We start from the raw sequence: 57671 nt of genomic DNA, 5'->3' as shown, positions 1-57671 counted from the left end.
ACAGTGACCGAAATCTTAGTTGGCGCCCATGCTCAACTAACACACTATACGATTCAAAGAGAAAGTAAATCTGCTTATCATTTGGGCCATTTAGCTGTAAAACAATTGGCGGGCAGTGAATTTGCCAATCATTCATTGAGTCTAGGTGGACAATGGGTGCGTTCTGATATCAGCTTGTATTTGTATGAGGAAAAGGCGTATGCTTTGATGAACGGCATTTATGCTCCTGCAGAAGGCCAACATGTGGATCATCACACTACGGTGCAGCATTTAGTACCTAATTGCAGAAGTGAACAAGATTATAAGGGTATTTTAACTGGACGTTCCCGTGCCGTATTTAATGGCAAAGTGTTTGTTGCCAAAGATGCACAACATACTGATGCCAAACAACAAAATAAGAACCTATTACTCTCAGCAAATGCAGAGGTGGATACCAAACCACAGTTGGAAATTTTTGCCGATGATGTATTGTGTTCTCATGGAGCTACGGTTGGACAACTCGATGAGGAAGCATTATTTTATTTGGCAACCCGTGGAATTGACCGACTTGAAGCATCACATTATTTAATCCATGCTTTTGCGAGTGACAATTTACGGCTCATTCCACATCGTAAGTTGGCGGATTACATGGGACATTTATTAACAACACAGTTGGGGTAAGGCTAATGGACGCTTTGGATATTCAGGCAATTCGTAGAGATTTCCCTATACTTAATCAGAAAGTGAATGATTTTGATTTAATTTATTTTGATAATGCTGCAACAACACAAAAGCCTAAAGCTGTCATTGAGGCTATTTCTCGTTATTATGAACATGATAACGCTAATGTACATCGTGGTGTTCATGCCTTAAGTGTCAGAGCTACTGAGCTCTATGAAGCCGTTCGTTCAAAAGTGAAACGGTTTATTAACGCTTATTCACCACGAGAATGTATTTTTGTACGTGGGGCAACTGAGGCAATTAATCTTGTTGCTCAAAGTTTGGTTGCACCACGTATTGTGTCTGATGAGGAAATATTAATTACCCATATGGAGCACCATTCGAATATTGTTCCTTGGCAGATGGTATGTAAAAAAACAGGTGCAAAATTGCAAGTAGCACCTATTTCGCTTGAAGGCGAAATTTTATTGGATGAGTTTGCGAAAAAACTAAATAAGAATACTCAGCTTGTGGCAATCAATTATGTTTCTAATGCATTAGGTACAATTAATCCAGTAAAAAAAATGATTGAGATGGCCCATGAGTATGGAGCGAAAGTTTTATTAGATGGTGCTCAGGCTACCGCTCATTTACCTGTTGATGTGCAGGATTTAGGTTGTGACTTTTACGTTTTTTCAGGCCATAAAATGTATGGTCCAACTGGTATTGGTATTTTGTGGGGTAGAGAAGAACTTCTGGATGCTATGTCTCCCTATCAAGGAGGGGGGGAGATGATTAATTATGTTACATTTGAGGCAACAGAATATGCGCCGCTACCGCAAAAATTTGAAGCAGGAACCCCTAATATCGCTGGAGTTGTAGGCTTAGGTGCCGCTATTGATTATTTAGGATCTTTGGATTTAGATGCCATTGCTGCTTATGAAGCCAAGTTACTGAATTATGCAACTGCTGCTGTTGCGTCCAGTGGTTTCAATATCATAGGCACAGCGACGCATAAGGTACCTATTATTTCTTTTGTGCATGGAACAATTCATGCCCATGATATTGGTACTATTTTAGATAGTGAAGGGATTGCTTTACGCAGCGGCCATCATTGTGCTATGCCATTAATGGACTTTTATAATGTTGCTGCTACTTCACGTATCTCTTTGTCATTTTATAATACAACAGATGAAATTGATTCGTGTGTACAAGCTTTGCATCGAGTTAAAGAGGTGTTTGCATGAGTGCTGAATTGCGCGAGTTATATCAGGAAATTATTATTGATCATAATCGCAACCCCCGTCATCACTATGCCATGACGGATGCAACACATCAAGCTAATGGTTTTAATCCTTTATGTGGTGATAAATTAACTGTTTATGCCAAAATTGAAAATCATTCAATTACTGAATTGAGTTTTCTAGGGTGTGGTTGTGCAATATCACAAGCTTCAGCTTCTTTAATGACTGACTCTTTAAAAGGAAAAACAGTAGAAGAAGCTCATGAACTATTTCATCGCTTCCACCATATGTTGACTCAAAATGAAGAAGGTCAATTATTATATATGGATAAATTGACTGTGCTTGCTGGAGTTAAAGCTTACCCTGCTCGAGTAAAGTGTGCTACTTTAGCCTGGCACACTTTGGAAGCTGCATTGAATAAAGAGAGTAATGTTGTAAAAACAGAATAATGAGCGGTAGTTGTACTGAGAGTTGAGTTCTGTAAGATCTAATGGCACTAAGTTAAGGCCTATTGCTGTAAGATCGGGTTACGAATTCGCCTTTACCCAGGCTACAAAAATAGGTACGTTTATGTTTGGTTTTAAGAAAAAACAGGATTCTGAATTATTGAAAGAAGCCATTATCAACGCTCTTCGAGGCGTTTATGATCCGGAAATTCCTGTTAATATTTATGATTTGGGTCTAATTTATAATATATCCATAGATGAGAATGCCCATGTCACAATTCAAATGACGTTAACCACACCAGGATGTCCTGTAGCTCAAACTTTTCCAGGAACAGTAGAACAGGCAGTCAATCAAGTTGAAGGGGTTCGTGATTGTACGGTTGAATTAGTTTGGGAGCCACCTTGGTCTCAAGATAGGATGACCGAGGCTGCGCGTCTTGAACTGGGAATTTTTTACTAATGTGGGAACCCTCTGCATCCATTGCATTATTACGTCAACGTGCTGATTTATTAGCAAAAATACGTTATTTCTTTACAGAGCGTGGTTATTGGGAGGTAGAAACTCCAATAATGGCACGTTATGGCACAACGGACGTTTATTTAAGTAATATTGAAGCGCTATTCCGAGGAGAAACCTATTACTTACAAACATCTCCTGAGTACCATATGAAACGTCTGCTTGCTGCCGGTAGTGGTTCTATTTTCCAAATTGCGCGCGTATTTCGTGATGACGAATTAGGTCGTTGGCATAATCCGGAATTTACTTTATTAGAATGGTATCAATTGGGGATTGATCATCATACATTGATGGAAGAGATGGATTTATTCCTACAAATGATCTTGCAGTCTAAGCCCATGATTAAGAAAACCTATCAACAGGCTTTTCTTGAAGCCTGCGCTATTGATCCGTTGAGTGTAACAGTAGAAGAGCTTAGGCAAGTATTAGTGCGTTTTAATTTGAATAATGTGTTACCTTGGGAAGAGGAAGATAAAGATCAGTATTTATTTTTACTCATGAGTCATGTGGTGGAGCCTTTTTTAAGTAGGGAAAGTGTTCCTGTGGCTGTATATAATTTTCCTATGTCACAAGCTGCCTTGGCTAAAATTAATAATGGACTAGCTGAGCGCTTTGAAGTGTATTATCAAGGAGTTGAATTGGCAAATGGATTTCATGAGTTAACTGATGCTGCTGCTCAGAAAAAACGTTTTGCTCAGGATCAACATCTTAGAAGTGAAAAAGGTCTTCGTAGTGCTGAAGCTGATCAATTCCTTTTAGACGCTTTAGAGTATGGGCTTCCTTCATGCAGTGGCGTGGCTTTAGGCGTGGACAGGCTATTGGCTTTAGCTCTAAAACAGTCTGAACTAGCCCAAGTTATTTCGTTCGATTTTTTAAGAGCTTAGTGCGATTGCTCTTATACTAGCGGACTTTGTTGCGGCTCGTTATGTAATTCTTTTTGAAATAAAATATAATCCCACTTTGCCGTTTTATCCATAGATTGAAACTCTTTAATTTTGGCGTTAATTCTCTGAGTAATAATTTGTTTGTATTCAGCATAATCTGCAGCTGATTTTACAAATTCTTGAGGGGTATCAAGACAATAACGTATATAATCAAGTTGTTCTTTGGTTGCCTGGGGTAGGACCGGTTTTGGGGGTGCTTTAAAAAAGCAATTTTTTATTGCTCCGAAGAAAGACCAGCTTATCATATTTTGTAATTCTTCTGTGATGAATTTAAACTCCGCGGGTTGTTCTACAGGAATGCGATCTAATTCGCCATTAATCATTTCAACGTAATCTGCAATTAGTTTTGTGGAAAAAGGCATCGTAATCAACTCGCTAGTTATATTAATTGCCCGAAGTATAAAATTTTTGATCATAAAATAGCAAGAGCTAGAGTATCTAATTTTCCTGTTTTATATCTGCCTTTACAGATGAGATAATTGTTCGTGACACACCCACTTGGCTTCGGCAATGATCGAGTAAACTTCATTGTCGCCAATGATGAGATGATCCAGCAGACGCGCATCAACCAATTCTAATGCTTCACGGATACGTTCTGTTACGGCTATATCTTGAGAACTGGGATCAGAAACCCCTGATGGGTGATTATGTGCAAGTATTAATGCTGCTGCATTCAATTGAAGGACGCGCTCTATAATTGGTCTTAGGTGAATGGTTGCCATATTAATTGTGCCACAAAAGAGCTCTTCGTAAGCAATGATGTGATGCTGATTATCAAGAAATAAAGCAACAAAAGTTTCATTTTTGTAATCACGTAAACGCTTTTTTAAGTAAGCATACGTTTGTTTGCTGCTAGTAATTTGGGTTTCTTTTTGTAGCTGAATAAAATCGCTACGACGACATATTTCTTTAACAGCCTGTAGCTGGACATAGCGAACCTCCCCTAATCCTCGTATCTGTTTGAAACTTTGTTTGTCTGCATTAAGAACAGCACGTAAATCACCTAAATGAACGAGTAGATCGAATGCTAATTGTATGCAGGATTTCTTGTTATTACCCGAACTAATAAAAATAGCGAGTAATTCTGTATCTGAAAGGCTTTGGGGGCCATAAGTGAGTAATTTTTCACGCAGTTGGAACTGCCGTGTTTGGACGCTTGCCATTTTCTATTCCTTTATTGCGAAGTTTATGCTTTGATCGAGGCTATTGTTATCAAAAAAGGTTCGTCATGCAAGATTTTATGGGTAGAAAAATTCTTCTAGGGGTTTGCGGCGGTGTTGCTGCGTACAAATCGGCCTATCTCATTAGAGAGTTAACTCGAGTAGGGGCCGATGTTAAAGTAGTAATGACCCGATCGGCTCAGGAATTTGTGAGTCCTTTGTTGATGCAAGCCTTGTCGGGTAATGAAGTACGCACTGATTTATTTGATACTCAAGCAGAACGGGCTATGGGACATATTGAATTGGCGCGTTGGGCTGATTATTTGGTTGTTGCTCCTGCTTCTGCCAATTGCCTTGCTAAAATGGCTCAAGGCATCGCTGATGATTTACTTTCTACTTTATATCTTGTTGCAGAAACTCCTATTCTTGTTTGCCCTGCTATGAATCGTAGCATGTGGGCTCATCCAGCAACTCAGGCAAACTGCCAAATCTTGCAAGATAGAGGCGTTGTTTTCGTGGGTCCGGAAGAGGGCTCCCAAGCTTGTGGTGAATACGGTTTAGGGCGGGCGAGCGAAGCAGAACAAATTATTAATGCCTTGCGTCTACACCAGGTGCATCGTTTACTACTTGGTAAAAAAGTAGTGATCACCGCTGGACCTACTCGTGAGCCTATTGATCCAGTACGCTATATAAGCAATTACAGTTCGGGTAAAATGGGCCATGCTTTGGCAGAGGCTGCAGCAATGGCTGGGGCGCAGGTTACTTTAATTAGTGGACCCAATACATTAAATGTTTCGGCAACCATTAAGCGGATTCAGGTTGAATCTGCTCAAGAAATGTTGAATGCCGTGATGCAAGAAATGCCCGAGGGAGGACTATTTATAGGAACAGCTGCTGTTGCAGATTATCGAATTGAGTCACCTGCTGCTGAAAAAATTAAGAAAAAAAATCAGGATGAGTTAATGCTTAAGCTGGTGAAAAATCCTGATATTCTAAGTCAAGTAGTTGATTCAGCAAAAGCTTCGTATGTTGTTGGATTTGCTGCTGAGACTACAGATGTTATAACTTATGCTACAGAAAAATTGCAGCAGAAAAAATTGGATATGATAGTCGCTAATTCAGTCGGAAAAGGAATTGGATTTAATAGTGAAGTTAACCAAGTTACTGTGATTACAAAAAGTAAACAGATCGCGTTACCGTTAACCCATAAAACACGATTAGCAGGTCAAATTATTGCAATCCTTGCCGCAACTCTGCAAAATGAGGCGCATTAAAATTAATAGGAAAAATCATGCCCCAGGCGATTCAATTAAAGATTCTTGATTCACGTATAGGTAACACTATTCCTTTACCTACTTATGCAACTCATGGCTCAGCAGGCCTGGATTTGCGTGTTTGTAGTAACGAACCTATCCAAATCGCTCCTCAAGAAACCGTATTATTGCCTACGGGTTTGTCGATTTATATAGCAGATCCCAAATTAGCCGCAGTTATTTTACCTCGTTCTGGCCTAGGTCATAAACATGGCATTGTTTTAGGTAATTTGGTAGGATTAATTGATTCAGACTATCAGGGTGAGCTTAAGATCTCGTGTTGGAATAGAGGTATCGAGCATTTTACAATAAATCCTGGGGAACGTATTGCCCAATTAGTTTTTATTCCTGTTGTACAGGCTGCTTTTGAAATCGTGGACTCTTTTTCTGAAAGTGACAGAGGAGAAGGTGGATTTGGAAGTTCAGGGAGGCATTAAAATGAAGTATCAGCAAAAGCAAATTTCTCGTTCTGTTTTTCGTGCTTATGACATTAGAGGCATTATCGGAGAAGAGTTGGATGAGCATTCTTTTTACAGTATTGGATTGGCAATAGCTTATCATTTACACGATCTAAAGAAACAACAAATTTTCCTGGCACGTGATGGTCGCTTAACAAGTTTTGCTATGGCATCGGCTTTAAAACAAGGTTTACTGGATAGCGGCATCGATGTATTTGACTTGGGCGAGGTTGCTACACCGGTGATGTATTTTGCTGTTTATACCCAAGGAATTGATTGTGGTTTAATGGTTACAGGAAGTCATAATCCAGCAAATTATAACGGCATTAAAATGGTTTTGTCCGGGAAAACCTTAATGCAGGAAGATATTGATATTTTGTATCGTTTGGTTGCTAAGGGCGAGCGAGTTTCTGGTCAAGGTAAAGATATAACTTTTGATATTCTACCTCAATACAAACAACGAATCGTGAGTGATATAAAAATTAAACGCCCATTAAAAGTGGTGGTTGATTGTGGGAACGGTGTAGCGGGTCCAGTAATTCCGGAAGTGCTTCGTGAATTAGGTTGTGATGTTATTGCTTTATATTGTGATGTGGATGGTCGTTTCCCAAATCATCATCCTGATCCTACTATTGAAGCAAATTTAGTGGATTTAAAAGCGGCAGTTGCAACGTACCAAGCGGATATAGGTTTAGCTTTTGATGGTGATGCCGATCGATTGGGTTTAGTGACCAATCAGGGAGAAATGATTTGGCCTGATCGTTTAATGATGTTTTATTCTCGCGAATTATTAAGTCGGCTTCCAGGAGCAACGATAGTTTTTGATGTGAAATGCTCGAGTAATTTAGAATCAGTAATCAAAGAAGCAGGCGGTGTTGCTAAAATGTGTCCTACGGGGCACTCTATAGTAAAGCATGTGATGAAAAAGGAAAAAGCTGCTCTAGCCGGTGAGATGAGTGGACATTTGTTCTTTAAAGATCGCTGGTATGGATTTGATGATGCGTTGTATAGCGCTTGTCGCTTGCTAGAAATTATTAGTGCATCGGATATGAGTGTAAGTAAGCAGTTTGCAACAATTCCCAATAGCATGAACACTCCTGAATTAAAAATTGCCATAGCAGATGAAGAGAAGTTTCAGTTTATGGAACGATTTAATGAAATGGCAAATTTTCCAACAGCACGCATTATTGCTATTGATGGTTTACGTGTTGAATTTGATAGGGGATGGGGATTGCTACGTGCTTCGAATACAACTCCTTGCCTTGTTGCCCGTTTTGAAGCAGATGATGCAGATAATTTGGAGCAAATTAAGCAGTTATTTAGAGTACAGATGAAGCAGTTGGATGCTAAGCTGGAGTTACCGTTTTAAAAAAATGTAGTTACAATAAACTTTGATTAAGCTGTGTCCATCGATGCTATACCAAATATCGATATCCCCACCCTCCGTTTTTGCGGAGGGAATAGGAATATGTTCTTCCTAAAATGATCTTCTCATCAATAAACGCTAATTTCTATTGCGTGATTATAGGATTCACCGGATGTGTCTTTAGTTATCAATAAATTTGTTATGAGGTATCAATATAATTAGTTGTTCTTAATTTGATCCATGTGATTTAATTTTATCATTAGGTTGATAAAAGTTAATGTCATTGGAGTATAGAGATGTCTAAAAGTAAATGGGAAAAATTTCAAGAAAATCACCAACAAAACGATAATGAAACGAAATATATAACCTATTTCAAAAACAATTTAATTCCCTTTTTGAGAGGCGACATTCCCGCTAATAATGAGGCAAATACACCTCAAGAGATAATAAAGAAAGCTCTCTTATACTCTGCTGAGTTAACACGGATTTTCGATGCATTTCCTTTTCCAGCGCCAACATACGAAGAGATGCTGCAAATAATGGAAACGCCCAATGGCCTTAGAGAACACATAAAAGCAAATTTAGATAAGATTTTACCTATTTTATTAAACAAAGAAGGTACTGCACTTAATCCATTAGTTGTTGATGCTATAAGACATAACCCATTAGTCATGGCTGAAGTAAAAGATGAAGATAATGCTTTTAATAATTTGTTTAGCCTTGAAGAAGAAGTTGCTAAGAATTTTATGAAGTCAATTATTGTAAGCTATGGACAAAGAGTATTAGATAATATTTCTGATTCTGATCAAAAAATTGAAGCATTTAATTCCGTTATGTCGTCAATAGAGTCTCTTGCAAAAGAGGTTACCTTAAAAGGAATACCAAAAGAGGCCAAAACGATATCAAGTGAAAAGTTAGGTAACGATTTAGCCGAATTGGCAGAATTACTTAATAAACTAGACGACGTAGAAAAGTCAACGCTAGATCGAGTTAGGAATATAGTGGGTGCAGCTCAAGATTGTCTTGCAATGTACAACGAAGAGCAGAATAACGCGTTATTAGATAAGGCAGATGAACGATACCAAGATGCAGTAAATAAACTTATAGAAGTGTTACCCGCTAGAAAACCTAAGGATGATTTAAAAGACGAGTTACCTGCTAGAAAAACTAAGGAGAATGATTTAAAAGTTGTTAATACATTAAGTAACATTCTTAATGAATTCAAGGTGTTGATTGATGAGCCAGAAGCAAAAAATTTGGGTTTAGCACAATTTACGCCAAAGATTGAGACTGCTCAAGCATTTCTTAATCTACATAAAAATACAAATCATCCCATGTTTTTAACGCATGCAATTGATAATTACCACGCTACAGTAAATCAAATTACTGAATTGACAACCCCTAAGAAACCAGAAGAGATCAATTGGTTTGTGAAATTTTTACGGTGGTGTACACGTAATAATGAATTATTACAAAATAAGGAAGAGAAACGTTACAATCAACAGACGAAGTTAAATTCTGAAATTAGTAGGGTTATAAAAAATGAACTTTTACAATTAAAAGAAGAACTCAAAGAAAATAATGGAGCAACCCAAGAAATTAAAGAAGAACAAGAATTATCCTCTAGTTTTCAACCTATTTATTAATTAATTAATCAATCAATTAAGGCTGTTTAAATAACTTTGTAAGATCTTGTAACAATATCTGGAGTTAGGTTCATTGTCATTGACTTAAGGAATTTTTTTCTCGGTCTATGTCGCGGGACGTAGGCAAGAGTGCTTTTCCTTGAGTCAATGGTAGTGGGGGCAGGTTCTGATCCTATATAATGATAATGAATGGTCAACACCCTAGTCAGTTTTTATTTCCTGTACTCCATACCGATCTAATTTTTTGCTATTTCACTAGCAAAATAGATCATAATAAGTAATAATCTTTCAGTTCATAGCACTGTTCTGTGCTACAATTGGTTTCGAATAATCGGTATCTCTAATGCAGCAGCAATTAATTCGACTCGATTATGACAATGGAGTTTATTTTTAGCAGCATTAAGATGATCTTCGACTGTTCTTGGGGATAAATTTAATTGTTGACCAATTTGTTTGATGGTCATACCTTTTACTAAATAATAGAGGCAATCTATTTGCTTTGCGGTGAGCTGATTGTTTACGTTTTGAATGGGCACTTGAGGTAATGGGACATGTTCATTAGGATTGGACGTAAGCAATGAAATGGTCTCTTGTAACGCAGTAAGCAATGAAGTATCACAATCAATTTGAAAAGAGATTCCCATGATACCGATGATCTTTCCATCTCGCATGCGTAGTGGTGCTTTCCGACTCAGGTAGCAGATGCGTGGACCGCCCTCGAGTTGAACCGGCTCAATGAATGTTTTAACTTTGTTTTGCTCGATAATCTGCGCATCATTTCTCATGAGTATGTGGGCTTGCTCTCTCCATATTAAGTCAGTGTCCATTTTTCCTTTTACATCATCTATTTGCAGTTTAATAACAGAGGACATGTTATGATTACAGTCCAAATAGAGTCCTTTTTTATCTTTTAAATAGACATTGGCTAACGTAGTATCCAAAATGTCATCTACATCAGTAGTTACAGGATTGTTTGTACACATAAAGCGAAGAAGATTGCGAGTTATCATACAACCTCGACAATAAAGAGTAGACTTTTATTATAAAGCAATGATTAAATTATGTACATAAATTTACTAAGGTTAGAGCCAACTTACGCGTGATTGCTCAAAATGATTAACGAGCATGGATAAAGCACTTCCTAAGCTCCACATACAGCTAAGGCAGATAAAGGAAAATACCATCTGGGTAAGTGAACTATTAGTGAAATAAAATATTTGAAAGAACACTGAAAAACAGGTTAAAACGGCGCCAAATAAAAAGAGATGCAAGAGTCCTAAACGCTCAATGGGTTTTCCGACAAAAAAAGCTAATAAAATAACGTATATTGGAATAGCCAATAAGATGGCATCCGATTTATGTGTGATAAAGGTCAAATGAGCTGTGGCGAAATCTAAGCAACGCCCCAAAAACAATAAGAAGATTCCCATAAAAACATACCACTTAATTTGATATTCATTCATTGGTCAGTTTTTAAATTTGTTACAGCATTTTTGTTATTTTGCAAATAATTTATAATTTTTGATACCGTATTTATCCCGGTGTACTCCTGTTTTTGCAACTAAGATCTATAAAGCAGGATACGTTTATAAAAAACTATCACCTTTGAAAAATACAGAAGAGGAGTCTGCAGAATGGTTCCGTTTAATTAGGTATTATTTTTTAAAACATACAAAATTACTTCCAGTGCTTGATTATTTTGTATTCGTGCTGGAATTTTTTCCTGTTTTATTAATTGGTAACCCTCTTGATCTGCTAACTGAGTGACATAATCTGGATGATGGCTGAAGCGAGCACTTGTTTCGAGATGCCAAGGAGCGGATGTGCTGATTTCAGTAGTGAAGATAAAATATCCCTGGGGTTTTAGATGTAAATGAATTGAATGAAATAAGGTATCAAGCTCACCAAAATAAGGTAAAACATCAGCAGCTACTATTAAATCATAAGCGCTTTTATTTTGCAGAAAAAATTGATTTATTTCTGATTCGAATAAATTATCGTAAATTCCTTTTTCTTTAGCCTGAGCCAACATTTTTGACGCAATATCGACACCTACTAAAAATTTGCTGACTTCACGAAGAACAATCCCAGTTAAGCCTGTTCCGCATCCAAGATCTAAAGTGTTGGTATTGGTTGATAACTCCAATTGGTGCACTATACGAGCGATATGTTGGGGGATGGAGTAGTGCAATGTGCTTTTCATATGTTGATCATAATAAAGCGCATAATTATTAAATAAGTTATGGGCATATTCAGGAGTTGTTTGTGCGTGTTCGTACCCTGTAAGCGCATGGAGCATATGACTGCTCACTGTATCTTTAGGATCAATCGCTAGAGCACGTTCTAAATACGCTTTTGCTTTTTCTTTCTGTTCCATCTTTATATAAATTGCTGCTAAATTGTTTAAAGTGGAAGTATGAGTGTTCTCTAGCTGAAGGATATGATCAAAAAGAAGAATTGCTTCATTCAAATGTCCTAAGGCCATTTGCGCTACACCTGAATTGTATAAATATTCAATATTATCAGGATCCTTTTGCAGCAAAACATCATAATGCATCAGGGCATTTTCAAAACGGTCGTGATGCATGAATGTTGCTGCTAAATTATTACGTGCTTCTGTATTATCATTATCTAGCGCTAATGCTCTACTGAAATAATCAACTGCCAATTGATTTTGTTCCCTTTTTAAGGCGATTACTCCTAAGTTGGAAAGTGCTTCTATTTGTTGATCATCCTGTTTTAAAACAGTCTGAAACGCGGTTTCTGCTTCAGAAAGAGCATTTTTTTCTAAATGCAGAACACCCAAATAGAATAAGGCCTCTGTGTTGTGTGGATTTAAAGAGACGACATTATTGAATTGAGTTTTTGCTGCGTCTAATTGGTTATTTTGCAGTAATAATAAGCCTAAATTAAAGTGCGCAGCACTAAAATCGGGTTCCGCATGTACTGCTTTGGTATAGTGTACTAGTGCTTTTGAATAATTGTTTTGCATTGCATAAACTGTTGCTAGATTATTATGAGCTTGTGCGTATTCTGGATTGATTTGTATCGCACGTTGATAATACTCCATTGCTTTATCCAATTGATGCGATTTTTTATATGCGTTAGCCAAATTATTGAGCAAACCGACATCATTAGAATTGATTGAAAGTGCTTGTAATAAGTAGAGAATAGCATTATCCATGTCACCTAATTGAGCGTAAACAAGTCCTAAAAAATGCAAACTATTTAGATGCTTAGGTTCTTGTGTCAATATTTGTTCATAAAGGCTAATAGCTTGGGGCAATTGACCTTCATATTGGAGTTTATATGCTTGTGCAAAAAGTGTTTCTATATTCATGTATGTTTAGGCCCCATTCACCATGTTTCATATAGATTTTGAATGGATTTATGCAATTGCTTTAAAGCTTGTGCACGATGGCTGATATTATTTTTAAGTTTAGCAGGTAATTCTGCCATCGTGCATTGATACTCAGGAAGATAAAATATGGGATCATAACCAAAACCACCTTCACCAGTGGGTACATCATGAATAAATCCTTTGCAAATCCCAGTTGCGATGATTGGTGTGGGATCTTTTTCATGTTGGACTAAAGCAATGGCACAATAAAACCATGCTTCGCGCTGTCCATGGGTTAGATGAACCATATTTTCTAATAAAAGATGAATATTTTCAGCATCAGTTGCAGAGTTACCGGCATAACGAGCAGAATAAATGCCAGGAGCCCCATTTAAGGCGGGTACGACTAAACCTGAATCATCAGCTAAGGCGGGTTCGTTTGCGTACAAACTGGCATGACGTGCTTTGATTAAGGCATTTTCTATAAAGCTTAAGCCGTTTTCTACCGCATCTAAAATTCCTAAATTGGCTTGAGGAATGCACTCAATAGGAGCTAATAAGGCATTTAACTCTTTGATTTTACCTGAGTTACTGGTAGCAAGAATAATTTTTTTCATTATTTTGGCCGTAAAAGTTAAAGATCGAGTTGGAAATGAAGAGAGGATTTGGAATACTCAAGTCTGACAGAATCACTTTGTCTCACTGCTCTATTTCTAAAAACATAATTTTAACGTGATGAAAAGAAAATAGGAATTAAATTTCTGCAAAGGATGAACAAGTTTTTATCCGATCTGAAGAAAGATGATTTTTTATTTGCTGAATTCGACTGCATCAAGAACACATCTTAAAAATGTGCTATATTTACTTTTTTAGAACAGATCATTGCTCAAAAATTACGCTATACTAATGGCTTTATTGCACTATTTAGACTAAAATACTGATTTTATTGAGGAGCATGATGATGCCTCTTACACATCTGTTATTAGCTCTCTTAGTTGTTTTCATTTGGGGTGTAAATTTTCTCTTTGTTGCCTTTGGACTGGAAGAAATTTCACCTTTGTTGCTTTGTGCCTTACGTTTTTTATTGTCTAGTGTTCCTGCTATATTTTTTGTCAAATTACCGAGTTCTTCTTTCAAAATTATTGCTTTATATGGGTTTATTATGTTTGCGTTACAATTTTCATTTCTATTTATCGGAATGAATGCAGGTATGCCAGCAGGAATGGCGTCTTTGCTCATGCAAACTCAGGTTTTTTTCAGTATGTTTTTTGCAATAATTTTTTTGGGGGAACAGCCGAATATTGCGCAGATTATAGGTGCATTGGTTGCTTTTACTGGCATTGGTTTAGTAGCCATGCATTTTGATAGTGATATCTCTGTAGTTGGGTTTCTGTGCATTCTTGCCGCGGCAGCAACTTGGGGGTTTGGTAATCTCATTACTAAAAAAATTAAAGGAAATAGCAATCATATGCTGGCTATTATTGCATGGGGTAGTTTTATTGCGTGTATCCCTATGTTCCTTCTTTCTTGGATATTTGAAGGGCCTTCTAGTTTTGCTTATACCTATGAAAATTTAAGTTGGCGTGGAACGGTTTCATTGTTTTATATTGTTTTTGCTTCAACTTGGATAGGTTATGGGGTATGGAATTGGTTAATTGCTCGTTATCCAGTAGGTATGGTTGCGCCATTTACTTTGTTGGTTCCCATTGTTGCGATTTTAAGTTCTGTTGTGGTACTAGGAGAGCCATTTCAACTTTGGAAGTTAGCTGCCGGATTATTCGTGATAGGTGGTTTGTGTATTAGTACGCTTGGATCTCGTTTTTTAGTCCCTAAAAGGCAATCTGAAATAGCATGATTTAAGAAAAGCCAATTTATTCGCTCTTTTTAAGCAAAAGTGATATATGATACGTTTTTATTGCAATAATGTTGGTTATTCATCGTGATTAAATCGAAAACCGTAGTGTTATGTGCGGATGATTTTGGTTTGAATTCTGGAGTTTCGGAAGGGATTTTAAAATTAGTGTGCAAAAAACGCTTATCAGCAGTAAGTTGCATGACTAATATGCCGGATTTTATTTCTTATGGTCAACAATTACTCTTCTTAAAGGACCAGATTAAAATTGGTTTGCATTTTAATCTAACCGAAGGCCATTTACTATTTTGTCCAGAAAGAAAATGCTTTAGCCTGAGTGAGTTATTGATTAAATCATATATGCACTCAGTGAAGTTATCTTTTATTGCTCAAGAGTTTTTGGCGCAGTTGCAGCAATTTACAAAAATCATGCACCAACTTCCTGATTTTATTGATGGTCATCAACACGTGCATCAATTGCCAGTGATACGGAAAGTCATGTTGGATCTTTATGAGCGAAGATTAAAAAATAATGGAACTTCTATTCGTTCCACATGGCCATCTATTAATTTGCCTCAGTATGGCTTAAAAGCAAAAGTGCTTCGTTTCACTGGTGGTAAAGCGTTAACTCAGCAATTAATCAAATTTAATATACCTCATAATCGTTATTTTTCAGGGATTTATGATTTCGCATCAGATGCTAATTATCGAGATTTATTTAGAAAATGGTTGCGTTTAGCTGAGGAAAATACTTTAATTATGTGCCATCCAGGAGAGAGCATAAATACCGCTGACTCCATAGCTCATGCCCGTTTAAACGAACTGAATTATTTTTTGAGCGATGCGTTTTTAACCGATTGCAATGAACATGGGGTTCAGCTTGCACATCAATATTAAGAAGGTTAGCTTCCATTTTTTTATGTATTATCATTTTAGCTTTAAGTGGGATTGGGATTAACGAAAGGAGAAGTCCTTGAATGATATTTTTTGGATCTCTTGCGGAGCGATTATTGGTGCTAATTTACGCTATTTAGTGAATCGTTTTTCTATTAAGTACTTGTCAGCTGATATTCCCTATGGAACGTTTCTCGTTAATCTTACAGGCAGTTTTATTTTAGGTTTTTTTCTTGTTTGGACTTTGGAGCGTGTAGAAGTTGATCCACGATGGAGATTATTTGTTGCGGTTGGCTTTTGTGGCGCTTATACCACATTTTCCAGTTTCAGCTATGAAACGTATCGACTTATAGAGCAAAGCGATTATGCACTTGCTGCACTAAATTTTATTTGCAATAATCTTTTTTCCTTACTCGCAGTAATTGCGGGCATAGTGCTTGCTCGGGCAATTTGATATGAACCATGTAAAAGTTTCTGTCTACATTAATGAAGGAGATAAATGGCAGCATCGTCCCTTATATCTTGAATTGTTAAATATGCTGGATGAAAATGGGATTGCAGGTGGAACGGTGTTGCGAGGGATTGCTGGGTTTACTTTTAAGGCCCCTATTGTATCTACATCCTTGGTCGATATTGGAAGTAAACTTCCTTTAGTAGTGTATTTTATTGATACAATCGAAAAAGTAGAGTCAGTGTTGCCTCAACTGAAGGAAATGGCTAGAGATCGACTTATTACTCGTGAACCTGTGGAAGTGATTAGTGGTTCACATTTTGGTATAGAGCTGTAGATGGAGCTAACGGCAAGCCCAGGATCGTGAAACTATAAAGTTATAAACAGAAACAAATCCTAATGTTACGATTAAAGCGAATAGATAATTGAGTCTGGTGTACTCTAAAAGTAAAAAGAAAAGCAGTTCATTGATGATGCCCGCAGAAGATGCGATGAGGAAGAAATGAGGCAAGCTTAATCTTTTTTCGTCATGTAGATGGGCAAAGGTCAAGTATTTATGTCCTAAAAAACTGACATTAAACGCTATTAAAAAAGCAAATACATTGGCAATCAGGGCTGGGACATACAAGAAATTAACCAGTATAAATACAGTAAAAAGATGAACTATTGCTGCTGTTCCACCAACGCCTAAAAAATAAATCAGTCTTTGTCCTAAACTAAGTGGGGTTGTCATCAAAACTTGATCCCTCATCAATAATATAATGAGGTCTGTGTTTGACCTCATCAAAAACACGTCCTATATATTCACCTACTACACCTAAAGCAAAGAGTTGCAAACCACCAAAAAAGCTAATGGTAGTAACAATAGTTGCCCATCCAGGCGTTTCTTTACCGAAAATCAAGGTGCTGAGTATAATCCAGATGCCGTAGAGTATCGCAAGTGTTGCAACGCTAATTCCACCTATAGCAATCATACGTAACGGGAATGCAGTAAATGATGTAATTCCAGTAATCGCTAAATCCAAAAGAGAATAGAAGTTCCATTGTGAATTACCTGTTTTGCGTGGTTGTACTTCAAAAGGAATAGCAATTTGTTTAAATCCAACCCAGCTGTACAAACCTTTCATAAATCGATTACGTTCCGGTAATTTTTGCAATGCTTTTACTATCTTCCGATCAAGAAGTCTAAAATCCCCTGCATTTGCAGGGATATTAATTCGATTGATTCGCGAAGTAAATTGATAAAATGCTTTGGCACAAGTCCTCTTTAACCAAGATTCGTCGGTGCGATTTTGACGAACAGCATATACCATTTCATAACCTTCTTCCCATTTAGCAACGAACTGACTTAAAAGTTCTAGAGGATGTTGGAAATCGGCATCAAGTAAAATAACAGCATCTCCTTGTGCATGGTCAAGGCCAGCGCTTATAGCATTTTCTTTACCAAAATTACGGCTAAAACGAATGCAGCGCAGAACAAAATGGGATCTTAACTGCTGAATAATTATCGGTGTGTTATCTTTGCTGCCATCATCCACAAGGAGTATTTCATAAGCATAACCTAATTTTTTTAGGGTATTAGTCAGGGCGATAATAAACTCAGCGATTCCTGTTTCTTCATTAAAAACAGGAACTACACAGGAAATACGCTTTGTATAATTTATTGATTTTGTTGACATGTTCGGTTAATGAACAGTTATTGTGAAAAAAAACTATATTAACCTGAATCAAGCGCTCTCGTAAGTGAATTTACGTTTTTTTTTCTCCCTAATGACGTTCTAAGGTGTTGCATGTACATTATCAGGGTTCACATTACTTTTAAATCGTAGCGACTCATATTAAAATTTGTTTCTTTTTTATAAAGTTAAAGGAATAGATGAGGGCGAGAAGAAGTACTTTATTAGCATTTTTAGGATTAATGGTCATTTCGAGTTGGTCAAAAAATGCGGCATGTGCTCTTGAGCGTGATTTTCAAACTTGGCTCAATATCACAACTATTGGTAAGTTTTATAGTGATGATAAAGTATTTAGTCACTTACGATATTGGTTGGAAGGACAACAACGTTTAGGTGCTGACTCAAGCCGTTATTCTCAGATTTTATTGCGACCAGGACTTGGTTATGCCTTAACGGAGAATACAAGCATATGGCTCGGATATGCCTGGATCTATACAGGTCCCCCGAATACTTCAAGTCCATTTGAGGAGAATCGAATTTGGCAACAACTCTTATGGGTTAAATCCTACCCATCTTTTAAGCTTACGAGCAGAACTCGTACAGAGCAACGTTTTCTGGAAAATAATCCTAAAACTGCTTATCGAATTCGAGAACTTGTCAAAATTTTTGCTCCTATGAAAAATAATGCTCGATTAGCGTTCGTCACTAGTGATGAGATTTTCTTTCATAAAAATAATTTTGTGGGTACAAATAGTCGAGGTTTTGATCAAAATCGATTTTTTATCGGCTTAGGATATGAAGTGAGTCCGATTGCAATCGCTGAAATAGGGTATATGAATCAATACATTCGACGTTTCGGGGTTCCAAATTTTCTTGCGGACATCCTTGCAGTAAATTTTTATCTAAGTTTATAAGCGGAATAAGAGTATTGAATCCATAACGATTCTGATCAGTGAGAAAAGATAATAATCCCCCAAATAATAACCGCATTAATGATTGAAATTAGAATAGCAGCTGAGCCCATGTCTTTTGCTCTTTTAGTAAGAGGATTCCAAGCAAGATCAATTCGGTTCAATGTTGTTTCTATGGCAGAATTCAAAAGTTCAGCAATTAAAACAATGAATAGTGTACCGATTAATAAAGCGCGTTCAACGGCGGTGTTTCCTAAAAGAAAAGCGCATGGCAAGGCAATAGCCATAGCTAATAATTCAAGACGAAAAGCAAATTCATTTTGGAAGGCGGCTTTTAATCCACATAAGGAGTAGCCAGTGGCTTCTTGTATTTTTAAAATTGCTTTAACTATGAATTTTATCATTTAAGTCTCGAATTCTTTAAGCTTTTTTGTTTTTCGAGATTACTATAATTCTGTGTTCTATTTCTACAAGATTTTACTTTATAAGATTCCCCTTATAAATTATTTATTGCTTTCCTAAAAATCTGCTCATAACGTCAATAATCCACAGGTTTAATGAGCAAAATTTTTCCTTGTTAATAATTTGATAAGGTTAATAATAGTATAATTTGCACATATTTAATACATGTGTAGACCAAATATGCCATTTGCTATTGATTTATTAAAGACACAACGTACTAAAAAATGGACCTTCAGAAAAACAGATGCGTCTACTGAATTGCAAGCATTGCTTGATAAAGGCGATCGAAAAGGATATGGCGAACTCTTGATTGAATTATCTAAGGAAAGTAATGGAGGTCATAAATTTACCCGTACTAAGGGTATCGTTTATGAATTGTTTGATGAAGGGGAGACGATTGATGTACCGGTTAAATTCAAAGTAAAAAATTCAGTGATTACTTGGGAATTTGTTGCTCCAATGGATAGAACTCATCAAGCATTCCGTGATTTGGTTTTTAATACGGCCGCTAAAGCACATGCGTGTGTCGATAATTCATGTGAAACTTACTACCGTGGTACGAACCACTATCATCTAAAAGTAATGCATACTTATGCGCAAGAGTCAGAGCATAATCATAACCATTACCGTACAAAAAATGATGGACCTATTACTCCTTTAGAAGTTTATCAGCATCTTTTTGCTTTTTATGCACAAAAAGAGGGAAAGCAATTTATTTCATCCCCTGAGGAACGAAACAACATTATTTTAACCTTTGCAATGTATTGGGCTGAATTTAATGCAGACATTAAATACATGCCATTTTTATTGTTGACCGGAAATACGAACGAAAACGCTATAAAATATCAATTAGAAAATATTGCCCGAATCGGGGCTTTAACTCCAAAGCAAGCAAGTGCCGAGTTAGACCAGTTTTTCGCATCAGAGCATGGCAAAAATATGTTTAAGCTTGTTCCAGGCATCAAGCCTCGTGATCTAGAAAATGCTAAGGATTATTTGAAAGCACTCTATGAGCAAGTTTATTTTAAAGTTGCTCCTAAGTCTGCATTGGAAATGGTATTAGATCCTACTTTAGAGCCCCAAAAAGTATCAACTCCTTCTTCTAAGTCAAGCTCTAAAAGATCGAGTCCAAGAGAGGAATATGATACTTCCCCTGATCAAGTTTTAGATGAAATTGACTTATTGGAATATGAGGCTTTTGCCAGCGATTTAACGAAGCATTGTCAAAGTATCAATAAGGAGTTATTGGAAGATTTAACCTTAGAAGATTTTAGGAAAGGATTAATGCTGTATCATGCGCTTCGCACCGTACAGCAAGAATTGCAAGTGGAAGTGTTATCAGGTCAAAGATTTCATCCTGATTTGACTACAGATTCATTCATTAAAGAAATGCTGCGAGAATTGCCTTCTATACAAGGAGATTCTACAGAAGATAGCTTAGGAAGTACTTTATTGAATCGATTGGTAACCTGGCTAAAAGACGCACCTCCGGAATTGGATGCGTGGGTAGAATGGGTAAAAGTCAATGGGTCGCGAGGTTTAGGATCTGAAATTGCATTAGTCAGACTTGATAATGGTGATGTTGATTTAAGACAAGCAATTCCTCAAGGCGATAGAAAGCCAGGGGACAACATCGCTGAAATTGACTTTGACAAGATTGACTTGCGAAAAATATTTCTTCCTGATTTGCGTTCTACCATGAAAGAAGAGGACATTGCATTAAAAATGCCTTCAAAGCATCAAATTGGACCTTTAATTCAACTATTCAGCGAAGAGTTGTCGCGATTAGTTTCTCAGCAGTTAACGGAACACCGACTTGAGAAAGAGGAATTTCAGGCTAAGACAAAAATTATTAACTTAGCTCTTGCAGTATTGCAAGGAAAAACGGATGTCTCGGTACTCCTAGAAGAAGTAAACCGCGATAAAAAATGGCTCAGTGTTTCATCTTTAGGATTTAAGAGCAAATTGGAAGGTATGGTGCAACAAGTTCTTGAGCTTTATGCTCCTTCAAAGACATTAGATTTAACATTTTAGTAAAAATGTTTCTTGATGAAATGGCTCTCTCAAAGAGTCATTTCATGCTATTTCCCAAAGACTAATATCAAAAATCTCGAATAAGTTGCGTACTAAATTACCTATTGGTGCACTTATTTATCCTATGTAAACTGTTCTATTACTTGTATTTCGGTGTGTTATATTGTATTTTTTATGTAAAATTAATCTAATTTAGAAGCACTTCAAGGTATTTATGATGGTAAAAACGAAGAGCAGCCAGATCAAAAGGTCTAAAAAGCATGCTAAAACTTGGGTTAATCCTGCTTCATCTTCGCCAAGTGATGTGAAACCAACAGATGCTCTTGAACTGATTTCTAAAGAAGAGGTGCAACAAAGCACTTCTGAGCTTACACCATACTTATGGACAAATGTTGGGAATGGAAGTTACAACAGAGTTTGGAAGTCTAATTTTGCATCTCCCACAAGTTTAGTTTCTGGAGAGCCTTATCAAGGACCCTGGGTATTAAAGTATCCTATTGAGTCGGATAACCCAGTATCAAATGCAATGAACCAGCCAAGCAGATCAGTTCGAGTTTGGAACGAGATCAATCATAAGTTACCCAAAGCAGGACTTCATAAAGCAGGTTGGGTTGCTCCTTTTATTTCCGATACACGACACGCTACTGATGAAGAAGTTGCTCATAAATTAATTGAGATTTATTGTGAGCAACGAAGAATTATTCTTGATGCTGCTACAGAAGGGAATTTTTTGACTCGCTCCGATACTGGAGAGGTTATCTTGGTTGATGTGGATTTAGCGCTTAAGCGGAGCAATTCATTTGCAAGTCTTGAATATGCAAAAAATTTAGAGAATCGGTTTGCTTCGTATTGGGTAAATGCTTCATTAAAAAAGACGATGCCTACCACGCTTGAGGTGACAAGAAATTTGCTCTTCCTTGAAGATTATTTACAAGATTCAATGGATGAATTATGCGGAAAAAATTTAATTACATTACAAAATGTGCTTTCATTAACCTGGCTTCGAAAAAATGAAAAAAAACTCTCTCTTGATTTATTTAAACAAATAGCGGTTTTAAATGAATCAGATCTATTCAATGAAGATCTTCTTCAAGCACTTGTCAGTGTCGAAGAGCAAAGTTTTAAAGCTAACCCTCCAGAATTAGTGAAAAACTCGGGTTCTTTTTTGTTTTTTGGGACGTCTTCAGAAGATAAAGAACGGGAATATCCTACAAGCAGCTTAGAGTATTATGCCAAATAGAGAATGTTCCTAATAATTTTTATCTTAATTGATAGAGAAAATACTTAACTTTTTGCGTTCCTTAACAAATAATAGATAAAGTTTATTAATAGGGAATGATAAATGCACTATCAAATGGAAAACCCTCATCTTCAATTAGCTACGATGTCACGATGGTATGTGGTATCCCGGGCATTACATGCAATTGCTCAGTTAGGAGTAGCGAACTATTTATTATCAGGTCCTAAATGCATTGATGAGCTCGCAAAAGCTACTGAAAGCAAGCCTGAATTATTGGATAGAGTATTAAAATTTCTCTGTGCTTACGGTGTGTTTCATTGTAATGATGACCTTTATTCCTTAACTGAATTATCCAAGGCACTTTGTGATGATGATCCGCATTCGATACGCGATGTAATATGTATGGTTGATGACAGTTGGTGGCAAGCTTTTTCTCAATTAGGTGAAAGTCTTAAAACTGGAAAGCCTGCGTTCGAAATTCAACATGGTGATAATTTTTTCCATTATCTGAGTAAAAATACGGAGAAACAACATAATTTTGATCGAGGAATGGCTAAACTTTCTACTTATGATGATGCAACAATTGCCGATGCATTTAACTTCTCTGTTTTTCCGACGCTAATTGATATGGGAGGAGGGCGAGGAGGATTAGTGAAAGCAATCAGTAACAAACATCCTAATATTAAGGTTATTGTGTTGGATACGCCGGCGGTTATTTCTCAACTTAATCCAGCTGATTTCTCGCCTAAGATCAGTCTCCAAGAGGGTGATTTTTTTGCGGCGATACCGTGTGCAGATGCTTATATTTTTAAAGGTGTTTTACATGATTTTAATGATAATATGATGCATCAAATATTAAAAAATTGTGCACAACAAATGCCAAAACACGCCACTTTATTTATTGCTGAACAAGTCATGCCTGATGACAATCAACCACATCCTAATAAAACAATGGATATTGTCATGATGGTATTGTTGGGGGGGCGACAGCGTACTTTAGGTGAATGGCAAAAATCAATTGAACCTGCAGGGTTTACTTTTAAAAACAGTTACGTAACAAACAGTTTGTTTACGTTAATGGAGTTTAAGCTTCAATAAGGAGTTTGATGTTTCCATGAACGTGTATGTTTCCACCTGTCAATATTAATAAACGTAATGTTCATAGGCTAACTTTTTCGTAACTCCCCTATATCAATCACGAGCGCAGCGAGGGATGACATGGGGGAGTTACGCTTTTTCAACGATGCAAAAAAGAACAAAAAATATTTTGTGGGTCATAACGTTTTTTTAAGCAAATCCAATCTTCATATCGTTCTTCAAAATGACTTTGCCAAAATTGTTTTTTTGGGGATTCCCCTAAATATCCGGAAAGATAACGTTTACCGCCGTTGGGTAAAAAGATAGCATCTAAGTGTTTAATGGTTTGCAAACAACTTGGAATGAATACTTCAGGTAATCCTGGATTTAAGATCATCAAAGCAAAGATATGTTCACTTTTAGGAAATTGTAAAAAACCTGTAGGAGAAACAGGAGCGACGGGGGTGATATGAACCACCGGGGCATAGTGTATGGGTAAAGTATCTAGTAGTTTCTCCAAGCTCTCTAATTGTGAACCCGGGATAAAGCATTCGTACCATGGGTGTTGTAATTCCCATTGACCAGTCATTTTCATCACATTAAAGCGCGAATCATGGCGATGTAAATACGAGTGAATTGATTCATCTTGGGTATGTACTAATCGCCAGGGATGTACTCCTAAATTACTAAAGTCGGGTGCAAAATCATTATATTCTATGGATACGTGAATAGCATACAGCCATTGAGCAAAGGGTAGACGACCTTTTTCTGATAATTTTGCGCCTTGTATTGCGGAGGTGCAAAAGGATTCTATAAAATCCGCGTTTGTTCTGCATAAAAGTAAATCATTAAGCCAGGCTTCTTTATCCAGATAAACTAAAAAAAAGGTTCTGACGAATTTGCTGCAAGGCCTTAATGCAATATTTGCTTGAGTTATAAGACCAAAACGTCCTTGTCCGCCTAAGCAGGCTTGCATTAGAGGTGATTGAGCATCAGTTTGAATCAACTCTCCGTTCGCTTGTACTATTTTCAATGAGTTGACATGAGCAGTGACACTTCCATATTTGAATGAAGAAGCGCCTATACCACCGGCAGAAATTACTCCGCCAACAGATAAATTGCAATTATGAGGCACTACATAAGGAATTAATGAGTGTGGTAACGTTTTTTCTAATACAGTACTCCAAGAAGTATTAGCTTCAACCCATATGGAGTAAGCTTCTACTTCTGATATGGAGTCAAAATGTTTCATATTAAGAATTAAACCTCCAGGTACAGCAAGAGATTGTCCGGATTGGCTCATTCCATTTCCACGTAAAGTTACTGGCAATCCATTTTCATGGGCATATTGTATTAATAATTGTGCGGACTCAGTCGTTTCTGGTTCAAAGATAGCTGCTGGATTAGAGTGAGTGAGTTTACCAAAATCGTTACAAAATAAAGCAAGCGTCTGCTCATCATGGAGCAGCGCTTGCCCTAACTTTTCATTACACAGCTTGATCTGGAATGAATTCCACTTGTTCTTTGTTTGCGGCATCTTGATAATTCCTTTGTTTGGCCAATTCGAGTCTTTGATTACAAGCAATGATTAATCCATCAAACATTGCGTTAAATGCATCATAGCAACGGTCAATCAATTTTAATGCTTCACGTCTTGTATGGATAGATACTTGTCTTGAAAACAAGGAGCGTTCCATTTCTTCCTCAAACAAGGCATGTGCCATTTCAACTTCCAGGTGTGACGTAGAGAAATATTTCAGGTTTTTATCATGTCCTGTTTTTTTCATCTGTTTGGATACTTTTTCAAAGAAAACATGGCCAGATGATTCAATGGTTAAAAGGAGAACAATATTCAAAATTTCATCATTTGCTTTATAAACTTCAGCTAAAATAGCATAAGCAGCATCACGAGTTAATTGACTTTCTTTACTATAAAGCCAACTGACATCATTAGTATCACATGATGGTTCTATGTTGACTGCTCCCATATATTTTTTGTCATGCAGAAACCATTTTTCGTGGCCAGCATCTTCAAGTCTGTGGTGACGAGCGACTTTTTTCAAATAAGGATCGCTTATCTTTTCCTCATTTATTCTTAAAATATCTTGGAAAGTCATTGCCCAGAAAGTAAGTTCAGGCACAAAATAGCTTAACTCTTCTAAACTTTTCAATTGTTCCAGTAGTGCAAAAAATGGATGATCCATGAATTCTTGTTGTTTGGAATCAATATAATCTTGTATGATTTTCATAATTACATCTCCATGCGAAATAAATTTGTTGGACATTGTTATTAATGCATCTTGCATACCAACTTTTTTGCTCTTTATTTCCAAAAATCACCCATAAAATGCCATTTATGGGTGATTTTTATGCAAAAATAAGAACTATCAAACTGAAAAAACGACAAAAAAAAGACTCCAGTGTCAAATTTTTGACAAGTAAACCCCCTTGAATTTTCTACTGATTTTGAAAAATCAATTCATTTTAGTCAATTTTTTGTCATATAATTTCAATTCTTTCTCTACTTTATTCCAGTCAATGTCTTCAATTCTCTCCACGTTTTCACATATTGAATTTAAAAATTGTGTTTGTAATTCCCCATAAGCTTGAGCTTTTGCATAGGGTGTATTGGTAAACATGACCAATACATGTTTTGAAACATAATGCTCTGGGTAACGATGCATCAGTTCCTGCTCCAATTGCTTTTTTAAGTTAAATCGCTTGTCTCTAATATCTATTTGAATTTCATGGAAATTGTCCATAGACATTTGCGCAACGGCATCAGTATTTACTTTTCTGGATTGATAAAATGCAGGCATTACTTGTTGCCAATCATCTTTATACTGATCCAAAAGTTCATTTAAAATACGGCAATCTTCGAATGCACTATTCATTCCTTGACCAAAAAAAGGAACAACACCATGTGCAGCATCTCCTATTAGCAAACATTGATCCTGGTAATACCAGGGAGCGCATTTAATAGTACTCATAGTTCCAGTCGGATGTTTTGTGAACTCTTCCAGCAAATTAGGCATTTCAGAGAATGCATCAGGAAACGATTTTTTAAAAAATGCATTAATTTTTAATTCACTATCTAATTCAGCGAAACTGTTTTTGCCTTCACAAGGCAAAAATAAAGAACCAGTGATGGATTGATTTAGATTTGGATTACCTAATAATAAAAAAGCATCTCTAGGCCATAAGTGCAAATGCTCATGAATTAAATGAGTTTGTTTGGGTTCCCCGATAGAGAGCTCTTTATAACCATAAGGTAAAAATGTACGTGATGCTTGAATAAGGCCTTTTGCTTTTAATAGTTCACGAACACATGATCCTGCTCCATCTGCTCCAATTAAGCAGGCATAACTTTGTTTTAAGATCGCATTATTTTTTAATTTAAAAATGGCAATTTTTCGTTCCACATCTATGTCAGTGAGCTTGGTATTAAAATGAAAGTGAACCGAAGGAAATTTCTCAGCTTCATTAAGTAACAACTTATTTAATTCATTTCTTTGAATTGCATTAATGTATTCATTAGGGTGTCTACCAAAGGACTGAAATTTAATGTGTCCATTAAGTTCATGTATTGCCCGTGCATGCATCGGAACCATGAGTTGTTCAACCTTGGGTTGAATGCCTACACCGGCAAGACCAGTAATGCCGCGGCATGAAAGAGCAAGGTTAATCGAGCGCCCATCATCCGTTTTCATGGAGCGAAGATCCGGTCTTGAATCAAATATTTGAAGTTTGTACCCTCTTTTAGCTAAATAAAGTGCCAGTAAAGCTCCAGCTAAACCTGAACCAATAATGGTGACCTCTCTCATGCCAATCTCCTTGGGCTAAACGTAGCCTGGGTATAGTGCAGCGAGACCCAAAATCATTTCCAGCACAGAATTACCGGGATTGCTGCATTGCTCCTAGGATATGGTTTATTACACTTATTTAAAATGACCTATTCTATGTTTCACTTCTTGGACTGCATAGTGAAACAAGTCATAATCAAATCACTATCGTTTACTTTTCAATAGAAAATACTCACAATAAAGTGCACCTTTATTTTTATAAGCAAAAATCATACCGATTTGAAAAAAATTAAGAAAAAAATAGGTGAAGATCAACTATGTTGAATGATGAAATTTTTTAATTCTTCTGCTTTTTGAGGGGTGGTGAAATAATATCCTTGTGCATAGTCACAACCATGTTTGGTGATGAATTCAAGTTGTAACTCTGTTTCTACTCCTTCTGCTAATACTTCCAAATTCAGACTATGGCCTAGATTGATAATTGCTCGAGTAATTGCAGCATCGTTTTCACGATTTACTAATTCACTAATGAAGGATCGATCTATTTTTAATCTATCAACAGGGAATTGCTTCAGGTAAGATAAACTGGAATATCCAGTTCCAAAGTCATCAATGACTAACTTAGCCCCCATATCTTTTAACTCATACATGGTTTCAACAGCATGTTTGACGTTGTCAACGAGCAAGCTTTCAGTAAGCTCCAATTCAAGAAATTTGGCAGATAGCCCCGTTTCGAGAAGAATTTTTTCAATGATTTCAGACAAATGAGCCTGACGAAATTGTCGACCAGAAATATTTACTGCCATGGTTAAATTGGAATATCCTTGATTGTGCCAACTGACTAATTGTTTGCACGCTTCTTTTAAGACCCACAATCCTATGTCAAGAATTAAACCGTTTTCTTCAGCCATACTAATAAATTCACTGGGAGAAACATCACCTAAAAGATGACTGTGCCATCGCAATAATGCTTCAAAGCCAATAATTTTATTTGTTGTTAAGTTTATAAGTGGTTGGTAGACCAGATGAAATTCATCCCTTTTTAATGAGTCACGTAAAGCATTATCGAGCTGCATGCGATTAATAACGCGCATGTTCATTTCTTTATCATAGCTACGATAGGTATTACGTCCACTATCCTTGGCATGATACATAGATAGATCAGCATTTTTCATTAAAGATTCATAATCATCACCATCTTTAGGATAATAACTGATTCCTATACTTCCCGTTATTTTTAAACTATGTTGGTCAATTCGAATAGGGTTTGCGATCGATCTTAAAATTTCTTCTGCTTTTTGTTGCGCTTGCTGTTCTGAGGCAATATCTTGCAATAGAATAACAAATTCGTCTCCACCTAAGCGACATATTGTATCAAAATCGTTGGTGGCAATAAGTAAACGGTTTGAGACCGCTTGTAAGAGTCTATCACCAATACTATGACCTAAAGTATCATTAGTCATTTTAAAGTGATCTAAATCCAAGAATAAAAAAGCTAGGATAGACCCTTTTTTTTTGGCTTGTAAAATTGCTTGATCCACACGGTCTATTAATAATACTCGATTGGGTAATTCGGTTAGCGAGTCATGAGTTGCCTGTTGAATCAATTGTTGTTCCATTTCACGGCGTTGGGTAATGTCGTTAAGAATACAGACATAATGTTTGACGTTATCGAATGAATCCCTAACTGGAGCTACACTTTCTTCAGCCCAAAATACTTCCCCATTTCGTCGATAACATTCGAGCTCTACTGTTTCTTCGCGCAATTCCTTTATGGCAAAGTTAAGTCGTTTTTGCCCTACATTTTCTACTTTACTGCTATGAAGAAAAGAAAAATTTTGACCTAATATTTGTCTTTCACTGTATCCAGTAATCCGTTCAAAGGCCTTATTAACATAAATAATGGGTAAGTTGAGTTTGGATATGTCAATGATCGCTACACCCAGTGTACTGGCTTCAATCGCCCGTTCTCTAATACGCAATTCATCTTCTTCCAGCAATTTCTGAGTGATATCTCTAAAGCTATACACTCGTCCTACGATTTCAGAACCAATTCGTTGTGGTTGCGTAAATCGTTCAAAAATTCGCCCATCTTTAAAATGTAGAACTGGAAGTTCTCCTTGCCATTCTGGGTTTTCATAAAGGTATTTTACATCTGCAATGACCGCTTCTGGATTACTTAATTGCTGTAAAATGTATTCAAAACCAATACTCTCTGTTCCTGATTCCAACATATGAGAAGGAATTCGCCACATTTCTACAAATTTTTGATTCCAATCTACAACTTGTCCTTGGCCATTGACCATCATAATGCCGTCAGCGGTAGATTCAAGTGTAGCTCGTAATAGCGATAAAGATTTTTCTAATTCTATATTTTTTTCAAGAATATCGTGAGCCTTAATATTGATATTCTCTGAAAGTGGCACATTAATAGAGCGTTGGAATTCAGGTTGAGTGTGGTACCATTTTTCAAGAAGAGAAGAAAGATTTGGTGTTGGCGAAATAATTCCTAACTCTTCGCATACATTAGTTAGTGAAGGATCTCGACCTTGCTTTTTAACTTTTTCTGCAGCTTTGGCAACCTTTTGATAATCTATTTTCTGTCTTACCATGTTCCCTCATTTCCTTACAGCTAACAAATTAATTGGATAAGGCTAATGGGTGAGCCCATTCTCTATAATAAGTATATACCGTGAATCTAATTTTTGCTGGAGACAGATAATCCTAAAAAAAGTAATTGCCTTCTATTACGAGAATCTACTGCGCTGAAATTGGGTGATTTTTTTTTGATTTTTTTAGGATTATTAAGGAATATAGGTAAGTAAGAACTCCGTTTTTTGTGGGAATGAAGTAGTGAGTACTACTTCATTTTTTTTGTAATTGTTGAACTTGGGTGTTTACCGTTTGGATTTGTGTTTGTAATTGACTTTGTGTTGTTTTGATTTGATTTTGGAGTTGAGTGTTCATTGTTTGTATTTGTTGCTGTAAATCAGACTGTACTTTTTTAATTTGTGCTTGAAGTTGGGTATTGAGTTGTTGTACTTGCTGTTGTTGTTGGGTTTGCATTTGCTTCATCTGGTTTTGGATTTGTGTATTAAATTGTGATAGATCATCAGCAAAGGCAATATTGGTTAAAAAGACAGTACAAAAAAGTGACTTTACTAAAATTTTCATCGTCTTATTCCTTTAGGTGAAAAAATTAATTGAACGTCCTACTTTAACCTAATCATTTATGATTGGCTAGATTGATTGCAAAATAAAACACGCCATAAAATAATTAATATAAGTTCGATATAAAAAATAAATATCATTTTTATATCAAATTGATTTTATTTACTCACGCTAATTAGTTATCGATGCATTGCTCGATATTGATCAATCATTTGTCGTGAAAGACTTATGGGTTTGGGTAATTGGGGGAGTTTTTTTATGGAAAACCATTGAGCGTCTTCGATTTCAGTAGTATCTATTTGGATCTCGCCATGGCTATATTCAGCGGTAAATCCAAGCATTAAATTACTTTGAAAAGGCCAAGGTTGAGAAGAAAAATACTGTAAGTTTTTAATCGTGAGTCCTACTTCTTCCTTTACTTCACGCACCACCGTGTGCTCAAGCATTTCTCCAGGTTCCACATAACCCGCTAAGACACTGTAAACTCCAGGTACGAAATGGGGGGAGCGTGCAAGTAGGATTTCGTCGTCTCGCCAAATTAATACCAACATAACTGGAGCAATTTGTGGAAAAATTAATGAACGACAGACAGGGCATATTTTTGCTCGTTCTGTGGTACTGGATTGAGTTTTATGGCCACAATAGCCACAAAATTGAGTACTTTTGTCCCAATGTAATAATTGTTTTGCTCGCGTGACCAATCGAAACAAGTCATCATCTTCTAAAATTTCATGAGATTGGCGAACATGTTGAAATCCCATACCTTGTGGTAAAGCTGTTGATTTTTGATGCACCTCTACAGTAAAACAAGGAATGGTGCCATAAGTTCCTAAATAAATTTCGCGTTCATTTATGAGATTCAGTTCATCGATGCTAATAAATCGAGGGATAGAGTTATTTTGTAACAGAAGCTCTTCGCCATGAAAAATGAACCAGAATGCAGGCTCAGTAAATGAAGTGGGAGGATGAAGTTGTGACGTAAACGGTTTTGTCATAATTGGAGCTCATACTTTGTACTCTCATGTAAGTGTACCCAGGACTATAAAGATGGTCAAATCCATCTTAAAGATAATCCTAGGCATTGCTTTTTGTTCAACTAGAACATTCCATTACTATTAGCGGACTCGGTGGGAATGGGTTGAATAACATCCCAATGTTCATAAATTTTATCATCTTTCAAGCGAAAAATATCAATGATTGCTCTTCCTTGGGTTCCTGGTTCTAAGATGGAATGCACATGTACAATAACATAATCTTCTTCAGCAAGTATTCTTTTGATTTCACTATGCGATTGTGGATAAGTACTTTTTAGATAATTAATGTAATTTTTTAATCCCTCAATTCCATCTTGAGCGTTTGGATTGTGTTGGATGTACCAAGCCCCTAAGTATTCCTGGGCAGCATCAAAATTTTTTTCGTTGAGGGCCTTCTGATAAAACTGTGTCACAATGTGTTTATTGGTTTCTTGCATTACTCCTGCAAATCCTAAACATGAATGGATTAACAAACCATTGGTAATTAGCGATAACAGTATTTTGTTCATTTTTTCTCCTTGTTAGTCAAACACATTGATTATAAGTGGCTAATGAAATTAAAAAAGCGCATAATTTTGACTAAATATATCTAATTTTTAGATGGATCTTGGTTGAACAATTATGGCTAAAATAACTTTAGAGCAATGGCGGGTATTGCAAGCAGTTATCGATGAAGGCAGCTTTGCGAAAGCTGCGAGTAAATTGCATAAAAGTCAATCGAATATTAGCTATACGTTAGCGAAACTGCAGGACATGTTAGGTTTGCAACTATTGCAACTTGATGGCCGAAAAGCGATATTGACCGAACAGGGAGTAGAAATTCTTAAACTTTCACGCCAGATTACTCGTGCAGTAAAAAATGTAGAAAACGGGATATTTAATTTAAAATCAGTTTATGAAAAATCATTGCGACTTGCGATTGATGAAATTTTTCCATTCACTGTGTTAATGAATGTACTGCAACAGTTTAGCGCGGAGAATCAACATACTAAGTTAATTATTAATCATGGGCTTTTATCGGGACCTAGCGATCAATTAGTTAATGGAGAGGCGGAGTTGGCAATCATTTCAAAAATTCCTGAAGGTTATACAGGAAATAAATTAATGGATATTCATTTTATTCCTTATGCGCATAAAGACAGTTCGTTACATCAGAAGGTAATTACTCATGAAGATCTATATGATCAACGATACATCATTGCTCAAGATTCAGGACTCAATAAAAAACGAAATGAAGGCTGGTTAGGTTCAGAATTTCATTGGAAAGTAAGTACAATAGAAATGAAAATTCAATGTGTTGTGCATGGAATTGGTTTTTCTTGGTTACCACAACATCTTGTTGAAGAACGGAATTTGCCTATTTTACCGTTAAATATGGAAGAAAATAATATTAGAACGTATCCAGTCTATTTGGTCCATTACCAACCCGAAAAAATGGGACCATCTGCAAAACTTTTGGTTGATTTATTTAAAAAACACAGCCGAAAATCGATGCTCGTTTCACAAGATATCAATTAATGCAGCCTTTTTTATGCGGAAAAATGAGATAATCAATGACATTTATGAATAATTAGCGATAAAATGACAGGTTCGCCTTAAAACTCAGAGAAAAACATGAACATGTCAAAATCATGCATCATCTTGAGCTGTTGCATCATTTTATTTTCTATTTCGGCATATAGTACCACTGAAACGGTTTCACAATCTGAATCAGACTCTGCTCGAATTGCCTTGTTGGAAAAGGCCTTAGCACCACAGAAAATGGATGAAGTTGCACTTTTATTTGCAAAAGCCAATCAAAATCGAAATGGTGCGGTCCAATTTATGCTGTTTTCTGATCAATTAAAAAATAAATACAAAGATCGTTGGCCTTATTGGGTTTCTGGAGTTTCTAGTCCATGGATCACTTCTTATATAATTAAAAAAAGAGCGCAAAGCAAAAATTCCTGGGAATTTAAAATAACCTATCAATGGGCAACGGCAGCTGGTCCATTCCAGCCTTCTTTAGTCCAGAGCATTGTAGTAGCTCCTGTTCCTAAGGATACAGACTCATCGCAAAAATTTTGGATTACTGAATTTAACGAACATTAAAATGAAAAATATTATTACTAAGAATTTTAACAGCACTTTGTTGATTGTGGAGATACTATAATTAGTTCAGGTATTCATTTTAAGGAATAAACAATGTTTAGCGGAGAGAATATAATAAAAGAAGATTTTCAAAACATTTTGTATCGGAATGGACTTTCTGCTAATGAGTTTAAAATCACAATAAAGAATGGCTCAAGTTACGATCCAAACCAAATAGTCAGTACACAAGTTTGGATAACTATTGAAAGAAATTCCATAAAAAAACGATATGGATTATACCGAACTGATTGGCCATATGATTTTGAAGCAGACTTAAAAAATGGTTATTTTAATATAGGACCTGGTGATAATCGCTAGACTGAGCCAAAAAAACCACTGATTTTAGAGCACCGAAATGCAGCATTATACGAAGTATATTTAGTATTGGGCGCATAAAATCACGCCATCTTGGCCAGGATAATAAGGGTCAACAGATCTTAGAGCTATAGCCGAATAACTTATTGTATATTCGACTTACGAGTTTTAAGTCGGGATGCAATAGAGAGAATTCTATGGATATTATGAGGGGGACCTATGCTACTTATATTCCGGAGAAATTACCTCTCTGGCGGGTTTTCCTGCCGCCTATTTTTTTATCGTTGATCTGCATTTTAATTCGATACCAAACTAATTTACTTGTTTTTTATACACTAACAGAGCTAGCTCCTGTGTTTATTGGGCTGGCCTCAATGATGCTCGCGACTGCAACTACCCAAATCACAAAAAATCAATTTGTGATTTTAATTGCTCTTGCGGCAGGTTGGTCTTCTAGCTTGGATATAGGTCATATTTTAGCTTATAAAGGAATGAACTTATTATCTGATGGAGGCAATAATGTAAGTACCCAGTTTTGGATATCTGCTCGCTTTCTCCAAGCGATTACCTTTCTTCTAGCGATCTATTTTTTTAGACATACGGTAAAAATTTGGATTATTAATCTTTGCTTCTTTTTAATAACGTTATTATTTTTTATTGGTATATTTTCAGGCCATTTTCCTACAGTTTATATCGAGTATTTTGGACCCACCTGGTTTCAAGTTTATTGTGAATGGGGGGTTGTCATAATTTTAATTACAGCGTTGATGTTGCTTTGGCATGAAAAGAAAATGATGACTCAAGAAACATTACAGTACATATCTTTATGCATCATCACCTTGATTGCGTCATTATCCATGTTATCCTATTATAAAAACGCATATGATTTTGCATATTTAATCGGTCATTTATTAAGAATATTCTCATTCTGGTTTATCTATATCGCTTTGGTAGTAGAATCTTTACATCGGCCTTTTGCAATGTTAGTACGCACGGCCCTTACCTATAATAACATTCCTGATCCTGCTTTTATGGTGCAGTCCGAAGGTATTATTGTTCAAGCTAACAATGCCTCAGGAACGTTCGTTCATAAAAAAGCTGAAGAATTAGTAGGATTATCTTCGCACATGCTTTTTCATAATAAAGCCATAGATCAAGAAGATTGTCCTATCTGTTGCAAGCTTTCTACGTCAAGAAATAAATATACCGTAGAATTTGAAACTGAAAAGGGGATTTGGTTAGAGTGCAGTTTATCACCTATAAACTCCGATTTACTTCCTAATTCATGGGTACAAGTCGTTAGGAATATTACTTTTCGTAAGACACTGGAAAATGAGCGGAAGAAATTGATGCATGATATTGGTGAACGTGTTAAAGAACTTAGATGTTTGTATACCATTTCAAATTTAATAGCTTTAGGGAAATCGAGTAAAGAAGAATTACTTAGAGGAGTGGTTCATGCACTGCCTAAAGCGTTTCAATTTCCAGAGTATATGGTTGCAACAATAGAAAGTAAGTGGGGTAATTTTAGTTCGGAGCCTAATGCAAAACGGTTGCCCTATCAGCTGGAAAAAGAATTGATAATCGATAACGAGGTAGTATTAAAAATAAAGGTATTTTATTGTGTTCAACCCCCAATATTAAGAGCTATTTTTTTACCTGAGGAGTCCGCTCTTTTAGATTCAGTAACGACACTGTTACAAAATACCCTAAAACGGTTTTGTTCTGAACAAAGCAACTGATGTAAAAAAAGTGGTTTTTATGGGCGTTACTTAATATAACCTTAATCTTTTTGTAGTATTATTACTGATCAAGTAGTAAAAATTATAAATAACTAGAGATATATGACATGATTATTGCACTCGCTCTCTTAAAAGTATTTATTCTGCCTGCAGTTTTAAAGCTATTAAAAAACCGTAATCAAAAGCAAGATGTCTCTATTGAAAAAGAAGCAAGACCACAACCTGTAAATTTCTAAATAAAAATTCAATGCGAGTCCGATATAAAGCTAAGCTAGTTTTTTATATCGGACTCTTTTATTTAGCACGGGAACCCGTTTATGGGATGTTCGTTTAGCGACATAAAAGGTATTTTTATGTCGCATTTATGCTAAATAACAATAAAATCTTTAAAAGAATTTTTGTTGCTTCTTACATTCTAGCAACATACCCCTCAATAGATTCATCATTATGAAAACGGACTATGTCTTGTTTTGCATAGCCATAAAAAGCAGTAATAATGGGTCTGCTGATTAAGCTTATAGCAGATTTTAGGAAGCTCGCGACAGAGAGAGCAAAGCTTGCGGCGGAGAGTAATAAGAAGTTTGCTGCATTCTCTTTATGATCTTCACCATCTTTTTTAGTTAAACCAACATGAATTGCTAATGCTTGGGCACCTTCCCATACTGCAGCAGCAAATGAGCCAATGGATACGATCATTCCCAACGCTGGAAGGGCGGTTGCTCCAACGACTTCATCCATATAATCATGACCGTCACGTAACCTTTCAAAGATATTCAAGCGTTTTAACGCTTCATTACTCATTAAATTTAATCGCTCTTCCAGTTTCTTCGTTTTCTCCAATTTTATCCAGAATTCTTCAAATTCGTGTTGTAGATAATCAAGATGGTCGGAATAGTTTTGGAAAAAATTTTTTTTAGGATCCGGCTTTTTGGACTCTTTGAACAGTTTGGGCATGGTACTCTCCATTTATATCTATTTAGGAAAAGAACAGCAATTATACACTAAGTATTTATTATGTTCACCAAAAAAATGAAATTGTTAAAAAAGAATTTAAATTTTTTAATCTTTTGACTTAGAAAGCTCATAAAATAGGCATCTTAGAACAAATTGTCAATACATCCTATTGGGAGAATAATTTTCAATTAAAGTGTATTCTGCTAATTTAGAAACAATTATTTCTGAATTAAGTAAGGAATGAAAACAATTACGAAGTAATTTACCAATATGCTCCACTAATCGGTGAGAAGACATCACAGAAAGATGCCCGTGTCTATCTAAAATGGTTAACGAATTTGGATGTTTTTCGACATATTCCTTAATATACCCGGATTCTCCCGGTACAATAGCATCTTCTGTTGCAATGAAAAAATGATAGTTACTTAGTGGATTCTCCATTATTTTTTTCTTTAGTTGTGCAAGAAAAGGACTGTCAATTTCCATTTCTCTTACTGAATCGGAAAACCATGACAATGGTTTTACAGCAAGATAAGAACCATTAAATGGTGTTCCGATTGTAATGACCAACTCGACTTCAATGCCGGCTGTTTTAGCTAAAAATTCTGCAAAATAAGAAGCAACCAATCCTCCGCGTGAATGGGCAATCAAAATGACTCGTTTATGCTGGTTTGCTTTGATTTTTGCTTTAAGTTGCTCAGCAAAAAGCTCAATACTTTTTCCCTGGTACCGTTGATCAAAAGAAAGTAAATTTAAGGTGGAAATTTCATTAGGAAGTCCTGCTTGAATCGAACGCTCCGCAACAAGTTGAAAGGCTGAGAGCTGATCCGCTGTGCCATGGATAAAATAAATCGCGGTTCCTAAATTTTGAGCTTGATCATCCTTATAGGAAGGATTCGGATAGGTTTGGTCTCCTGAAGGAGAGGTTAACCAATAGTAAGTATGAGCAAACATACCTGTGGTTGCGATGGGTTGTTGTGCTTTTGCAGTACTGACGGCGCGTTTTAACATATTTAAATTCCTTTTATTGGAATACCAACTTCATTTTGGTAGCTCTATTGCCAATGAAAATAGTATGAATTTTCATTAGACTTCGTTCCAAACGCTACTGTAGTGGAGAATTACTACGTCGATACGGTGCTCGAATCCTCATGTACTGGCGTGTGCCCCCGTTCTGTGCACCGTTTCTCCTCGCACTTCCCTCACTACAGCGAGTTTGGAGCGAAGTTTATTACTCATCTTGAGAATAAATGGTTCTTCTTATTTGTCAATTTAATTCCTAGCAGATATCGGATGCAATTCTTTTAAATACATTGGAACGAACGAGTAAAGATTTTTTTCTTCACTTACTCAGAGTTAATAATCAGTTAATCTTGTTAGTATATAATTTGACTTTCTTGATTTTAAATTAATCAATTAGATTAAATATTTTCTATTGAAAGTGAGTGTCAATAATCATGAAAGAACTTTTTGAAAAAAATGCTAAAAAAAGTCATACCTCCGATGATTCTACTCTCTCAAAGCATGCTGATGTCTGTACTTGTACCATGTGTATGAAAAGTAAATTATCAGCTGAGGTAGTGAGCGAACATTTACATGCTTTGCAATCTACTATGGTTGACCGAAGAAATCCAGATGTGCCAGGAAGTAAACCATTAATGAAAGCAGCAAAAGCGCATGCTATTCTTAAAGCAGGCGAAGAAATCGATATGTTAGATGCAACTGGAATAAATGAATTAGATATACCTTCTTCTTCAGGTGCTATTCAAATAACTCGACCACAAGAATTAACTATTAAAGCGACTTGGAAAGATAAAAACCAGGAACACGGAGTAAGTGGTCGGGATGCCAGTGTTTTTGGCGGTTTGGGGGTATTGACTATTCCTCCTGATGTTCCTGTAATGGATATTCCCAAAATGAATGCATTGGCGGTGCCTTCTGCATATTTAGCCAAATACGGAGCAGAGCTAATTCCTCTAGAAAAATCATTTACTCTAGACGCTGTCGAGGATGAGTCTTTAAAAAATCTTTATTTGGTTGAATATCAATGGGATGCAGATTATATTCAAGACTATGTTATGAATCAAAGAGGTGGTGGTGGTTTATTTGTAGAAACCCACCCATTTCCTCATGTTTTTACACCGCTATCACCTGAGTGTGGTGGTGCGTTGATATTGGGAGTCAAGCGTGATGATGGTTCGTTTGATTTCGCTGCTTTTGAAATACCCTTTGGTTATACCATGAAAATTGGCAGTAATGTAATTCATGGTGATTCATTTTTTGTTGGACCTTATGCAATCGCATTAACTGAAACTGAATTAGCTGACTCAGTTCTTTTAAAGAAAGATACACCAACTCGTCCTATACAACAAGTTACTCAAAAACCTACCCCAACATTTACAATTCCTTTGTTTGAAGAAAATAGGTTGACTACTCAGGTGAATCATAAAATGATGGTTGATAAAATCCGTCATGAAGGGGTTGTTGGGAAAGATTTGAGCTTTTTTAAGCAGTTACCTAAAGAAGTATTAACTGAGGTTCGTCATTTATCAGAAGATTCTCAGGAAGCTTATGATCAAAGCTTTAGCTTAATGCCTTATTCACCTAAGTTCTAAATAAAACAGTTCAACATAAAAGGCATTTCTATGCCTTTTATGTCACTAATGGGTGTTATCCCGTAAAGATTGTTCCCAGCGAAAGCGAAGATGCGCAGCATTTATACGGGATCAGCTCTAAATAAAACGCACGTTAATTAGGCTAAAAATTTTATTATTTCATTGAATATCTGGGTTTATCTAAATTGACCATGCACTCTTTTAGATGAAGAATGGCAGTATCAAGAACTTTCATTGCTGACTTGTTTTCCCCAGATCCTTTGGTACCACTTCGATGACCACTATAGGACATTACCCCAGGAAAAGTTTGTAAGTCATTAAGAATTTGGGGCAAATTATATCCGTACCCCTTACTAATCTGTTTGGCAGAATCTTTTCGATAGGTACATAGATTCTCCCAAAGATTTTCTGTTTTAGCGTTCAAATTACCTTTATCTTTTTTTGCAAACATATTTATTCCTATTAAGAAAGTTCAGAGCAGTTTCTTGCTAAACTACTGTAACAATTTTGATGATAGAGTAACAGTGTCTTCAGGCAAGATTCTGGGCGATGGGGTTTCATTAGCCTCGAAGAATCTCTTAGCTTTTGTACGAGGAGCATCGTTAAATGGATAGGTTCCTCCATCCCACGGAATGAATGCTTTCATAGATTCAAAATAACATAGAATTGGCACATCGAGCTTTATGGTCTGATTTATATACGGAGCAATGATTTTTTCAAGCGTTGTAAGAATCTCTTGATGCAATTTTTCATCATCAATTTTTTTGTAGCAATAAGCTAAAGTAATATGAAAGAAGGGGGGAATCCTATCTTCAATATCAAATGCTTGGGCAAGTTCTGCGATCATTTTTTTTTGATTCTCGGGTAATGATAAACGTAACTGTAACGCTCTTCCCGTTTCAAGGCCTGCAATTGAAATCTCGGGTGTAAATTCCTGGATTTGAAGCTGAGTAAAGAGATTTTGAAAGAATTCAAGCTTATCTGTGATGAATTTAAACCAATCTCGATCATGCTCTTTTCTGGTATAGAGATTGCAGGTGGTCATATGGTAACTGTCATAAGGTAATGGGGTATAATACTGAGTTAGTAATGTTGAGCTTGTCAACGATTGATGTATTTTATGGAGGAACGCATTTTCTTGAGAAGTTTTTATGATTGGGGCAATAATGGTTACACCTGGAAATTCTATATAGTTTCCTGTTGCGTCTATTTTGTCAAACATAATTAAATCCTCAAAATAAATACCTTAGATTGCTCATGCTCTCAAGGAAAATATTATAGCATAATGATTTGAACAAGCTCTTTTATCAACGATAATAAAGTGGGGTTCTAATATGCATAACTCATTACGGCACTATCAGAATGCCTTGCTGCAGCAGCAAGTGTTTCATGATGTGTTCGCAGATTAGCAATATAAAAGTCTTTATGCTCTTCTAAATTAAACTCTGCAATCAATTTGTATTCCAAATCGTGTTTCATTTTAGGGTAATCACCACTTATAATTTCTTTTTTAATAGCATTGACTATTTTAACAAACAAACACTCACTTAAAGCTAACTCGTTTAATTCGTTAATAAAAATCAGAGCAAGTACCTGTGCGTTACCATTTTTCTTAAGATACGTTTCAATATTTAAGCGTTTTGAAGTGCTCCAATAACCTCCCCACGTTTTTGATTCATATTGTTTTAATGAAGATTTAACGAGACTTTGAAAGGAGTCTTCAGTTAAAGTATCTACCCAATCATAAATAGCTTTATACACCGATGAGATAACCGTATCGCTATAAGGATGAGTAAATCGCTTATCGTTCTTAGCAAAAAAAACTACATCTCGAGTAATACCTGCTATGCTCTGCTTAAAGCTTTTGTCTTGAATTGCAAGGTTAATACTCGGGATGGAATATTTGCGCAACATTAAAGGAGTAAGTCCTTCGACGAGAAGCTTATTTAAGGCTCCATCTTCTTGAGAGCCTGAACTTAGAATATAAGCTAATCGGTTATCACCATGCTCTTGTTTACTCACTTTTAAATACTCCTTCACCGGTTCTGTTCGTTGGCGAAATGAAAAAGTAGACAGTAAAGGAGTATATTGTTTATCAATAATCTTGTTGATATACCGCTCTAAAGCTTCGGGCTGTAAGTTTTTTGCCCAATCAAAGAGAGAGTGATGATACTTTCTCTTTACATCCTCTTGCATCAAAGGAAGCACTTTCTCTGAGCGCAATACCTTTTCTTTGGATTCATCTAGGAGAACAAATTCTTCATTTTGCTCCAGTTCTTTAGAGTGTTTCTCGTTTTGTTCTAGTTCTTCAAGACAATTCTCTTTTTGTTCTATCTCTTCAGGATGTTTATTTTTTTGTTCAAACTCTTCTATAGGTTCGCTCTTTTTCTCCAATTCATTTAAATATAGGGCGAATGAAAAATCGTGATCTAAATTTAATTTTTCTTCTTTTAGTTGAAATTCCTGTTCTATTTTTTCAACCTCTACAGGATGATACTCGTAGGCGATTTCTCTATATTTTAATCGATCCGATACATCTTCTTGGGTAGGATTTTTAATTGCACTTAATGCCTTGAATAATGACAAATAATAGTCACCGCGCAACGTTAATAATTCAAGTTGAGTGTCATCATCACAATTTGCTAAAGGATACGTCTCCAAAAATCTAATATTCATGACACAAAAGGAGATAATTTGATAATTTTCAGCATTGGCTCGCTCATTTAAAGCGTACAAACGATCAAGTTCTAATTCATTCTTAATGAATTGGGCATTTTTCTTTAACATAGAGTATTTCTCCTGAAAATTAATCTCACAAACCGAGAAGCTTTTTAGCGAAAATTTTGTGAGTTTCCTTATTGAGTTCGCTATGAGCTCAACTACTATTTCTAAGTTTAAAAGGTTCTATTTTTAATAGATGACTTTTTATTGACCTCCAAAGCAAACATCGAGTGTTACGGCATTGCTTGCAGGAAGCCAGTGACCATAGTTTTCTCCGTGCCAGAGTCTGGTTTCTTCAAGCTTTGCTTGAACAATTTGTTTCGTGAGGCCTTGACGCTTAACCCAATTTGTACATCGTTTTTTAACCTGCTTACGAATTTGCCCTCGCATAAAAGAGTAACGACAAGGGTTGAAGGCTTCATTTAAATTATCCGAGATATAAGGTTTCAATAGTGTTTCTCTGTGAATATGTTTGGAAAACTCCCATTTATCCCCATTTAAAACTAAGATGGGAGGAAGAGTCTGATCTCCAATTTTTACGCTTTGGGCTATATTCATATAAAATTTCCATCCCGCGTAATTGCCCGCTAAGTCAGCATTGGAATAAACTCCATTAATCAATGTACCTAGATAAGTCTGCTCAAGAATTTGCCCATATAAAACAACAGCGGCGTGAGCTTTTTGAGCAGATTTTCCATGGTCCAGGTAATACATATAAATTTTGTAGTAGGTATGGCCCATCATGAAAAAATGACCAAGTTTGTCAGTACCAAAATAATAACCATACATATTAATCGTCGGTGCAAGACCAATTACAAAGAGCGGCGACTGCGAAAAAACCAGCCAATAAACAGTGTTCCAGGGTAGGACTTCTTTATGAAAGATTGGTTTTGATTCTTTGGGAATGCGACGTAACCAGCGTGGAAAACCTGGGCCAGTATGCTTATAGACTAAATCAGCGAGATAGGTTCCATTTCGGCGCGATGCTAATTGTGATGCTGCGTGCCGACTACGTTGGACCCTTGGTAGAAGCCTTTGAATTTCTGAATTAGTTTGAGCGATAACTTGTTCAAGAACTTCATAAAGTCTATGACTCGCGATTGGGCCAATGTCTTGCAATTCACTGGGTGGAAGAGTAAATTGATCTGTTTCTTCCGCTTGAATTTCCCGTATTGTACCAATAAATAATAATACACTTAAAAAAAAGATCCTTGTATAATCCATGTGTTCTTCTCTTCCTGAATTGAGTCTGACATTAGAAACAAAATCCATCCGCCTGTCTAGAAGTATTGGTTAAGAAAAATAATTTTTCGTAACTTTTACCTATTAACGCAATAACAATCATGGAATTATTACATGAGAATGAACTGTAACAGTTCTAAATAAAATCGGTTCGATATAGAAAATGACGTTTATTTTTATCAATCAAGTGCCAAAATTTTTATTTGAATATACTGTCATTGACGATGATCACGTACTTGCTCTCTAATTATTTCGTTGGCATATTCAAGTCTATTCACTAAATGCCCATAGTCTTTTATTTCGATCTGCTAAGTAGATAGTCCCATCCTCACCGATTGCAATAGAAGAAACGCCACCTGGTGTAATGCTGTTTTTGGTAAAACTATTAAGATCCAAAGATAAAGAAAATAATCCTTCTTGAGCATTAACATACACTTGGTTTGCTGAAATGCCAGGAGATCCCAAAGCGGCTCCGAGGGAATGCGTGCTCATTTGAAACTCTTTTATAAACCGACCACTTCCATCCAATAAAATAACATGTGTATCACTGATTAAATAAATTTGATTGATGAATGAAGCAGGCGGTGATTGAATCGCTTTTTTTGCCTTATACCAAGGTTTCCATAATTCATCGCCCGTTACCAAATCATACAAGGCTAAAGTGCCATTTGCCTGACCTGAAATAAAGCTGCCCCTAACGTCTAATTGACGACGCCATCTTAAAATTCCATCAGAACCAATAGCATGCAATTCGCCAGTCAAGTTGCCAATATAAACAGTCCCATCTAAACCAATAACTGGAGAAGCAAAAGCTACAGGCCCAACTTCAATTTGCCATTTAGGTGAGCTAGCTGGATGAGTAGAGAACGGTACATATCCTTGACTGGATGCATTTGCTTGATACTGATGCCAATATGCCATTTTCATCATTCCCTAATGAATATCTTCTTTAAAGCATATCAGAAAAAAAACCAATCAACATATTATCCGTTAATTGGTTTCGATATTAAATTAACGTTCGTTTAGCGGCATAAAAAGCATAGAATTGTCTTTTATGTTGAACTTACGTTAAATATACATTGAGTTTCTGACTTCTTCGAATCGGGCTTTATCTTCTTCTTGCATTTTTTCAGCCGTTTCCAACTCCTCTTTTTCTTGTTCTTGTTGCGCCTGTAGTTTTATGAGTTCAATCATATTCTGGGTTTTCAGTTCTTCTAAAATCCCCGCTAATAAAATTTCAGTAGGGGTCTCCAATTTTATTTCTTGAGTAGGTTGTTGTTCTTTCTGTCTTTTTCTTGTTTTCTTTATTCCTGCTGAGTGGGAGGGATGTTGGTTAAAAAAAAGTTGTGAGTCTTTATTGGAATAAGGTTGATTTGTTTGATGAGTTCCATTTTTTTGGCGAGTATTTGTAGATTTTTTAGTCATGTCGATCTCCTTTTCCTTGTGAGTCTCCTCTAGATTAATATAAATTTTGAGTTAAATGCAAATGTTTATTTCAAAAGAAACAAATTTTATATTTTTATTGTTAATATTGGGCATTGCGAACAAGAGACTTGCTAAGTGATCGATGGATTTTAAATGCGTTCAAGGATTAGCAAAATCCATACTTTCTTATCCAGCCTCTTCATTAAAATTAGCTCATTAATTTTATAAGAGGATCATTGAACACATAATCAATAAGTTGAAAATGCATTCATTTTGTTGACAATAATAATTAGATCAATTATATTCGAAATATGCATAAAATTTGGATTGGTATTCATATGGGTAAATTTGTTAACTTAATGATTGTGGCGACTTTATTTTTTTTATCTGCGTGCAATTCAAATGATCAAGAGAGTTATCTGCATTTCGCTACATCAGCAGTATATCCACCATTTGAATATAGCGATCATGGGGAGATTAAAGGTTTTGATATTGATTTAGCACGATTAATCGCTAAAGAACTTGGAAAAGAAGCAATTTTTGACAATATGCAATTTAGTACGGTTCTTCCGGCAGTAAGCTCTGGCCAAGATGATATTGCCATAGCTACAATTTCAATAACCGAGGCAAGAAAAAACAATTTTGATTTTTCTGAGCCCTATTATTTTGATGGTATAGCCACTGTGTATCGTTCAGATCAGCCAGTCACCTCGCCAAACCAACTTAAAGGAAAAAAAGTAGCGGTACAACTCGGTAGTATTATGGAGATTTGGTTGAAGGAAAGGTTTCCTGAGGCTGAAATTACAGCGCTGGATAATAACAACCAAGCTATTGAATCATTAATTTCAGGTCGTGTAGATGCCGTTTTAATGGATGGTGTTCAAGGTAAGATCTTTAGTAAAAAACATACAGAGTTAGCCTATTCGTTAATTGCCCAAGCAGATTATGGATATGCATTGGCAGTCAAAAAAGGATCTCCACTGACAAAAAAGATTAATAAGGCTTTACAAAAACTTAAAGCAAATGGAGCAATTCAAAGACTGGAGAATATCTGGTTAAAGGATTCATGACGCATTGATTGAAAATAGTTATAGAAAAACATCATTTATTTACCAATTTAATTGAGGAGGCTAAAATGTCCCTTACCATTCCAGTCAGTAATACTAGAGCAGAAGACAATCATTCACAATCGATTAACGAAGTAACAACCAATACCTTCGTGATTAATTTACAACAGGCGATCTTCGATCTTGAAGTAGATTCTCAACACACACTTACTACTGAATCAACAGGAACAAGAAATGCATCGATGAACAAAGTAAAGCATTTTCTCACTGGAACTGAATTAAGTACTGAAGAGCTGCAACATATTTTAGAGAAAGCTAAAGCACTTAAACAAACTCCCTCTTTTTATTGTCAGGCTTTAGCGAATAAAAGTCTCGCCATGATTTTTGAAAAACCCTCTTTTCGAACCCGGTTAAGTTTTGCAATGGCAATTCAAAGTATGGGGGGAATCGCTATTGAAAGTGTGGGGAGTACTCGAAAACAGGAAACTCCGGCAGATATGGCAAGAGTTCTAAATGGTTATGCTAACTTCATTATGGTGAGGACTCATGCGGATGAGATTTTACAAGAAATGGTTGTTCATGCAAAAGTACCTGTAATCAATGGTCTTTCAGCCTTACATCACCCATGTCAGATTCTAGCTGATTTATTAAGTCTCTGGGAGCATTTTGGCATACTTGATGGTCTTACTGTTGCATATGTGGGTGATGGAAATAACATTCTTCACAGTCTGATGTTGCTTGCCCCACAATTGGGTATAACAATTAATTACTGTTGCCCTGAATCCCGTCAGCCTAATAGTGCAATTATAGAACAGGCACGGGACATGAAACACGATATGATTTATAGTTTTTCTAAACCTGAGGCAGCCGTTAAAAATGCTAATGCGGTCTACACTGATGTATGGACCAGTATGGGCTTTGAAAATCAGGATAATAATCAAGTTTTTCAAGGGTTCCAAGTCAATGAATCTTTAATGTCTTATGCAAAACCAGGGGCGGTATTTATGCACTGCATGCCTATGGAACGAGGAAAAGAAGTCTCTGAAGCTTTGCCAGACAGCCCTGCTTCAATAATCTTTACTCAAAGTGAAAACAGGTTGCATGTGCAAAAAGCATTGCTGTTATTTTTAAATAGATAACTATTTTCTAAGATTTATATTAAGCTATTTTTTATGATGATCTTCACTTTGAATGGATAAGCTTTTTGTTTTAATAAGAAGGGGGCTTAGATCAGATGATTGATTGATCCATTGTCTAATATATTCGATAAATTCCCAAATTAGGCGTTCTTCACCGCGTTTTTTTAAGTAAAAAGCATGAAACTCAATATCCATCGTAAAATCGCTGAGTTCAACTACAGCCAATTTGTCATTAAGTAGTCTTTCATAAATCAAACACCAACTGCTTCCAAGCTCGACCGTCTGGATGCAGTTGTATACTGTATTTACTTCCGCGATAATTTTAGCTGAAATTCCTTTTTGTGCAGCTAACATATTAAATTTTTGGCGCAATATACTGTCATTCGTTGTTAACACTGCATCGTATTCCGCCAATTCAACTATAGAAATAGGAGTGTTACGTTTCGCTAAGGGGTGATCAATTGATACAACGGGTAAAACTCGTTCCTTCCATAAAGGAATAGAGGATATATTGGCAGGACAATTTCCTGTATAAGGGAGAATGAACAGATCGTAATATCCACCTGCTAGACTTGTATTCAGATCTTTGCCAGGAACTATTTTATTAGTAATAAAATAATTTGTTTTGAGTGAAAGCATATAATTTATAAACTCGGCAAATACTGAGAGAGAAACATAGGGGTTAAGTCCTACATTAATCGTTAATTTAGGCCTGCTTTTACGATCATTATGCTCTGCTTTCATCATTTCATTATAAATACTTAGCATTTGGCGAATATAGGGAAGAAATGCCTTTCCTTTTTGGGTCAACTCAATTCCATAGGTAGTATTTACAAAGAGTTGACTCCCTAATTCTTGCTCTAATTTTTTAATTCGCCTGCTTATAGTAGGTTGAGAGGCATACATGTGCTTTGATGCTAAGGATGTTGAATGATATTCAACAACAGCAAGAAATGTTTTCATATCTACTATGTTCATCTAAGCCTCCAACCTTTCGCCAAATTTCAAGTATGCTCCCTGAGGTTCTTTTTTCTATTTCGAAAAAAGCTTCTGTCATAGTTCCATATAGGTGTTATTACCCTATACCTGTTGAAGCTCCAGTTATAAGGACAACCTTTTTGTCGTTCAAGCTACACATGGTCATTATTCTTTAGTCATTGAAAGTTATTATAAAGCTACTACTAAAATACTTTTGATGCAATATAAGCCCATAAAACGATAGCAGTTTTGCATTCCATTTTTAAATGTGATACAAAGTGCGGCTCTAATCGCTAGAGACCATGTTATTGAGCTATGTTTTGAGGTTTTTAGTCTTGTGTTAAAGGTTACTCATTCTAGTATAAAAATTTTTTATCCGTCATTATTAAATATGAGTTATTGTGAATGAAATTAAATTAATTATCTGGGATTTAGATGATACTTTGTGGAAAGGAACTCTAGCAGACCAGGATGATGTAACATTAAACAAAGATGTTATTGAAAGAATTGAATATTTGTTAAATAGAGGTATAGTTCATTCTATTTGCTCAAAAAACGACGTGAAAAAAGCAGAAAAGGTGCTCAAACAGTTCGGCATCTACGATCTTTTTATTTTTCCCAAAATATCCTTTGAAGATAAAGGATTGCGTATAAAAAAAATTATAGAGCAAGCACAACTTCGTGAACAAAATGTATTATTTGTAGATGATAATGACTTTGTATTAAGAGAAGCTCTTTTTCACAACCCCAAAATGGTCATTAAATTACCCGAGCAATTTATGCAGGAGGATGTGACCCATTGGGGAAAAAATGACAGCAATCGGGAGCGCTTAGCACAATACAAAATTTTAGAAAGGAAAGAGAAAAATAAACTAACATTTCTTGAAAAAAGCAATGATGAGCAAGCCTTTTTGAAAGAGTGCAGTATCCAAATTCAGCTTATTCCTTTAGATATAAATGATCATGAAATTGAGCGTGTGATAGAGCTTGTAAACCGTTCAAATCAAATGAATTACACGCAATCAAGGATTAAGTATGAGTATTTATTTACCTTATTTGAATTAAAAAATGGAGGCAATTTTAAAATCCGTGTGCAGGATAAATATGGTGATTATGGAGTTGTAGGGTATGTTTGTATCTTAAATAATACGTTATTTCACTATGTGTTTTCATGTCGTATTCTAGGTATGTGCGTTGAAGCAAGGATGTATCAATGGTTAAAAGCAATATACCCTGAATTAAAGCCTTCATTTAATATTTCTAAACTAAAGAACCTTGATACAAATCTGGATTTTATTAAAGTTAATTTGCAACAAGATAGTGAGGAAAAAAAATCAACTTCAAATGCTAAAAAAGTCTTAGTCAGAGGTCCATGCCTTGCAAATGCCATTTCGTTTCTTCTCAGTGAATATTATCATGTGGATGAGGAAATATTTTCTTTTTTTGAATACGCAAATTTACATTTTTTAAGAGAAAATTTAGAGAGTAAACAAGGGGTACGTTTTGATAAGACACGAAAAGCTATAGAAAATAATGAGTACCACATCATAGTTAATTTTCTTGAAAGCGATTATTACAGTGGCAACTATAAAATCCAAAACCAAAAGATCCCCATCACATCTAATTACATTTTCTGGAAAAGTTTGAAAACGATCAAGCAAGACAATCAAGTATTAGGTGAACATATTAAAACAATGATGATTAATGGGATGCGCGATATTAAACGGTTTAATCTCGATAACCGTTTTTCTCCGTGGCCACGCATCGAAAAAATTCTTAATACTACATTAACGTGGTTTGGAGCGCGTTGGCGAAAAATCCTCTATCAGCTTATTTTTTATTTTGTATTTAAAAATTACCGTGGCTATGTTTCTGAAACGCAATTTGAAAAGAATGTACTCTGGTATATTGGTCTTTTTCCAAAACATGTACAGTTGATATTTATTAATCCTCCTGAAAAAATAGCATTGCCATTAATGACTCAAGAACAAAACGAAAAAATTGTTAAACGCACACAATTGCTTAATAAGATTATGAGGCGTATTGCCCAAGAAAAAACGAATGTATTGCTCTTGGAAATGGACGATATTCTTGAGCAAGAAGATATCGTTGATAGTTTTTCTCATCTAAAAAGGCAAGGATATATCAAATTATCTCAGTCCCTATTAAAAACAGCGAAGTGTTCTTTTGCTGGAAATTAATCGATGAGCAGAGCGCCGCTCTCTGCGAAAGCAGGGGGCTATTAAAATTATGTTGTAAGGGGAAGTTTCTAGCAAGTTTGTTGTTTTTAGACCTTCCGCTTTTGCGGAAGGTGGCGAAATTCTAAACATTTATAGGAATTGCAGGAACACTTACAATGTTCTTTTTAGCCCACGATCGAGGAAACCAAAATGTCATATTTAGAAAATCGCATGGTTACTGAAGGTTCTTCAATATAACAACCATCATTCGGAATTAGGACTCCGTAAGATGTTTTTCCATGGAATGTAACACGACAATAATAAGTTGATTTTTTATTGACAATATTATTGAGTACTGCATTCACTGGAATATGACCATTTTTGACTGGAACCCAAGTTTCTACTTTTTGCGGCGCAGGTCGCAACGGAGGTGTTGTGACGACTGAGTAGTTGCTAACGAGAATAGTATAATCATAAGGCCCAGGGTAATAATACAATGGAACATAATAATAGCCGGCATAGACGGGCGGTAAAAATAATGCTGTTGTAAGGGTTGCCCCAAATAATGCACCATAGAAAAAGCCATTTCCCCACCCCCAATAAGGTCCTGGTCCCCAATAGGCTCCTCCGGCCCAATAGCTGCCGTGCCAATAACTGCCATGCCAATAACTGCCATGCCAATTGTTGTGATTTATCCAATTTGCATTGCCAGAAAATTCTTTATTGATGCTTTCGCCATGATGAACGCCATTGAAATGACCTATTTCTGTTGATGTTTGATTAAAGGGGTGAATTGTTTGTGGATGATGTTCTTGGAATGGATGCATTGTCCCATAAGATGAACCTCCTAGGGAGCCATGATAGTATCCACCTTCCCGATAGCTTCCTGAAGATCCCCAGGCAGAATAATCATTGTTTCGGTGATACATCCCTGCAGATTCACGGGAGTTGCTTCCCCATTCAAATCCACCTTGTCCATGAAAACCACCTCCACCACCATGAAAACCGCCTCCACCATGAGCCCAGGCGGAAGAATTTCCAGCAGCAAAAAGAATACAAAAAGTATTGATGAGGGTCGATATCTTCGCGAACTTTCTCCAGGTTCTCTTTCTTAAATTGGAATCAAGTTCAAGCCCTCTCTCTAAATACGCGCAGTTTTGCTCGGTCATTAAAGAGGTGTTACCTGTGCATTTCTCTGATTTTTTATACATCGTAGTTCTTCCTGTGTCGAGAGAATGTTTCATATCAAGAGCATTATTCCAAATACATTGTGGTGGAAGCAATAGTTATTGTTAGAAGTGAAACAAGTAGTTTTGATTAGCTCTTTGCCGATCAAGAAAAAAACTCTTTGACAACTATTTGTTGAAATGATAGTTTTTGCGATTTAGACAGGAATCAGAAAATAAACGGAGTTACTCAATAAAGAGCTGGAGCCTCTTCTATTCCAAAGTTAAGGATGATGAAGCCGATGTCCAGTGCAATCAGTGAAATAAATCTTTTAAAGAATGCCGAGTTTACTGTTTATCAACAAAGATGGGATTCGCGAAGTTCGGTTCGCTCGCGCCCAGAGAAGTATATAGACTTTAGTCTTGAAGGTTATTTTTTCCCGAGTGACAAGCAGCCCATTTTACTTAACGAAGAAGTTCAGGCATTAGGTGAATCGGTAAAAAAAGAGATACTTCTTCAATCGTTTTTCAAATACTTAAATGATATTATCCATCTTGAAGTGAAACTCATTAATAGTGCGTGTCATTTTGTTATTTATGAACAATTGCCAGTAACTTATTCTGAAGAAACAAAGCTCAATGCTTATACTGTTTTGATTGATGAGTATTATCATGTCTATGTGGCTAAAAACATGATGATGCAATTGGATAGACAGTTTCCCAATCGAAGAAAATTTAATTATCCGATTTCTGATTCTTATAATGCAGTACTCCAAATTAAAAGTAGTTTGCCCTGTAAATACCATGCGATTTTTGAAATATTAGCTGTATGTATCTTTGAAACAACTTTAGTTCGTGAATTGGTAGAATTTTTTAATAGTCCTAGCGTGCATCCTTCGATCAAGTTTTATGTGAATGATCATATGAATGATGAATCGCGACATTATGGTTATTTTTATGATTTGTTAGCATATACCTGGGCGAATCTTCCACCGGATTATCAAGAGTGTATTGGGGAGCAATTGGCTTCTTTCGTTACATTATATTTGCATATCAACTCAGATAAACAATTCAATTTGGCATTACTTAACTCCCTTTTTGAAAATGAAGACAAAGCTACAAGGCTGGTGAATCAATTGTATCACGGGTTTGAAATCACTCCAGAATTACCCATAGTGAAGAATGTCATTCAGGTATTACAAAAAACGGGTGTTTTGGATCATCTTTCAGTAAAAAAGGGTTTTCACAATTTAGCTTTAATTTAATAAAGGATTAAAAATGAGTGTCGCTATTTCTCATCAAACAACAAGCCATATTCCTTATGATGAAACTACCAAACAACTCATAGCTTCTACCAAGAGTCGTTTAGAAAAAAGTGATCATTTATTTTTGCCGCTGGATGAAACATTAGAATTATTAAATGAATTAGCCTCTTTTAGTTTAGGACGATTTTTATTGCATAATCGTGGTCTCAATGGGTATTGGACTTCTTACATTTTTCGCAATAAGCCTGATCCTGAACAATCAATAGAGTTAGAGTCATGGTTGTTAAACAAATCGCTTTATGGAATGGCGCGTGAGCGTTTTTATATATTTCAGGAAGAAATTAGAAAAAGACTAAAATCGAATATGACCTTAGCTTCTATTCCTAGTGGTTTAATGGATGATTTGTTATTTCTTGATTATTCTTCCTATCAAAATATCCATCTTGTGGGGATTGATGCTGATTCTGAATCTTTAAAATGGGCGCGTCAAAATGCGAATGAACAAGGTTTTTCCAAGGAGCAAGTTACTTTGATGCAAAAAGATGCATGGGATTTAGCGATTGATGCGGAGTTTGATCTGCTTACGAGTAATGGATTAAATATGTATGAATCTTGTGAAAAGAGATTAGTTGCATTATATCAAAGTTTTTATACAGCATTGAAACCTGATGGGACGTTACTGATTAGTTTTATTCCTCCACCACCACAGAATATTGAGTCTCTGATCTCTCCTGAGAATTTTCTCAAAGAGCGGGCGATTTTCGGTGACATTATTCAAATTAATTATTTGAATTTTTGCACGGAAGAGAACATGAAAATTCAACTTCAAGCTGCTGGCTTTACAATAGAAAGCGTTCGATACAATGAAAAGGGGATGGCTCCTGTGGTTGTTGCTAAAAAATAATTTGATAGTCAATACGGAGATTTGGACGAAGGAATGAAAATATCTCGTGTCTTCGTTCAAGAAAATCAAGCTAAAGCTGAACTTATAGAGTTTTCTTGGCGAGGTATCGATTTAATTGAGCACTCGAGAATACCTGTAGAAAATATCCCCCTAATTAAATCGAAGAGTCAATTTTGGATAAAGACATGAGGTTTTTTCATGTTTTTATCCGAACTTCAATCAGGATAATAGTGATGAAAATATTAAAGGTCTTAATTAATTTAAAAATCAATAAACTCGTCCAATCTTTTATCGATTATCTGATTGATGCCGGACATTTTGTTATTGTGAATGCACATTGGGTTGAAACACAGGCAACATGGATTGATAAATACACGCATAATTTCATCATAGCTCGCGAAGAGCAATTAGAGCAATTTGATGTTGATTATGAATTGCATTTAATCGATGCTCCAGGACGATTAAAAAATAAGTCCATCATTCTCGATTTTGAGTGCGCTTCTGATCAAATAAAACTTTGTTCATTTATTTACAAACATCATGCTCAAAAACAAATAGTCAGTAAGCAAATAATCAGTCTTTATCCTCGGCAAGATCCTGATTTTTTGCCTTATATAAATAGAGAATTAACCGAATTATTCATCGATACTATTATTCATCTTTCTAAGTATGCAGATTCTGAATTCATTTCTGTGATCCACGAGCAAAAAGAGAATCAATTTGCTGCATTGCAAGCTTATGAATATGAGCGTGCACTCTTGGATAACTATTACCAATCGGTTGAGGGTGACGATGTTTTTTTAGTGGATTGTTTTTCTCAAAAAGGAGTACCGACCAGGAATAGCCAATGTTGCTATTTGCCTTTAATTCAAAAAGAGTACTTGGAACTGTTCACACTTTATTTGTTGCAATTATTTAATAGTAGAAAAGAAGGCATTTACACTTATGATCTAGTAGTTGCCAGGAATAAATTGACTAAATGGGTTCCTTGTTATTTTAATGATGATTATTGTTCTTTACAAAGTCGTTATCAGGATCCACGTTATGACGTGATTCATAATAAGTTTTATGCTGTTGCTCCATCGGCTCATTCTTCTGTTTTGGTGACTTACGATGAAAAAGACCAAGAGCACAATGCGGTCGTATTTATTCATTATGATTCGCAATTAGCACAAATTACCGTAAGTTATCCGCAACATCTTCATTTTTTTGCAGCATTGCCACAGATTGTGGACCAATTTTTATCAGGACTGGATTCTTTTATTCAAGGGCACATGTGCCTAGGCCATTTTCAACAATTAGCTTCGACATCCTGGTTAATTTCACACCATACTCAAAGAGCTTTTCCACAAACATTGCTTCATCAATTGTTTGAGCAACAGGCAGCGTTATTGTCTCATCATGTTGCGGTGAGTTGTGGAGAGATCTATTTAACCTATAAAGAGTTAAATGAACAAGCTAATCAGTTAGCGGCATGGATTCAAGGACAAGGGATTGCTGCAAAACAATTAATCGTCCTTTATTTGGAACGTAGAGTAGATTTGGTTGTTGCAGTTTTGGCGGTATTAAAATCAGGTAATGCTTATGTTCCTTTGGATCTGAAATACCCCAATGAACGTGTGGCAACTATTATTGAAGATTGTCAGCCTGCTTTAATTTTGACCCATAACTGTTATTACGAAAAATTACAACAAATTACGCCAACCACTCCCTTAATTGCTTTAGATGCACCAGAATTCAGGGCACAATTAAGTTCATTTTCCAAGGAAAACTTGGAACCTTGTTACGATATGACACGTTTAGCTTACGTTATTTATACCTCAGGAACAACAGGAAAACCTAAAGGGGTTATGATTGAGCATAGAGCCTTGGTGAACACGATTACTTATTTTGCGGAAACCGTCAAATTTACTGCAACGGATAAAGTACTCGCAGTGACTACTATTGCATTTGATATTGCCGGCCTTGAATTATATATGCCTTTGATTCGGGGTGGCGAAATCATTCTCGCTGGTCAACAAGAAGTGATGAATGCATCACGTTTGTTGCACATTATTGAGGAAAAGCAAGTAACGGTCATGCAAGCAACTCCGTCATTATGGCATCTACTGGTTCAAGCTTTAGAGGATAAAACTTTAGCTATTCGTGCTTTATGTGGTGGGGAAGCCTTAAATGAAGTTTTAGCTGTTGCATTAATGCAAAAAGTTCAGTTTTTATGGAATGTTTATGGACCTACTGAAACAACGATTTGGTCTACTATTAATTTATGCCAACAGGCAAATAATCCTTCCTTTATTGGTAAACCTATAGCGAACACAGAATGTTATGTTTTAGATGAATATTTGTTGCCATTACCCGTTGGGGTAATTGGTGAGTTATACATTGGTGGCGCTGGATTGGCTCGGGGTTATTGGTGTCGAGAAGAATTAACAGCACAACAGTTTATACATCATTCGTTTACTGATTCATCTCCTGCCATGCGTTTGTATAAAACAGGAGACTTGGTACGATGGACTGCCTCCGGGGAGCTCGAATTTATTGGTCGTAATGATTTTCAAGTGAAAATCCGCGGACATCGAATTGAATTAGGTGATATTGAAAGCGCATTAAATGGATTTGCTGGAGTACAACAAAGTGTAGTTGTTGTAAAGACTATGAATGGTGAAGAACAATCGTCACCAATCAATCATTATTTGGTGGGGTATTATGTGGCGCATTCTCCTGTAGATGAAGAAGCAATGCTTGCGCATTTGGCAAAAAAAATACCTGACTATATGTTGCCCAACATACTTGTTCGGCTAGAAGAAATTCCATTAAATCCTAATGGTAAAGTCGATCGCAAAGCTTTGCCTTTACCTAATTTTAATAGTTCTACTTTTATGGCTCCTAGAAATGAATTGGAGGTGAAGCTATGCTCGATCTGGGCGGAAATTTTGGGGTTGCCTGTAACGCGGGCGAATATACTGGATGATTTTTTCCGTTTCGGAGGGAATAGCATTTTAGCCATTCAACTGGTGAATAAAATCAATCATGAATTGCATTCAGATATTGCGATTCGTGATGTATTTATAGAAAAGAACATTGCTAATTTAGCGTATCGTGTGGAACAAAGTCTAGGCCGATTTATTTATAAAGAGTATCAAATTCAGACTATGGATAGGAGCAATCTTTATCAGCCCTTTCCACTTAATAATGTGCAGCAAACCTACTATTGGGGACGATTTGATCATTTCGAATTAAGTAATATTTCTACTCATGTTTATACGGAATTTAAATATATAGAGTTAGATGTAGAACGCTTGCAAGATGCATTCAATCAGTTAATTCAGCGGCATTTGGCGTTAAGAACTGTGTTTATTGAGGATCAGCAGTGTTTTCTGGAAGAGGTCAAGCCGTATGCGATTGCTTATTTTGAATTAAGTACAGAGGCGGAGTTGTTGGCTATTCGCCAGCAATTCTCCCATAAGGTATATTCACCCGATACTTACCCATTATTTGATATTGTGGTCACTAAGTTTAATGGCATTTATCTGCTGCATGTGAGTTTTGATGCCATTATCATTGATATGAGTAGTTTTGAAATTCTCTTTACGGAGTGGATTACGCTTTATGAGAACCCGGAACATCAGTTACCCATACTGCAGCTTAATTTTCGTGACTATATTCTGCAAAGTGAGCAATTAAGAGCAAGCTCATTATTCGAGAAAGCTCAAGCATATTGGCAAAAGCGTTTGAATGATTATTTTTTGGAAATGAATTTACCTTTGATTGCGCGTCCGTCACAAGTTAAACACCCTCATTTCAAACGAATTAGTAAAGCAATTCCCAAGCTGATTTGGGATAAACTAACTGCCAAAGCCCACTATGTTGGAGTTAGTCTTACTGCACTGGTTTTAGAGGCTTATGCGCGCACGCTTTGTTTTTGGAGTGGGCAAAAACAAGTGGCGGTTAATTTAACTTTATTTAACCGCTTACCCTTACATCCTCAAGTGCATGATCTGATTGGTGATTTTACTGCTTTGGAACTGTTTCCCTATCAATATAACGCTTTAGACACAGTCAATTCCGTACTTGAAAAAACACATCAACAGTTGTTAACGGATATTGAACATAATTTATTTGATGGTATCGATTTCCAAAGACTGTTAAG

At 36.1% G+C, this 57671-nt stretch carries 55 protein-coding genes (2 of these 55 cut by a window edge); 30 read left to right on the top strand and 25 right to left on the bottom strand.

Going from position 1 to position 57671, the window contains the following annotated elements:
• From sufD to epmA, 5 genes are all read left to right on the top strand, one after another.
• A protein-coding gene (sufD, locus tag Lgra_RS03005) for a Fe-S cluster assembly protein SufD (protein ID WP_058497807.1) crosses the window boundary here: on the top strand, nt 1–660 show its 3' portion. Its footprint begins 621 nt before the window's first position; the window shows 660 of its 1281 coding nt (coding positions 622–1281); its start codon lies beyond the left edge, outside the window; the stop codon is at nt 658–660.
• Nucleotides 661–665: 5 nt separating this feature from the next.
• Nucleotides 666–1886 (top strand): cysteine desulfurase, encoded by a 1221-nt coding sequence (locus Lgra_RS03000; RefSeq protein WP_058497806.1) that lies wholly within the window; start codon nt 666–668, stop codon nt 1884–1886.
• Nucleotides 1883–2332 carry a Fe-S cluster assembly sulfur transfer protein SufU gene (gene sufU, locus Lgra_RS02995; RefSeq protein ID WP_058497805.1) on the top strand — a complete coding sequence of 150 codons (450 nt, stop codon included), beginning with the start codon at nt 1883–1885 and terminating at the stop codon, nt 2330–2332. The genes Lgra_RS03000 and sufU overlap by 4 nt, the downstream gene beginning before the upstream one ends.
• 121 nt (nt 2333–2453) lie before the next feature.
• Entirely contained in the window at nt 2454–2789 is a 336-nt protein-coding gene (locus Lgra_RS02990; protein WP_058497804.1) for an SUF system Fe-S cluster assembly protein, read from the top strand.
• Nucleotides 2789–3730: an elongation factor P--(R)-beta-lysine ligase gene (gene epmA, locus Lgra_RS02985; protein WP_058497803.1), complete on the top strand. Its 942-nt coding sequence runs from the start codon at nt 2789–2791 to the stop codon at nt 3728–3730. Before Lgra_RS02990 ends, epmA begins: the two co-directional genes overlap by 1 nt.
• Nucleotides 3731–3741: 11 nt before the next feature.
• Here epmA and Lgra_RS02980 read toward each other — a convergent pair whose 3' ends face one another.
• Together Lgra_RS02980 and radC are read right to left on the bottom strand one after the other, a co-directional pair.
• Nucleotides 3742–4152, bottom strand: a complete 411-nt coding sequence (locus tag Lgra_RS02980) for a hypothetical protein (protein WP_065231748.1) — start codon at nt 4150–4152, stop codon at nt 3742–3744.
• Nucleotides 4153–4254: 102 nt separating this feature from the next.
• Entirely contained in the window at nt 4255–4953 is a 699-nt protein-coding gene (radC, locus tag Lgra_RS02975) for a RadC family protein (protein WP_058497801.1), read from the bottom strand.
• A gap of 65 nt (nt 4954–5018) precedes the next feature.
• Between radC and coaBC the strand changes: the two genes are divergently transcribed.
• From coaBC to Lgra_RS02955, 4 genes are all read left to right on the top strand, one after another.
• Nucleotides 5019–6224: a bifunctional phosphopantothenoylcysteine decarboxylase/phosphopantothenate--cysteine ligase CoaBC gene (coaBC, locus tag Lgra_RS02970; RefSeq protein ID WP_058497800.1), complete on the top strand. Its 1206-nt coding sequence runs from the start codon at nt 5019–5021 to the stop codon at nt 6222–6224.
• A gap of 17 nt (nt 6225–6241) precedes the next feature.
• Nucleotides 6242–6700, top strand: a complete 459-nt coding sequence (dut, locus tag Lgra_RS02965; protein WP_058497799.1) for a dUTP diphosphatase — start codon at nt 6242–6244, stop codon at nt 6698–6700.
• Nucleotide 6701: 1 nt separating this feature from the next.
• Nucleotides 6702–8090, top strand: a complete 1389-nt coding sequence (locus Lgra_RS02960; protein WP_058497798.1) for a phosphomannomutase/phosphoglucomutase — start codon at nt 6702–6704, stop codon at nt 8088–8090.
• 293 nt (nt 8091–8383) lie between these two features.
• A complete protein-coding gene (locus tag Lgra_RS02955; RefSeq protein WP_058497797.1) occupies nt 8384–9733 on the top strand; it encodes a hypothetical protein in 1350 nt (449 codons plus the stop codon).
• A 311-nt stretch (nt 9734–10044) separates the two neighbouring features.
• Here the strand turns inward: Lgra_RS02955 and Lgra_RS02950 are convergent, their stop codons facing one another.
• The 3 genes from Lgra_RS02950 to rdgB form a co-directional block, all read right to left on the bottom strand.
• A complete protein-coding gene (locus Lgra_RS02950) occupies nt 10045–10743 on the bottom strand; it encodes a PAS and helix-turn-helix domain-containing protein (RefSeq protein ID WP_058497796.1) in 699 nt (232 codons plus the stop codon).
• 638 nt (nt 10744–11381) lie between these two features.
• The gene (locus Lgra_RS02940) at nt 11382–13073 is read right to left on the bottom strand and encodes a tetratricopeptide repeat protein (RefSeq protein WP_058497794.1); all 1692 of its coding nucleotides are present in this window, start codon (nt 13071–13073) and stop codon (nt 11382–11384) included.
• Between the two features lie 17 nt (nt 13074–13090).
• Nucleotides 13091–13690 carry an RdgB/HAM1 family non-canonical purine NTP pyrophosphatase gene (gene rdgB / locus Lgra_RS02935; RefSeq protein WP_058497793.1) on the bottom strand — a complete coding sequence of 200 codons (600 nt, stop codon included), beginning with the start codon at nt 13688–13690 and terminating at the stop codon, nt 13091–13093.
• A 344-nt stretch (nt 13691–14034) separates the two neighbouring features.
• Between rdgB and Lgra_RS02930 the strand changes: the two genes are divergently transcribed.
• The 4 genes from Lgra_RS02930 to Lgra_RS02915 all read left to right on the top strand — a co-directional run bounded on the left by Lgra_RS02930 (nt 14035) and on the right by Lgra_RS02915 (nt 16607).
• Nucleotides 14035–14928, top strand: a complete 894-nt coding sequence (locus tag Lgra_RS02930; protein ID WP_058497792.1) for an EamA family transporter — start codon at nt 14035–14037, stop codon at nt 14926–14928.
• 84 nt (nt 14929–15012) lie between these two features.
• Nucleotides 15013–15822, top strand: a complete 810-nt coding sequence (locus tag Lgra_RS02925) for a ChbG/HpnK family deacetylase (RefSeq protein WP_058497791.1) — start codon at nt 15013–15015, stop codon at nt 15820–15822.
• A 76-nt stretch (nt 15823–15898) separates the two neighbouring features.
• Nucleotides 15899–16273 carry a fluoride efflux transporter CrcB gene (gene crcB, locus Lgra_RS02920; RefSeq protein ID WP_058497790.1) on the top strand — a complete coding sequence of 125 codons (375 nt, stop codon included), beginning with the start codon at nt 15899–15901 and terminating at the stop codon, nt 16271–16273.
• A 1-nt stretch (nt 16274) separates the two neighbouring features.
• A complete protein-coding gene (locus Lgra_RS02915; protein ID WP_058497789.1) occupies nt 16275–16607 on the top strand; it encodes a DUF190 domain-containing protein in 333 nt (110 codons plus the stop codon).
• Nucleotides 16608–16613: 6 nt separating this feature from the next.
• Here Lgra_RS02915 and Lgra_RS02910 read toward each other — a convergent pair whose 3' ends face one another.
• Nucleotides 16614–17003 (bottom strand): GtrA family protein, encoded by a 390-nt coding sequence (locus tag Lgra_RS02910; protein ID WP_058497788.1) that lies wholly within the window; start codon nt 17001–17003, stop codon nt 16614–16616.
• The gene (locus Lgra_RS02905) at nt 16987–17949 is read right to left on the bottom strand and encodes a glycosyltransferase family 2 protein (protein ID WP_058497787.1); all 963 of its coding nucleotides are present in this window, start codon (nt 17947–17949) and stop codon (nt 16987–16989) included. Before Lgra_RS02905 ends, Lgra_RS02910 begins: the two co-directional genes overlap by 17 nt.
• Nucleotides 17950–18146: 197 nt before the next feature.
• On the opposite strand from Lgra_RS02905, the gene Lgra_RS02900 reads away from it, so the two are divergent.
• Nucleotides 18147–18860 (top strand): DUF2490 domain-containing protein, encoded by a 714-nt coding sequence (locus tag Lgra_RS02900; protein ID WP_058497786.1) that lies wholly within the window; start codon nt 18147–18149, stop codon nt 18858–18860.
• A 35-nt stretch (nt 18861–18895) separates the two neighbouring features.
• Here Lgra_RS02900 and Lgra_RS02895 read toward each other — a convergent pair whose 3' ends face one another.
• The gene (locus Lgra_RS02895; RefSeq protein WP_058497785.1) at nt 18896–19261 is read right to left on the bottom strand and encodes a diacylglycerol kinase; all 366 of its coding nucleotides are present in this window, start codon (nt 19259–19261) and stop codon (nt 18896–18898) included.
• Nucleotides 19262–19499: 238 nt separating this feature from the next.
• Between Lgra_RS02895 and Lgra_RS02890 the strand changes: the two genes are divergently transcribed.
• The 3 genes from Lgra_RS02890 to Lgra_RS02880 all read left to right on the top strand — a co-directional run bounded on the left by Lgra_RS02890 (nt 19500) and on the right by Lgra_RS02880 (nt 23691).
• Nucleotides 19500–21353: a hypothetical protein gene (locus tag Lgra_RS02890; protein ID WP_058497784.1), complete on the top strand. Its 1854-nt coding sequence runs from the start codon at nt 19500–19502 to the stop codon at nt 21351–21353.
• Between the two features lie 217 nt (nt 21354–21570).
• Nucleotides 21571–22593 carry a hypothetical protein gene (locus Lgra_RS02885; RefSeq protein ID WP_058497783.1) on the top strand — a complete coding sequence of 341 codons (1023 nt, stop codon included), beginning with the start codon at nt 21571–21573 and terminating at the stop codon, nt 22591–22593.
• 102 nt (nt 22594–22695) lie between these two features.
• Nucleotides 22696–23691, top strand: a complete 996-nt coding sequence (locus Lgra_RS02880; RefSeq protein ID WP_058497782.1) for a methyltransferase — start codon at nt 22696–22698, stop codon at nt 23689–23691.
• 139 nt (nt 23692–23830) lie between these two features.
• Here the strand turns inward: Lgra_RS02880 and Lgra_RS02875 are convergent, their stop codons facing one another.
• The 7 genes from Lgra_RS02875 to Lgra_RS02845 form a co-directional block, all read right to left on the bottom strand.
• Nucleotides 23831–25207 (bottom strand): FAD-binding protein, encoded by a 1377-nt coding sequence (locus Lgra_RS02875; RefSeq protein ID WP_058497781.1) that lies wholly within the window; start codon nt 25205–25207, stop codon nt 23831–23833.
• Nucleotides 25158–25919: a hypothetical protein gene (locus tag Lgra_RS02870; RefSeq protein ID WP_058497780.1), complete on the bottom strand. Its 762-nt coding sequence runs from the start codon at nt 25917–25919 to the stop codon at nt 25158–25160. The genes Lgra_RS02875 and Lgra_RS02870 overlap by 50 nt, the downstream gene beginning before the upstream one ends.
• A gap of 225 nt (nt 25920–26144) precedes the next feature.
• Nucleotides 26145–27494 (bottom strand): FAD-dependent oxidoreductase, encoded by a 1350-nt coding sequence (locus Lgra_RS02865; RefSeq protein ID WP_058497779.1) that lies wholly within the window; start codon nt 27492–27494, stop codon nt 26145–26147.
• Between the two features lie 290 nt (nt 27495–27784).
• Nucleotides 27785–30085: a bifunctional diguanylate cyclase/phosphodiesterase gene (locus Lgra_RS02860; RefSeq protein ID WP_058497778.1), complete on the bottom strand. Its 2301-nt coding sequence runs from the start codon at nt 30083–30085 to the stop codon at nt 27785–27787.
• Nucleotides 30086–30338: 253 nt separating this feature from the next.
• Nucleotides 30339–30647 carry a hypothetical protein gene (locus Lgra_RS02855; protein WP_058497777.1) on the bottom strand — a complete coding sequence of 103 codons (309 nt, stop codon included), beginning with the start codon at nt 30645–30647 and terminating at the stop codon, nt 30339–30341.
• A gap of 176 nt (nt 30648–30823) precedes the next feature.
• Nucleotides 30824–31639: an NAD(+) diphosphatase gene (gene nudC, locus Lgra_RS02850; RefSeq protein ID WP_058497776.1), complete on the bottom strand. Its 816-nt coding sequence runs from the start codon at nt 31637–31639 to the stop codon at nt 30824–30826.
• 101 nt (nt 31640–31740) lie between these two features.
• Nucleotides 31741–32187 carry a nuclear transport factor 2 family protein gene (locus Lgra_RS02845; RefSeq protein WP_058497775.1) on the bottom strand — a complete coding sequence of 149 codons (447 nt, stop codon included), beginning with the start codon at nt 32185–32187 and terminating at the stop codon, nt 31741–31743.
• A gap of 112 nt (nt 32188–32299) precedes the next feature.
• On the opposite strand from Lgra_RS02845, the gene Lgra_RS02840 reads away from it, so the two are divergent.
• From Lgra_RS02840 to Lgra_RS18445, 5 genes are all read left to right on the top strand, one after another.
• Nucleotides 32300–33196: a LysR family transcriptional regulator gene (locus Lgra_RS02840; RefSeq protein ID WP_058497774.1), complete on the top strand. Its 897-nt coding sequence runs from the start codon at nt 32300–32302 to the stop codon at nt 33194–33196.
• Nucleotides 33197–33292: 96 nt separating this feature from the next.
• Nucleotides 33293–33769: a hypothetical protein gene (locus Lgra_RS02835; RefSeq protein WP_058497773.1), complete on the top strand. Its 477-nt coding sequence runs from the start codon at nt 33293–33295 to the stop codon at nt 33767–33769.
• Nucleotides 33770–33862: 93 nt separating this feature from the next.
• Nucleotides 33863–34126, top strand: coding sequence for a hypothetical protein (locus Lgra_RS02830; RefSeq protein WP_058497772.1), 264 nt, complete (start codon nt 33863–33865; stop codon nt 34124–34126).
• A gap of 194 nt (nt 34127–34320) precedes the next feature.
• A complete protein-coding gene (locus tag Lgra_RS02825; RefSeq protein WP_058497771.1) occupies nt 34321–35865 on the top strand; it encodes an MASE3 domain-containing protein in 1545 nt (514 codons plus the stop codon).
• A 107-nt stretch (nt 35866–35972) separates the two neighbouring features.
• A complete protein-coding gene (locus tag Lgra_RS18445; RefSeq protein WP_274519561.1) occupies nt 35973–36101 on the top strand; it encodes a hypothetical protein in 129 nt (42 codons plus the stop codon).
• Nucleotides 36102–36273: 172 nt separating this feature from the next.
• On the opposite strand, the gene Lgra_RS02820 is transcribed toward Lgra_RS18445, so the two are convergent.
• Both Lgra_RS02820 and Lgra_RS02815 read right to left on the bottom strand, forming a co-directional pair.
• A complete protein-coding gene (locus Lgra_RS02820; RefSeq protein ID WP_058497770.1) occupies nt 36274–36819 on the bottom strand; it encodes a hypothetical protein in 546 nt (181 codons plus the stop codon).
• 156 nt (nt 36820–36975) lie between these two features.
• Entirely contained in the window at nt 36976–37830 is an 855-nt protein-coding gene (locus Lgra_RS02815) for a lipase family alpha/beta hydrolase (RefSeq protein WP_058497769.1), read from the bottom strand.
• Nucleotides 37831–38276: 446 nt separating this feature from the next.
• Between Lgra_RS02815 and Lgra_RS02810 the strand changes: the two genes are divergently transcribed.
• Complete coding sequence (locus tag Lgra_RS02810) at nt 38277–39434, top strand: hypothetical protein (protein WP_058497768.1); 1158 nt, start codon at nt 38277–38279, stop codon at nt 39432–39434.
• 154 nt (nt 39435–39588) lie between these two features.
• On the opposite strand, the gene Lgra_RS02805 is transcribed toward Lgra_RS02810, so the two are convergent.
• The 6 genes from Lgra_RS02805 to Lgra_RS02780 all read right to left on the bottom strand — a co-directional run bounded on the left by Lgra_RS02805 (nt 39589) and on the right by Lgra_RS02780 (nt 44822).
• The gene (locus tag Lgra_RS02805) at nt 39589–39885 is read right to left on the bottom strand and encodes a hypothetical protein (RefSeq protein ID WP_058497767.1); all 297 of its coding nucleotides are present in this window, start codon (nt 39883–39885) and stop codon (nt 39589–39591) included.
• Between the two features lie 42 nt (nt 39886–39927).
• Nucleotides 39928–40656, bottom strand: coding sequence for a DUF1868 domain-containing protein (locus Lgra_RS02800; RefSeq protein ID WP_058497766.1), 729 nt, complete (start codon nt 40654–40656; stop codon nt 39928–39930).
• 107 nt (nt 40657–40763) lie between these two features.
• Nucleotides 40764–42221: a hypothetical protein gene (locus Lgra_RS02795; RefSeq protein WP_058497765.1), complete on the bottom strand. Its 1458-nt coding sequence runs from the start codon at nt 42219–42221 to the stop codon at nt 40764–40766.
• Nucleotides 42222–42359: 138 nt separating this feature from the next.
• Entirely contained in the window at nt 42360–43379 is a 1020-nt protein-coding gene (locus Lgra_RS02790; protein WP_058497764.1) for a hypothetical protein, read from the bottom strand.
• A 288-nt stretch (nt 43380–43667) separates the two neighbouring features.
• Nucleotides 43668–44318, bottom strand: coding sequence for an outer membrane protein assembly factor BamB family protein (locus tag Lgra_RS02785; protein WP_058497763.1), 651 nt, complete (start codon nt 44316–44318; stop codon nt 43668–43670).
• A 147-nt stretch (nt 44319–44465) separates the two neighbouring features.
• Complete coding sequence (locus Lgra_RS02780) at nt 44466–44822, bottom strand: hypothetical protein (RefSeq protein ID WP_058497762.1); 357 nt, start codon at nt 44820–44822, stop codon at nt 44466–44468.
• A 338-nt stretch (nt 44823–45160) separates the two neighbouring features.
• Here Lgra_RS02780 and Lgra_RS02775 point away from each other — a divergent pair, with 338 nt between their 5' ends.
• Together Lgra_RS02775 and argF are read left to right on the top strand one after the other, a co-directional pair.
• Entirely contained in the window at nt 45161–45892 is a 732-nt protein-coding gene (locus tag Lgra_RS02775; RefSeq protein ID WP_058497761.1) for an ABC transporter substrate-binding protein, read from the top strand.
• Between the two features lie 65 nt (nt 45893–45957).
• A complete protein-coding gene (argF, locus tag Lgra_RS02770; RefSeq protein ID WP_058497760.1) occupies nt 45958–47028 on the top strand; it encodes an ornithine carbamoyltransferase in 1071 nt (356 codons plus the stop codon).
• A gap of 24 nt (nt 47029–47052) precedes the next feature.
• Here the strand turns inward: argF and Lgra_RS02765 are convergent, their stop codons facing one another.
• Nucleotides 47053–48006, bottom strand: a complete 954-nt coding sequence (locus Lgra_RS02765; protein WP_058497759.1) for a LysR family transcriptional regulator — start codon at nt 48004–48006, stop codon at nt 47053–47055.
• A gap of 401 nt (nt 48007–48407) precedes the next feature.
• Between Lgra_RS02765 and Lgra_RS02760 the strand changes: the two genes are divergently transcribed.
• Nucleotides 48408–50207 (top strand): hypothetical protein, encoded by a 1800-nt coding sequence (locus tag Lgra_RS02760; protein ID WP_058497758.1) that lies wholly within the window; start codon nt 48408–48410, stop codon nt 50205–50207.
• Nucleotides 50208–50371: 164 nt separating this feature from the next.
• Here Lgra_RS02760 and Lgra_RS02755 read toward each other — a convergent pair whose 3' ends face one another.
• Nucleotides 50372–51397, bottom strand: coding sequence for a hypothetical protein (locus Lgra_RS02755; RefSeq protein ID WP_058497757.1), 1026 nt, complete (start codon nt 51395–51397; stop codon nt 50372–50374).
• A gap of 257 nt (nt 51398–51654) precedes the next feature.
• Here Lgra_RS02755 and Lgra_RS02750 point away from each other — a divergent pair, with 257 nt between their 5' ends.
• The 4 genes in view from Lgra_RS02750 to Lgra_RS02740 are tightly spaced (at most 44 nt apart) and all read left to right on the top strand, a layout consistent with a single transcriptional unit that may run on beyond the window.
• Nucleotides 51655–52617: a diiron oxygenase gene (locus tag Lgra_RS02750; protein WP_058497756.1), complete on the top strand. Its 963-nt coding sequence runs from the start codon at nt 51655–51657 to the stop codon at nt 52615–52617.
• Nucleotides 52618–52630: 13 nt separating this feature from the next.
• On the top strand, nt 52631–53521 hold the full coding sequence (locus tag Lgra_RS02745; protein ID WP_058497755.1) for an SAM-dependent methyltransferase: 891 nt from the start codon (nt 52631–52633) through the stop codon (nt 53519–53521).
• A gap of 33 nt (nt 53522–53554) precedes the next feature.
• Entirely contained in the window at nt 53555–53710 is a 156-nt protein-coding gene (locus tag Lgra_RS17710) for a hypothetical protein (RefSeq protein WP_157068247.1), read from the top strand.
• 44 nt (nt 53711–53754) lie between these two features.
• On the top strand, nt 53755–57671 hold the 5' portion of the coding sequence (locus tag Lgra_RS02740) for a non-ribosomal peptide synthetase (protein ID WP_058497754.1). 3193 nt of this gene lie beyond the right edge of the window; 3917 of the gene's 7110 nt are visible here — the first part of the coding sequence; it begins with the start codon at nt 53755–53757; its stop codon lies beyond the right edge, outside the window.

Origin of the sequence: Legionella gratiana (assembly GCF_001467695.1) — a bacterium.
GTDB classification, from domain to species: domain Bacteria; phylum Pseudomonadota; class Gammaproteobacteria; order Legionellales; family Legionellaceae; genus Legionella; species Legionella gratiana.
The sequence above is the reverse complement of the archived record's forward strand: the minus strand, read 5'-3'. Positions and strand labels throughout refer to the sequence as shown.

Coding starts and splice junctions, on each gene's coding strand:
- Lgra_RS03000 (WP_058497806.1), top strand. CDS start 666: ATGGACGCTTTGGATATTCAGGCAATTCGTAGAGATTTCCCTATACTT.
- sufU (WP_058497805.1), top strand. CDS start 1,883: ATGAGTGCTGAATTGCGCGAGTTATATCAGGAAATTATTATTGATCAT.
- Lgra_RS02990 (WP_058497804.1), top strand. CDS start 2,454: ATGTTTGGTTTTAAGAAAAAACAGGATTCTGAATTATTGAAAGAAGCC.
- epmA (WP_058497803.1), top strand. CDS start 2,789: ATGTGGGAACCCTCTGCATCCATTGCATTATTACGTCAACGTGCTGAT.
- Lgra_RS02980 (WP_065231748.1), bottom strand. CDS start 4,152: ATGCCTTTTTCCACAAAACTAATTGCAGATTACGTTGAAATGATTAAT.
- radC (WP_058497801.1), bottom strand. CDS start 4,953: ATGGCAAGCGTCCAAACACGGCAGTTCCAACTGCGTGAAAAATTACTC.
- coaBC (WP_058497800.1), top strand. CDS start 5,019: ATGCAAGATTTTATGGGTAGAAAAATTCTTCTAGGGGTTTGCGGCGGT.
- dut (WP_058497799.1), top strand. CDS start 6,242: ATGCCCCAGGCGATTCAATTAAAGATTCTTGATTCACGTATAGGTAAC.
- Lgra_RS02960 (WP_058497798.1), top strand. CDS start 6,702: ATGAAGTATCAGCAAAAGCAAATTTCTCGTTCTGTTTTTCGTGCTTAT.
- Lgra_RS02955 (WP_058497797.1), top strand. CDS start 8,384: ATGTCTAAAAGTAAATGGGAAAAATTTCAAGAAAATCACCAACAAAAC.
- Lgra_RS02950 (WP_058497796.1), bottom strand. CDS start 10,743: ATGATAACTCGCAATCTTCTTCGCTTTATGTGTACAAACAATCCTGTA.
- Lgra_RS02940 (WP_058497794.1), bottom strand. CDS start 13,073: ATGAATATAGAAACACTTTTTGCACAAGCATATAAACTCCAATATGAA.
- rdgB (WP_058497793.1), bottom strand. CDS start 13,690: ATGAAAAAAATTATTCTTGCTACCAGTAACTCAGGTAAAATCAAAGAG.
- Lgra_RS02930 (WP_058497792.1), top strand. CDS start 14,035: ATGCCTCTTACACATCTGTTATTAGCTCTCTTAGTTGTTTTCATTTGG.
- Lgra_RS02915 (WP_058497789.1), top strand. CDS start 16,275: ATGAACCATGTAAAAGTTTCTGTCTACATTAATGAAGGAGATAAATGG.
- Lgra_RS02910 (WP_058497788.1), bottom strand. CDS start 17,003: ATGACAACCCCACTTAGTTTAGGACAAAGACTGATTTATTTTTTAGGC.
- Lgra_RS02905 (WP_058497787.1), bottom strand. CDS start 17,949: ATGTCAACAAAATCAATAAATTATACAAAGCGTATTTCCTGTGTAGTT.
- Lgra_RS02900 (WP_058497786.1), top strand. CDS start 18,147: ATGAGGGCGAGAAGAAGTACTTTATTAGCATTTTTAGGATTAATGGTC.
- Lgra_RS02895 (WP_058497785.1), bottom strand. CDS start 19,261: ATGATAAAATTCATAGTTAAAGCAATTTTAAAAATACAAGAAGCCACT.
- Lgra_RS02890 (WP_058497784.1), top strand. CDS start 19,500: ATGCCATTTGCTATTGATTTATTAAAGACACAACGTACTAAAAAATGG.
- Lgra_RS02885 (WP_058497783.1), top strand. CDS start 21,571: ATGGTAAAAACGAAGAGCAGCCAGATCAAAAGGTCTAAAAAGCATGCT.
- Lgra_RS02880 (WP_058497782.1), top strand. CDS start 22,696: ATGCACTATCAAATGGAAAACCCTCATCTTCAATTAGCTACGATGTCA.
- Lgra_RS02875 (WP_058497781.1), bottom strand. CDS start 25,207: ATGCCGCAAACAAAGAACAAGTGGAATTCATTCCAGATCAAGCTGTGT.
- Lgra_RS02870 (WP_058497780.1), bottom strand. CDS start 25,919: ATGAAAATCATACAAGATTATATTGATTCCAAACAACAAGAATTCATG.
- Lgra_RS02865 (WP_058497779.1), bottom strand. CDS start 27,494: ATGAGAGAGGTCACCATTATTGGTTCAGGTTTAGCTGGAGCTTTACTG.
- Lgra_RS02860 (WP_058497778.1), bottom strand. CDS start 30,085: ATGGTAAGACAGAAAATAGATTATCAAAAGGTTGCCAAAGCTGCAGAA.
- Lgra_RS02855 (WP_058497777.1), bottom strand. CDS start 30,647: ATGAAAATTTTAGTAAAGTCACTTTTTTGTACTGTCTTTTTAACCAAT.
- nudC (WP_058497776.1), bottom strand. CDS start 31,639: ATGACAAAACCGTTTACGTCACAACTTCATCCTCCCACTTCATTTACT.
- Lgra_RS02845 (WP_058497775.1), bottom strand. CDS start 32,187: ATGAACAAAATACTGTTATCGCTAATTACCAATGGTTTGTTAATCCAT.
- Lgra_RS02840 (WP_058497774.1), top strand. CDS start 32,300: ATGGCTAAAATAACTTTAGAGCAATGGCGGGTATTGCAAGCAGTTATC.
- Lgra_RS02835 (WP_058497773.1), top strand. CDS start 33,293: ATGAACATGTCAAAATCATGCATCATCTTGAGCTGTTGCATCATTTTA.
- Lgra_RS02830 (WP_058497772.1), top strand. CDS start 33,863: ATGTTTAGCGGAGAGAATATAATAAAAGAAGATTTTCAAAACATTTTG.
- Lgra_RS02825 (WP_058497771.1), top strand. CDS start 34,321: ATGGATATTATGAGGGGGACCTATGCTACTTATATTCCGGAGAAATTA.
- Lgra_RS18445 (WP_274519561.1), top strand. CDS start 35,973: ATGATTATTGCACTCGCTCTCTTAAAAGTATTTATTCTGCCTGCAGTT.
- Lgra_RS02820 (WP_058497770.1), bottom strand. CDS start 36,819: ATGCCCAAACTGTTCAAAGAGTCCAAAAAGCCGGATCCTAAAAAAAAT.
- Lgra_RS02815 (WP_058497769.1), bottom strand. CDS start 37,830: ATGTTAAAACGCGCCGTCAGTACTGCAAAAGCACAACAACCCATCGCA.
- Lgra_RS02810 (WP_058497768.1), top strand. CDS start 38,277: ATGAAAGAACTTTTTGAAAAAAATGCTAAAAAAAGTCATACCTCCGAT.
- Lgra_RS02805 (WP_058497767.1), bottom strand. CDS start 39,885: ATGTTTGCAAAAAAAGATAAAGGTAATTTGAACGCTAAAACAGAAAAT.
- Lgra_RS02800 (WP_058497766.1), bottom strand. CDS start 40,656: ATGTTTGACAAAATAGACGCAACAGGAAACTATATAGAATTTCCAGGT.
- Lgra_RS02795 (WP_058497765.1), bottom strand. CDS start 42,221: ATGTTAAAGAAAAATGCCCAATTCATTAAGAATGAATTAGAACTTGAT.
- Lgra_RS02790 (WP_058497764.1), bottom strand. CDS start 43,379: ATGGATTATACAAGGATCTTTTTTTTAAGTGTATTATTATTTATTGGT.
- Lgra_RS02785 (WP_058497763.1), bottom strand. CDS start 44,318: ATGGCATATTGGCATCAGTATCAAGCAAATGCATCCAGTCAAGGATAT.
- Lgra_RS02780 (WP_058497762.1), bottom strand. CDS start 44,822: ATGACTAAAAAATCTACAAATACTCGCCAAAAAAATGGAACTCATCAA.
- Lgra_RS02775 (WP_058497761.1), top strand. CDS start 45,161: ATGGGTAAATTTGTTAACTTAATGATTGTGGCGACTTTATTTTTTTTA.
- argF (WP_058497760.1), top strand. CDS start 45,958: ATGTCCCTTACCATTCCAGTCAGTAATACTAGAGCAGAAGACAATCAT.
- Lgra_RS02765 (WP_058497759.1), bottom strand. CDS start 48,006: ATGAACATAGTAGATATGAAAACATTTCTTGCTGTTGTTGAATATCAT.
- Lgra_RS02755 (WP_058497757.1), bottom strand. CDS start 51,397: ATGTATAAAAAATCAGAGAAATGCACAGGTAACACCTCTTTAATGACC.
- Lgra_RS02750 (WP_058497756.1), top strand. CDS start 51,655: ATGTCCAGTGCAATCAGTGAAATAAATCTTTTAAAGAATGCCGAGTTT.
- Lgra_RS02745 (WP_058497755.1), top strand. CDS start 52,631: ATGAGTGTCGCTATTTCTCATCAAACAACAAGCCATATTCCTTATGAT.
- Lgra_RS17710 (WP_157068247.1), top strand. CDS start 53,555: ATGAAAATATCTCGTGTCTTCGTTCAAGAAAATCAAGCTAAAGCTGAA.